At 47.1% G+C, this 57671-nt stretch carries 38 protein-coding genes and 2 pseudogenes (1 of these 40 cut by a window edge); 10 read left to right on the top strand and 30 right to left on the bottom strand.

Annotation, left to right across the window (positions count from 1 at the left end):
* A protein-coding gene (locus tag DRI82_RS10965; RefSeq protein ID WP_114193534.1) for a hypothetical protein crosses the window boundary here: on the top strand, positions 1-126 show its 3' portion. Its footprint begins 57 nt before the window's first position; only the last 126 of its 183 coding nucleotides appear in the window; its start codon lies off the left edge, out of view; it ends in the stop codon at positions 124-126.
* 537 nt (positions 127-663) lie between these two features.
* Here DRI82_RS10965 and DRI82_RS10960 read toward each other — a convergent pair.
* From DRI82_RS10960 to DRI82_RS10940, 4 genes and pseudogenes are all read right to left on the bottom strand, one after another.
* Entirely contained in the window at positions 664-1488 is an 825-nt protein-coding gene (locus tag DRI82_RS10960; protein WP_114193533.1) for a hypothetical protein, read from the bottom strand.
* A gap of 16 nt (positions 1489-1504) precedes the next feature.
* Positions 1505-1659: pseudogene (locus tag DRI82_RS10955) on the bottom strand (Hha/YmoA family nucleoid-associated regulatory protein).
* A 650-nt stretch (positions 1660-2309) separates the two neighbouring features.
* Positions 2310-3149, bottom strand: a complete 840-nt coding sequence (locus tag DRI82_RS10945) for a DUF4225 domain-containing protein (protein ID WP_114193531.1) — start codon at positions 3147-3149, stop codon at positions 2310-2312.
* A gap of 2 nt (positions 3150-3151) precedes the next feature.
* Entirely contained in the window at positions 3152-3631 is a 480-nt protein-coding gene (locus DRI82_RS10940; RefSeq protein ID WP_114193530.1) for an Hcp family type VI secretion system effector, read from the bottom strand.
* Between the two features lie 508 nt (positions 3632-4139).
* On the opposite strand from DRI82_RS10940, the gene DRI82_RS10935 reads away from it, so the two are divergent.
* Together DRI82_RS10935 and DRI82_RS10930 are read left to right on the top strand one after the other, a co-directional pair.
* Positions 4140-4706 carry a recombinase family protein gene (locus DRI82_RS10935; RefSeq protein ID WP_114193529.1) on the top strand — a complete coding sequence of 189 codons (567 nt, stop codon included), beginning with the start codon at positions 4140-4142 and terminating at the stop codon, positions 4704-4706.
* A 52-nt stretch (positions 4707-4758) separates the two neighbouring features.
* A complete protein-coding gene (locus DRI82_RS10930) occupies positions 4759-5007 on the top strand; it encodes a hypothetical protein (RefSeq protein ID WP_114193528.1) in 249 nt (82 codons plus the stop codon).
* A 295-nt stretch (positions 5008-5302) separates the two neighbouring features.
* Here DRI82_RS10930 and DRI82_RS10925 read toward each other — a convergent pair whose 3' ends face one another.
* The 5 genes from DRI82_RS10925 to DRI82_RS10905 all read right to left on the bottom strand — a co-directional run bounded on the left by DRI82_RS10925 (position 5303) and on the right by DRI82_RS10905 (position 8342).
* Positions 5303-5803, bottom strand: coding sequence for a hypothetical protein (locus tag DRI82_RS10925; RefSeq protein ID WP_114193527.1), 501 nt, complete (start codon positions 5801-5803; stop codon positions 5303-5305).
* Complete coding sequence (locus tag DRI82_RS10920; protein ID WP_114193526.1) at positions 5784-6290, bottom strand: DUF2971 domain-containing protein; 507 nt, start codon at positions 6288-6290, stop codon at positions 5784-5786. Before DRI82_RS10920 ends, DRI82_RS10925 begins: the two co-directional genes overlap by 20 nt.
* 445 nt (positions 6291-6735) lie before the next feature.
* Complete coding sequence (locus tag DRI82_RS10915; protein WP_425452648.1) at positions 6736-7065, bottom strand: hypothetical protein; 330 nt, start codon at positions 7063-7065, stop codon at positions 6736-6738.
* A gap of 45 nt (positions 7066-7110) precedes the next feature.
* Positions 7111-7347: a hypothetical protein gene (locus DRI82_RS10910; protein WP_114193524.1), complete on the bottom strand. Its 237-nt coding sequence runs from the start codon at positions 7345-7347 to the stop codon at positions 7111-7113.
* Complete coding sequence (locus DRI82_RS10905) at positions 7344-8342, bottom strand: hypothetical protein (RefSeq protein WP_114193523.1); 999 nt, start codon at positions 8340-8342, stop codon at positions 7344-7346. Before DRI82_RS10905 ends, DRI82_RS10910 begins: the two co-directional genes overlap by 4 nt.
* 601 nt (positions 8343-8943) lie before the next feature.
* On the opposite strand from DRI82_RS10905, the gene DRI82_RS10900 reads away from it, so the two are divergent.
* A complete protein-coding gene (locus DRI82_RS10900) occupies positions 8944-9180 on the top strand; it encodes a DUF2188 domain-containing protein (protein WP_425452645.1) in 237 nt (78 codons plus the stop codon).
* Between the two features lie 486 nt (positions 9181-9666).
* Here the strand turns inward: DRI82_RS10900 and DRI82_RS23850 are convergent, their stop codons facing one another.
* Positions 9667-9840: a hypothetical protein gene (locus tag DRI82_RS23850; protein ID WP_157968050.1), complete on the bottom strand. Its 174-nt coding sequence runs from the start codon at positions 9838-9840 to the stop codon at positions 9667-9669.
* 364 nt (positions 9841-10204) lie between these two features.
* On the opposite strand from DRI82_RS23850, the gene DRI82_RS10895 reads away from it, so the two are divergent.
* Positions 10205-11338 (top strand): PQQ-dependent sugar dehydrogenase, encoded by a 1134-nt coding sequence (locus DRI82_RS10895; RefSeq protein ID WP_114193522.1) that lies wholly within the window; start codon positions 10205-10207, stop codon positions 11336-11338.
* An 18-nt stretch (positions 11339-11356) separates the two neighbouring features.
* On the opposite strand, the gene DRI82_RS10890 is transcribed toward DRI82_RS10895, so the two are convergent.
* Positions 11357-12013: an HAD family hydrolase gene (locus tag DRI82_RS10890; RefSeq protein WP_114193521.1), complete on the bottom strand. Its 657-nt coding sequence runs from the start codon at positions 12011-12013 to the stop codon at positions 11357-11359.
* A gap of 96 nt (positions 12014-12109) precedes the next feature.
* The gene (locus tag DRI82_RS10885; RefSeq protein ID WP_211317650.1) at positions 12110-12454 is read right to left on the bottom strand and encodes a GlpM family protein; all 345 of its coding nucleotides are present in this window, start codon (positions 12452-12454) and stop codon (positions 12110-12112) included.
* A gap of 251 nt (positions 12455-12705) precedes the next feature.
* On the opposite strand from DRI82_RS10885, the gene DRI82_RS10880 reads away from it, so the two are divergent.
* On the top strand, positions 12706-13737 hold the full coding sequence (locus tag DRI82_RS10880) for an isopenicillin N synthase family dioxygenase (RefSeq protein WP_411705960.1): 1032 nt from the start codon (positions 12706-12708) through the stop codon (positions 13735-13737).
* A gap of 110 nt (positions 13738-13847) precedes the next feature.
* Here the strand turns inward: DRI82_RS10880 and DRI82_RS10875 are convergent, their stop codons facing one another.
* From DRI82_RS10875 to rluE, 8 genes are all read right to left on the bottom strand, one after another.
* The gene (locus tag DRI82_RS10875) at positions 13848-14969 is read right to left on the bottom strand and encodes a ribosomal protein uL16 3-hydroxylase (RefSeq protein ID WP_114193519.1); all 1122 of its coding nucleotides are present in this window, start codon (positions 14967-14969) and stop codon (positions 13848-13850) included.
* A 104-nt stretch (positions 14970-15073) separates the two neighbouring features.
* A complete protein-coding gene (gene phoQ / locus DRI82_RS10870) occupies positions 15074-16525 on the bottom strand; it encodes a two-component system sensor histidine kinase PhoQ (protein ID WP_114193518.1) in 1452 nt (483 codons plus the stop codon).
* 59 nt (positions 16526-16584) lie between these two features.
* Positions 16585-17256 carry a two-component system response regulator PhoP gene (gene phoP / locus DRI82_RS10865; protein ID WP_114193517.1) on the bottom strand — a complete coding sequence of 224 codons (672 nt, stop codon included), beginning with the start codon at positions 17254-17256 and terminating at the stop codon, positions 16585-16587.
* Between the two features lie 214 nt (positions 17257-17470).
* Entirely contained in the window at positions 17471-18841 is a 1371-nt protein-coding gene (gene purB, locus DRI82_RS10860) for an adenylosuccinate lyase (protein ID WP_114193516.1), read from the bottom strand.
* Between the two features lie 24 nt (positions 18842-18865).
* Positions 18866-19492, bottom strand: a complete 627-nt coding sequence (gene hflD / locus DRI82_RS10855; protein WP_114193515.1) for a high frequency lysogenization protein HflD — start codon at positions 19490-19492, stop codon at positions 18866-18868.
* A gap of 2 nt (positions 19493-19494) precedes the next feature.
* A complete protein-coding gene (gene mnmA, locus DRI82_RS10850) occupies positions 19495-20616 on the bottom strand; it encodes a tRNA 2-thiouridine(34) synthase MnmA (RefSeq protein ID WP_114193514.1) in 1122 nt (373 codons plus the stop codon).
* A 195-nt stretch (positions 20617-20811) separates the two neighbouring features.
* On the bottom strand, positions 20812-21258 hold the full coding sequence (locus DRI82_RS10845) for an NUDIX hydrolase (protein WP_114193513.1): 447 nt from the start codon (positions 21256-21258) through the stop codon (positions 20812-20814).
* A complete protein-coding gene (gene rluE / locus DRI82_RS10840) occupies positions 21251-21877 on the bottom strand; it encodes a 23S rRNA pseudouridine(2457) synthase RluE (RefSeq protein WP_211317649.1) in 627 nt (208 codons plus the stop codon). The genes DRI82_RS10845 and rluE overlap by 8 nt, the downstream gene beginning before the upstream one ends.
* Before the next feature lie 143 nt (positions 21878-22020).
* On the opposite strand from rluE, the gene icd reads away from it, so the two are divergent.
* On the top strand, positions 22021-23274 hold the full coding sequence (icd, locus tag DRI82_RS10835) for an NADP-dependent isocitrate dehydrogenase (protein WP_114193511.1): 1254 nt from the start codon (positions 22021-22023) through the stop codon (positions 23272-23274).
* Positions 23275-23395: 121 nt separating this feature from the next.
* On the opposite strand, the pseudogene DRI82_RS24750 reads toward icd, so the two are convergent.
* Positions 23396-23977, bottom strand: a pseudogene (locus DRI82_RS24750) (phage integrase Arm DNA-binding domain-containing protein); the annotation flags it as partial.
* A gap of 464 nt (positions 23978-24441) precedes the next feature.
* A complete protein-coding gene (locus tag DRI82_RS10825; RefSeq protein ID WP_114193510.1) occupies positions 24442-25359 on the bottom strand; it encodes an acyltransferase family protein in 918 nt (305 codons plus the stop codon).
* A 200-nt stretch (positions 25360-25559) separates the two neighbouring features.
* On the opposite strand from DRI82_RS10825, the gene DRI82_RS24530 reads away from it, so the two are divergent.
* The 3 genes from DRI82_RS24530 to DRI82_RS10815 all read left to right on the top strand — a co-directional run bounded on the left by DRI82_RS24530 (position 25560) and on the right by DRI82_RS10815 (position 27890).
* Positions 25560-25694 (top strand): hypothetical protein, encoded by a 135-nt coding sequence (locus tag DRI82_RS24530; RefSeq protein WP_281269776.1) that lies wholly within the window; start codon positions 25560-25562, stop codon positions 25692-25694.
* Between the two features lie 215 nt (positions 25695-25909).
* The gene (locus DRI82_RS10820) at positions 25910-26383 is read left to right on the top strand and encodes a glycoside hydrolase family protein (RefSeq protein ID WP_114193509.1); all 474 of its coding nucleotides are present in this window, start codon (positions 25910-25912) and stop codon (positions 26381-26383) included.
* Between the two features lie 508 nt (positions 26384-26891).
* Positions 26892-27890, top strand: coding sequence for a glycosyltransferase (locus tag DRI82_RS10815; protein ID WP_114193508.1), 999 nt, complete (start codon positions 26892-26894; stop codon positions 27888-27890).
* Positions 27891-28000: 110 nt separating this feature from the next.
* Here the strand turns inward: DRI82_RS10815 and DRI82_RS10810 are convergent, their stop codons facing one another.
* The 8 genes from DRI82_RS10810 to DRI82_RS10775 form a co-directional block, all read right to left on the bottom strand.
* Positions 28001-28225 carry a hypothetical protein gene (locus DRI82_RS10810; protein ID WP_114193507.1) on the bottom strand — a complete coding sequence of 75 codons (225 nt, stop codon included), beginning with the start codon at positions 28223-28225 and terminating at the stop codon, positions 28001-28003.
* A gap of 244 nt (positions 28226-28469) precedes the next feature.
* Positions 28470-33023, bottom strand: coding sequence for a SpvB/TcaC N-terminal domain-containing protein (locus tag DRI82_RS24525; protein WP_281269775.1), 4554 nt, complete (start codon positions 33021-33023; stop codon positions 28470-28472).
* A gap of 51 nt (positions 33024-33074) precedes the next feature.
* Positions 33075-37490: a Tc toxin subunit A-related protein gene (locus tag DRI82_RS10800; RefSeq protein WP_114193506.1), complete on the bottom strand. Its 4416-nt coding sequence runs from the start codon at positions 37488-37490 to the stop codon at positions 33075-33077.
* A gap of 55 nt (positions 37491-37545) precedes the next feature.
* The gene (locus tag DRI82_RS10795) at positions 37546-41196 is read right to left on the bottom strand and encodes a Tc toxin subunit A-related protein (RefSeq protein ID WP_114193505.1); all 3651 of its coding nucleotides are present in this window, start codon (positions 41194-41196) and stop codon (positions 37546-37548) included.
* Positions 41197-41239: 43 nt separating this feature from the next.
* Positions 41240-49267: a Tc toxin subunit A-related protein gene (locus tag DRI82_RS10790; RefSeq protein WP_114193504.1), complete on the bottom strand. Its 8028-nt coding sequence runs from the start codon at positions 49265-49267 to the stop codon at positions 41240-41242.
* A 151-nt stretch (positions 49268-49418) separates the two neighbouring features.
* The gene (locus tag DRI82_RS10785) at positions 49419-52946 is read right to left on the bottom strand and encodes a Tc toxin subunit A (protein WP_114193503.1); all 3528 of its coding nucleotides are present in this window, start codon (positions 52944-52946) and stop codon (positions 49419-49421) included.
* A gap of 153 nt (positions 52947-53099) precedes the next feature.
* The gene (locus DRI82_RS10780; protein WP_114193502.1) at positions 53100-54035 is read right to left on the bottom strand and encodes a hypothetical protein; all 936 of its coding nucleotides are present in this window, start codon (positions 54033-54035) and stop codon (positions 53100-53102) included.
* Positions 54036-54128: 93 nt separating this feature from the next.
* Positions 54129-57419, bottom strand: coding sequence for a Tc toxin subunit A (locus tag DRI82_RS10775; protein WP_170138696.1), 3291 nt, complete (start codon positions 57417-57419; stop codon positions 54129-54131).
* Positions 57420-57671: the final 252 nt, after the last annotated feature.

Raw genomic sequence — 57671 nt, 5'->3', positions numbered from 1 at the left:
TTGATAGAAAGTGGTGAGTATTATGAAAGTGAATTGGGTATTACCCATAAAGATATGCCGACAAAGGAGGAAATAGCTGAAATAAAAAGGATTCGATATTCATCGTATAAGGGGAAGGAAGAATGATGGCGTTGGTTATACGACTATGGGTAATAACTAAAGCACTGAATGAATTTATTACATTGGGAAAAATAAAATTCTGTAAGGCTTCATGGGGATAAAACCAGATTTACGCCGATTGAAGCAACTACATTGACTGGGTTTGAGTTGTAATTTGCTACAAGGGGAGAACTTAATATTAATATATAATCCTCCCCTTGTGCATTAACGATGCCTGCCTTACCCCTAATCGGATACTCACGAATAAATTTGGTGCTAAGGTAACTGGCCTTTAGGTTGTTAAAATTTAATCCGCCAGCCCTGATATTGTTAGAATGGAAAAGACAAGGGATTACCTATGCATTTTAAAATTGAAGTACTTTTAATATGAAGTGCAATTAAAATATTATGGTTAAAATCAGAGGTGTCTTTTTTAAGAAAGTATCTCAATGCTCTTTGTAATTATTTGTACTGTTTTTTATTAAAATGAATCCAGGAATGATATTAATTATCTAAATCCTCTGTGTCATTAATCTATGTGATATTTTCCGGTCAAGCAATCCACTAATCATTTTTTATCGGGTAACTTATACAGGTAAACTCATCGTTGAATGCAAACATTTGATTTCCTTTTAATTCAACAAAAGGAAATGAACTAAAAGCAATATTATATACGCTCATGTGAAAACGAATTTTTTTATCATTAAGTTTGAGTCTTTGTGCGTGGGCGGGAAATGTTCCTTGTCCTTTCAGGGTAATGAGGAATGCGATAGGGAAAAAATAAAGTAGTGAACATACACATATATGCCCTTCATTAAAGAATGCTAATCCTTGAGCACTAATATGTGTAGTATGAGGGTAAAACCAGTAGTATATATCATGAGTATCTTCGAATGTTGCAATTTTTCCAGAAACGTAGTCTCGTAATGGTGAAAAGAAAGGGCTATCTGCGATTGGATTCAGGCATGTCTTTATGGAGGATGCAGACAATACGTGACCTATCATGCCCCTTGTGAATTTCGTTGCGTTAAAAGGGGTCTCAATATAGTTGTAAATTTGGTTTGCTAAAGTAAAATAGTCTTTTACTTTTGATGTTATGGACTTTGTTACAGCACATATCTCACTATCAAATTGACTAAGTAGTTTACTGTTACATTCATGACAAATAGTTTTAAAAATACTGGCTCTTAAAGTGGGCAATCCCTTTATATTGTCGAACGTATCAGGATGAGATTCACTTATAGTTCGTTGTTCTCTTTTTGTTATTGTTACCGAACCTTTCGGTGGGACATGATCTTTAGTCAATTTTCCATATTGTTTGCAAATGAGGCAATAACCATTGAGGATTCTATTATAATTAATCCTGTCAGTGATTTTTTTGTTCTTCATTCTTTTATCTCACATACTACCATACAATCGCAGGGATCTTATTGTACAGTTTACCCATAGTCAGTTCAGCAAGTCTGTGATCAGCGGCTGCATAGAAGGTTTCAAGCTGTTCATTGGTTAACCCATACTTGTTCCTTTTCTAAGTGTTTCAATGCTTGTACAACTTCGCAATTACATAATCCAGTCTATCTTTGTCATTTCAAGTTCCGATAATATAAGTTGTATATCTATGATATCAAAGTGCGTTGCAATAGAATAGATTAATTATACATGATTAATAATTTAGCAAGACAGTTACTCAGTTCATGTGGTACTATATTATAATAATCCGTAATTTAACCTATTTGATATTATTAATAATATCGAGGTGAAAATGAAAGCGAGAAAACTAATACTGAACAATTGCTTTTCATATCGAGAGCTATTGAGAATGAAAAATGCGTATGTTAAAGCTATACATGAAGTTTATGGGAAGGGTGTTAAAGTTGCCAGTGATGAGACATTTGAAAATTATATCCTTGTTATTGCCGACTCTGTAAGTAATGCTTTTTTCGTTGTAACTATTATAGGTTTCATTAACGTTGGTTCCATGTTATATCTTCATGGGCTAACAAGAGGCCCATTCGCTATGTTTATTATAAGCATGATTATAATAATGTGGGTAGTCATAAGAAATAGTAGAGTGAAAAAAATAAAAATGCTAACCACACTCAAATTGCTTAAGCTAAGATTGAAGATGTTTATTTTTATGATTACACCGCCATAGTTTATAAAATAAGAAGAGCTTTTCTATTTAATCAAGACTCTTCTTTTTTTATAAATCACTCACCCTCATGATACTTATAGCCATCATCATAAAATGTAGCTTTAAATTTCTTAATGGATGAACCCACTTGAAATAACTTCATTGCGATATTCTTATTTTCCCATTTGGTAATGTGGTCTTTCTTTATATTCCTAAATAGCATGCCAGTTCCAGGTTTTTCAAATAGCCCTCTACTGACTAAACGTAAAGGATTTTCCTTTAAAACAAGTCCGTTATAAGCGGAGTATGCGGTAACTGAAAGATCTACAACACTATAGGCAAAATCACCAATATACTTATCATATCCTAACTGTTTTGTTACAAAGCGGTAAAAATCTCTAAGTGGACCAGTTTCTTGATGTTCATATAGCAAGGGTGTTATTGATTCATATGCATTATTTGCACCATGAGCTATTAACGTAACTCCGATAGATTTCATTCTTTTAAAATGGAGTTTATTACCTGCGGTGTAAAGGCTAATCCCTCCCAAAGCTTGGACACCGCCCATAACGACTCCACCAGTTATTTTCGCATACTTAATTAAACCTTGATCTTCAAATATCTCAGTAACGATATACTTAGTATAATTTCCTTGCCTTAGAATCTGATATTCTCGGTGAGCAAGCTCACTTTCAGCACGAACCTCTGTGATCAGCCTCATTCGCTCGTTAACATCAAATGTATTACGGAAGCGTCTATTAACATCGTTTATAAAATCATCAACTTCTCTGAGATATTCTCTTCTTATTTGGTAATTTTCAATAAAATAGGTTGAGGCTAATGTGGCAATGCGTTTTAGGTCTACAGCATGTCTATCTAAATCATACTTTAAATGAGCTATTGCAGTAGTTCCCATGATTAATACACCCTATCATCCCAGATACTATATGCACTTGTTCCAGCCATAACATGTTCCCAAGTTATGGATTCGTATTTGAAGGAAATACTTTCATCAGATTGAACCTCATTATGTGTCAATGAGTTAGGGCTAAACATCCTAATTTCACTCAACGTTGCACCTGTCAGCTTTATTTTGAAGAAAATCTCCAGGCCACCGGAAGGATTCATTCTGTAAAATACGAACTCGCACGTCAGGCGTTCATTCTGGTTTATTGCTAAAGCTAAGAGTGGGGTTGCTTTATCTATGGGTTTTCTGATTTGGAGAGGGTGGAGCTGAACGTTACTTTCGCGAGTCATAAGATTGAGCAACTCAAGGATTAAGATCTGGTCCTCATGTCCCTTCTGGTACTTATTTCCAATAGAGTCGAGAGTGGAACATCCAGCAGAAATCAGCCCTTGTTTATCACCCTTGATCGTTGCATATATAATGTTAGCCATGTAGTTCCCTTACATAAAGTACAGAAAAATTTATCATACATAGGTTCTGATTTGAGATCCAGTATCTAAAGTATGTCATAACACTCACCTGGGGATTAATTGTAAGTTGTATTCACAAGGTATGTTGGTTGATTGAAAAAACTAAATATTATTTTTATGTCAGTGTTTTATACTGAAAATAACAATTGGATTTGTGTGTTGTTCTATAGAGTGGTCAGTTGTCTATCTTTTGACTTCAGCATTGTTGTTCGTTTGTGCGTTTCAATTGGAAAATCAAAAGAATTCAATCACGGCACATTTATTGGTCACTCTTTGAAACTATACAATTACAATTTATAAGGCTGATAATTTTAAAAAGTGTTTGCTGCTAAGGTTTTAATTGTCTTCATTGGGTACTCCCTACTGATACCTGGATACTATGTCTCAGTTAGTATCATTTACTCATTGAACCAATCCATATGATACTGTATCATACAGGTGATCTAAATGAGACAAAAGGAACAGGATAATGATTTTCGGTTATGCTCGGGTTTCGACAAAGGATCAAAATCTTGAACGTCAACTTTCAGTACTAAATCTTGTTTGCGATAAAGTGATAGCTGAAAAAGCATCTGGAAAATCCACCAGCGAACGTCCTGAGTTGCAAGCGTTGATTTCACACCTCAGGGAAGGTGATACGTTGGTCGTAAAGTCCATAGATCGTTTAGCCCGTAACACTAAGGATCTGCTTGAGTTGGTTGATAAGATGATTGAACAGGGCGTTACGGTTAAGTTCTTGGATAACTCAATGAGTTTTGACAACACTCCTTCATCACGATTGATTTTGACTCTTATTGGGGGAGTAGCTGAATTCGAACGTGGAATTTTAGCTTCCCGGCGTGATGAGGGCATCGCGATTGCCCAAAAAGCCGGAAAATACAAAGGAAAACAAAAAAATCAATCTCTACACGCTAAGATCATTGAGATGCTCAAAACAGAAAAGTACTCACCAGATGAGATAGCTAAGCTTTGTGATTGTGGCAGAGCTACAGTGTTTAGAGTGAAAAAGGATATGTTAAGTACTGAATCAGCGTAGTAGTCGAGTGTGAGTTGATAGATGTTCAGCAGTTTAATCAGAGGAAAGAAGTATGAAACACCCAGATGTGAAGCCTTCAGATTGGATCGAAGTTGGAGGGTATGATTGTGTTGTTATGAAAACTTATAATGCGAACTCTCCGTTTGGGATTTGTAAAGTCGTTTTCAACAAAACTAAGCCTACTACGCGTGATGTTGACTGGAATGGGGATAAATGGTTTTTTCCTGAACGTCCTGATTTCGGCGGGTATGGCAGGAATGATGATCCATATGTGATACAACTCAAAAAAGGTTGTTATTAAGCCAACGTAATTACTTTAATTTGGTAGAGTTTCTGTTGTTCTCAATTTTAGTTACATTAAATTTGAGAGAATATGTGAGGCCGTCCATGATTTATATTAGCTCAAACTTGACCTGACACAACTGCGGCACAGAGCTAAACCCAATCGGACAGGCTGCTCTGTGCCAGAAGCGGACATTGCAAACACCACATTTTTTTAGTCGCCAAGGGGCCAATGAGCTATTGCGTCCCCTGTGCTAGAGTAGGCATCCGATAGGTGTTATCCATGCATACTACAGCTCGATGATACATCATAATCACAAACTTTCATGATTAAGACTGTCTTCATCGTCATTTAAGTCATTAAACATTTGAAGCACATCGCGAGTCTGTTCATAATTACTTATAGGGTACGGTTTAAATTCAATATTTTCCAAATTAATTAATTTCCGTTTTAATTTGAAGGATTTATTAGAAAGTGACATTTCGTAGAAATCAATGTCACCCTGCCTTGATTGTAATGCTCTCATAACAGAAAACTTAGCAGATTCTTTGAATCTCAAACCAAATGTAATATCGCTTAATCGAAATTGTGAATCCTGTAAACCTTGATTATTAATAACTCGGTATTCATTCTCGTATTTCCAAGAAGGGGCTTTGCTGAGAAGAATTACCCTATCAATTTCTTTTTTGGCAGCATTCCTTAAATTATCACTACTACCAAATAACATATCATGAACTTGTTGAGTTCTAATAAATCGCTTACCTTTGTAATCAACAGGGTGGATATCTGTAGAGTCATTTTTCAGAAACGTCATATCCTATACAAAATCCCTTGTGTTGATCAGCGTAGTGCGACCACATTAAAGGGCAGTTAAACTTTCTTGCTAATGAAAGGACACCAACCTCATAATTTTTAAGTAAATATCTTTTAATATGATAACTGGCACTTTCACCAAAATTGTCACCAAAAAAATCAACGTTTGCTGCAATGTTATTGATTAATCTTTGGGCTTCGCTTTCACCTAGTGTTTCAATTTTTTCTAATGTTCTAGGACCTCTATATTTAATTTTTTTTGCTGCTTTTTCTAGTTCCCTTTGATGGTTTTCTTTTACTAATTTATGAAGAATAGCGTTCAATTCATCGGCATCGTCGATGTCGTTTAACACGGAAGGGTTACAATCCAAAGGATCATTGAATGTTGTTGGGTCGGCAAAATACAGTCTATCACTTACAAGCAAATCAAGACTATTAACACTAAAACTTTTATATTTGTATAAACGAGAAGGAATGTTCTGTATCATCACTTTTATCTCATAATTTTTGTTTGAGTATTATCTACCTTTTCCAGGCCCATGGGCAATAGTAAAATCGAAAAATACTCTCTACGTAAGGGCAAGGCTTTCCCCATGGATATTCATCAACTTGAGCGGAGAAACTTAGGTCATATTGACCTGTTCCGAGTTGACGAATACATCTCGGTGTTCGTTAAGCCCTCAGAGTGGTGAGACAGATGCGAACTTCTACTTCTCGCTCAAAGCCGACTGTCAGATAAGATTATGTTCTATCCGCAGAAACTGTCAGTTCAGGCTGAGCTAATACACATGATTATTTTTATTAAGAATTTTTTACTTTAAGAATGTAACGACTAAACATAGTGACTTAAAAAATACAGTAAATGCTCACATGATTATAATGTGAGCATCCTATTGATATCTAACGATTTATTTATATAAGAATATCTATATCTCAATTATCTATACGATCAAGTACAAGATATGCAGGTTCGCACATGCTACCTCTTTCTTGAGTCCAGTAATAATCTAAATCTGCAACTCTATCATTTAGCCCGTTATCTACGCGATTAACTTGTAATCTTAATCCAGCTAAATCTTCATATGATAGACCTGATTTGACAATGAACTTGTATTTTACACCACTTTCCATTTCAGTCTTTTTTAGAAATGGGGTCATTAACCCTTCGATCTCTTTAAGGCATACTACTTTAGTATCAATGGTAAATGGTTTGTCTTCTTTTCCATTAATAGCTTTAGCATTAGCCGTTGAAATTATTAGCATAACAGATAGAGTTAAAATTATTTTCATTTTACTATCTCCAATTCGCTATCGAGATTTGAGTTCTTTGACAGAACGTTGTATAGCTGCTTTGCCGTTACTTTTTTCTTTTTGCTTAAGCTTATTCCATGCTTCAGTAGCAGAATGTGCGTATATGTTTTCAGCATGAACAATACCGCTGCCTGATACGACGTATTCTACTTTAAATTCGCGAAGTCCTGAAGCCATAGCATTTCCTGTGAGTAATGTAGAAATTAACGGTAGTAATACTATGATTTTATTCATTTTATCCTCTCTGGTTTGTTCCTTGGGGAGTGATTCGGTAATTTTTGTGATAATGAATAAAAACATTCATTCATTATATCAGACTCATGTCGCATTTTTTCACCAAATTCCCTATTATAGTTATCTCGATATTCTTTTTCTTCCCTCAAAACATCCCTATCTACATAATGTGAGTATGGTAACCAAGCCTCTGTTTCTCTTTTATATCCTGATTTAAGTTCTTCTATTCTTTGAGAGCATCGCGGTAATACTAATTTATCGAAATCACGTAAATCAATCCCGTAGTCTCGAAATATCATTGCCGCTCTATTATGTTTAAAGCTACCATTTTGATATGATTGGATATTCTTCAGTACTGACATTTCAAATGGGTTGTTTTTATCAAATTTAACTACTATATCATTGTCGCCATTATCATTCTCAAATGGGCTTTTAGAAAGCAAAGTGAATTCGGAGTCTTTTTTAGCTTGCTCTATTTTATCTTTTTCTGCCTTTGCTGCTAACTCAGTTTCTTCTTTAGCCTTTTTCTCGGCTAAGAATTTTTGATACTCATCTGAATTATATATGTTATGACGTTTAGCTTCTGAAAAGTCTATGTTGGAAGTAAAGCCTAATGATTCACCTTGCCTTGTTTCAGCATGATTATTTAATGAGAAGCCAATAAAGGTTAAAACAATAATCACAAGTGAAATTGTATAACCATTTATATACTCGAATCGTTTTTTTATACTTGAAGCACTTTTTATCTTTGATTCAAATACAACATAAAGGATTAACAATAACCCTGCTAAAATTATGATGGCAGTGGAAGAAAAGTAAATTAAACCAACAAAAGTAGATACTCCTTTCTCTTGAATGTTTGGAAAAGCCAAAACGCCGATATTGATTAGTATATATCCAATGAAACAAAATATGATTTTCAATATTGGTTTTTCACGTTTTTTAAAGATATATACAGCCAATATGAAAAACATAATCAAAAGTAGTAAAGCCACTTGACAATCTCCTTAAATTAACTAACGCGAATCACGTTACCCTTGTGATCTACAGTAACCTTCACTGTCTTATGACAATTCCGGCATTGCCCTACACCAGTACCATTTTTTTGGAAACACCTGTTTGAACCGTGGTAGTGCTCCCACAGTGCGGACATCCGATTGTGAAACTGTAGACATGATATTCCCCCTTACTTTATTGATTTTGCTTGGTAAATCATTGTGACAATGATAACGAACAAAAATCGATCTAGCAAATAATTTGATCAATACGATCGATTTGATCTCTCAAAGTGGTAAGTAAAGATTTGTCAGTACAAAAGCATCCAAGCTGATTTTTCAGGGATGATTGCTTAGGAAGGGGGTAGCTTTCTGGGGTGTGCAGAAGTGGCAGAGTCGGTTACTTTGGCTTTTGCAATGGTAGCTTGAAGGGTGGGATAACGTTTTTAGTGCTGTTGCTCGTAATGAGGGTGTGATCATGCTGGCTTGCATGGTGGTACAAGTCTATAGAGGGCAGCGTTAGATATTGAACTGATCACAAACCACTACATATAGTGTTTATTTATTTTATTTGTACAATATCATGTAATCTCTACTTTGCATGAGGATGTTTCAATGGGTAAAAATCAGCATCTTGTACCGCATAACGGGGAATGGGCTGTACGTGGGGGAAGGTAATAGCCGTGTCACTTCCACACACCGTACGCAGCAAGAGGCAATTGACGCTGCTCGCCCTATCTCTCGAAACCAAGGTGGCGAACTTGTTATACATCGCCCAAATGGTCAAATACGTGATAAGGATTCGCATGGGAAAGATCCATTCCCGCCAAGAGGCTAAATTTTTTGTGAATTCTATCAAAAGAGGCTTTTAGACTCTTTTTTTGTTTTTAAATCAAATATATATGTCTTTGTCTGTAATTTAATCTCAATATATTTCTTGATTGTTAGGGCAACCCAGAGAAACGAACCCAATACGTGGTTGATGCATCTTTATTACGCTCACAATACGTTCAATATGAAAAAACTGGTGGATTTTACACAGGTTTGGTAACTCGCTCTACTGGTATTGTCATCATGAACTCATGCATTCATCGGGATGATTTTTTTACAAAGGAACTTTGGGATAAAGTTAGGCGTAGGTCTCCACTGCACTAGCATCGAAAAATGTATACAGATCAATGAGCATTACTGGCCTTGAAGAGAGTTGATTAGTAGCGGTTTGCAACATCACCATGCCTCTTTTACGATAAAAATCAATTGCACTCTTTTTGGCATCTGTCACTACAAATCGGCATCCTACCTTGGGACAAATATCATTGACCTCTTATTTGTTGTTTTGGTTTAGTAGTAACTCTTGCATTTTTGCACGAGCTTCGCCGCGAGCGTAGGATTCCATGGCTTTCTTATTTGGTTTTCTTTCGCGCATCATTTTTCGGAGTTCCTCCGCATCTTCCCCTGTCAAAATCGTTGGTCCAAATGGGCTGCTGAATATGGCCATATGTTATCCCCATAAATAAAGCAATATTGAATATGCGTACAAATTTTTAACTTTAGATGCAGGATATTTTACAGTTCCAGTCGTCGTAAAGTCAAAGTTAGGGCGTTGTAATTCAAAGGAAAAACTCGAGGCGCACCGCAGAGTTGAGTTTTAAGGGTGATCGCATAAGTATTAACAATAAATCACTTTCTATCCATAATCCTTGGTGTTGCCAACTAACGAAATATCAATGAATTCACTGATTCAAAAACGTCAGGAAATGTAAAAGCACTGCGTTAGATGAGTGTTCTTGCCTATGTGACCTAAAATAAACGGATATCTCAGCTGACAAGGATCAACTATGTCTTTAACACCCAAGTCATCGATGAATCGATGCGGTTTTATCATCGCCTTTCCTCTGATTTTTTCCGCATTGGCAGTCGCCCTTCCTGCGCACGCTGTCGATCCGCAAGTCACTGAACTGCTAGATAAACTGGACCATCCTTGGTCCATGGAGTTTCTGCCGGACAATCAGGGGTTACTGATTACAGAACGTTCGGGACAGCTGCGCGTCTGGAAGGAAGGTAAAGGACTTTCAGCACCGATCACGGGTGTACCGGAGGTTTACAACAGCGGGCAGGGCGGATTACTGGAAGTGTTGCTCGCTCCAGATTTTGCAACCAGCAGGAAAATTTATCTGACGTTTGCTGAGGCAGAGCAGGGCAGTGGTAAAAGCAAAGCAGGTACGGCGCTGGGGGTCGGACGTTTGACGCCGGATAACCGCAGCATTGAAAACTTCCAGGTAATCTTTCGCCAGGAGCCAAAATTGTCAGTGGGCAACCATTTTGGTGGCAAGTTGGCTTTCGATAAGCAAGGCAATCTTTTCATGACCTTGGGTGAAAATAATCAGCGGCCAACCGCGCAGGAGTTGAACAAACTGCAAGGGAAAGTGGTTCGCCTTACGCCCGAAGGAAAACCTGTGGCAGATAACCCTTTCATCAATAATGCCAATGCCCGACCTGAAATCTGGTCGTATGGTCATCGCAACCCGCAGGGACTGGCACTTAATCCCTGGACCGGCGTGATGTGGGAGAACGAACACGGCCCGCGTGGGGGTGATGAAATTAATATTCCGCAGGCAGGTAAAAATTATGGCTGGCCACTGGCGACCTGGGGGATTAACTATTCCGGTTTGCCGATTCCTGAAGCCAAGGGCACCAAAGTTGCAGGTACCGAACAGCCAATTCACTATTGGGAAAGATCGCCCGGCGTCAGTGGTATGGCGTTCTATAATTCTGACCGATTCCCGGTTTGGAAACATTCGCTATTTATTGGCGCACTTGCCCAGGAGAATCTTATCCATCTCAAGCTTGATGGAGATAAGATTGTCTCGGAAGAGCGTTGGCTGGGTGACAGGAAAGAACGCATCCGTGATGTCCGCGTCGGGCCGGATGGTTATGTTTATTTGCTGACCGATGACAGCGACGGAAAACTATTGCGCCTCCAACCGCAACAGTGAGTCAAATATAACAAGATGCTAGCGCTGCCAATTATAAATGTGCCAGCCATTGGTCAATGCCAGTTCGCGCAGTTCGCTATCTGGATTGATGACATTGGCGCGATCGACATATTCGAGTAGGGCGCGATCGTTAATCGAATCGCTGTAAGCGTGGGTTTCAGCGAAAGGCTCGCCAGAGTATGTCTGCAACCATTCGTTGAGTCTCTGCACTTTACCCTGCTGGTACGTCATTATGCCGTAAGTGCTGCCAGTGAAACGCTCATCTTCAACCGTTACGCCGATTGCCAGCGCGTGGTGTGCGCCAAGCTGCCGGGCAATCGGTGTGACGAGATGTTCGCCAGTGGCCGAAACGACAATGATGTAGTCGCCGCGCTGTTTGTGCCACGCCAGTTGCTGGCGTGCCGCGGGATAAATGCGCGGTAAAATATTCCGACGAATAAAACGTTCAACCCAGGCGGCCACCGTTGTTTGGCTAAGTCCAGCCAGCGGTGCGAGCGTTGCCAGCATGTACTCTTCCATTGGAAGTTGCCCCTGATAATACTTCTGCATCAATTCCTGCTCCTGTTGATGCAGTTCCGGTGGAGCAAAGCCTTCAGATACCAGCCAGCGCAGCCACAAACTGGCGCTGTCGTCGCATAATAGGGTTTCATCCAGATCGAACAGAGCTAAATCCATCGTGGTTCTCCGCAAAGATATCCGCCAATTTGATGATAGTGGATTTTGACTATTGTGCGCAGCTTCACATTATAGAGGGTAGACGTGACAGACAGATTAACCCTGCCCATGCCAGCGATTCCAAATCGTAATGAGCAACCAGGCGGCGAGTATCCAGCAGGCGACTGCGCCCGCGAGAGCGAGGGGTAAACGGAGAAATCCCACCAGAAAGTAGAGTGAAAGCAGGTAAATCAGATAGGGAATTATCGCCCAGAGACCAAAGATAATGGTGGTGCGTAGTGCTTCAATCGAGCGTTCGCTGCCGACGATATAGTGCGCAATCAGAGCAAACGTGGGAAAGAGAGGGACTAATCCAGCAATGTAATAATTACGCGTTTTGGACAACACCCCGATCAGAAGTACCACAAGCGCACCAATGAGCACCTTTATTATTAATCCCATAATCACCCAGTCCCGTCACGATTCATTCTTTAAAGACTAAATCGTATAACCCGCTCATTTGGTGGAAAAAATATACCATGCCGCAGTGTATTGGCTGGGTCAATGTCTAATCGTCTTGCAATCAACGGGTAGCAGCAAACGCGATATCTTAGAACACAACAATATTGGTCTGCGCCCGGCACCCGATGGTAGCTTTTAGCACATTCTGATAGTGATTCTCATTTGAAACGACTTTTATGCCGGAATACTACATGAGCCAATCGAACCATGCCGATCGTCTACCCTTGCTTGACTTGGCGCAACTGGATCTGGGTGAAGAGCAACGCGAAAATTTCCTGAACGACCTTCGCCATGCCTCCCGGGATATCGGGTTCTTTTATTTGAAGGGACACGGTGTCGATCCTGAGCTGCTGAAAACCATTCAGTCTCTTTCACGGCAATTTTTCGCGTTGCCGCAGGAGGAAAAGCTTTCTGTTGAAATGGTGCACTCCCCGCATTTTCGCGGTTACAACCGCGCGGCGGCAGAACTGACCCGTGGACAGCCGGACTGGCGTGAACAGTTTGACATTGGTGCCGAACGGCAGGCGCTGATTCTGGATAAAAACACCCCGAAATGGGCTCGCTTGCAGGGGCCCAATCAATGGCCGCAAGCATTGCCTGCACTCAAACCTGCGCTGCTGGAGTGGCAGAAACAGATGACCACCATGGCACTGCGGCTCCTGCGGGCATTCGCACTGTCGTTGTCACTGCCGGAACAGGTATTTGATGAACTCTACGGTGAAAAACCCAATGAACACATCAAACTCATTCGTTACCCTGGTCGTGAAACCACAGGCAGTGAACAAGGTGTCGGTGCGCATAAAGATTCTGGTTTCCTGACTTTTTTACTTCAGGACGCACAGCGTGGTTTGCAGGTTGAGGTTGAAGAGGGCCGCTGGATTGATGCGACGCCGATTGAAGGTACGTTTGTAGTCAACATTGGCGAGTTGTTGGAACTGGCGAGCAACGGTTATTTGCGGGCCACCGTTCATCGGGTCATTACACCGCCTGCGGGAGTTGAGCGTTTATCCATCGCCTTCTTCCTGGGGGCACGTCTGGATGCCAGAGTGCCGCTCTATAAATTGCCAGACAATCTCGCACAGGAAGCACGGGGAGCCGCCAGCGATCCAGACAATCCGCTGTTTCGCGATGTGGGTTGGAACTATCTGAAAGGTCGATTGCGCTCCCATCCTGACGTGGCAAAACGGTATTATCAGGATTTGCTGACAGAAACATCGGCTTAGAAACGTCAGCTTCGAAAGAATAGTGCAGAACTGACGAGAAGAGGTGGGATCACTCCCACCTTTTTTATGCATGTTGGGTATATAAACTAAAGGGTATGTAAACTCAACACTCAGTCCTTGAAATACCAGTAACCGCTGTTGATCAATACAGACAACATCGCCAGGAACGAAGGATCTTCCAGTGCTTCGCCCAGCATCTCGCCGGTCACGGTAAAATTACGCGTCAGCGCATCGGCTGCCTGTAAATATTCAGTATCAATGACCTCACCATTGACATAGCAACGGTCACCAACGCGCAGGACACGAAGTCCCCCGAGTCTTTGTAATATCTCGCCACTACGCAAAAGCTCATAGATTTCACCGGCCTGATAAGGGGGCTCCGGCGGGGCCAGATCCAATTCATGGCGCGATTGGGAGATGAATTCACCAAACCAGCCCTGGAAATCTTCTGGTTTTTCAACCAGCTCCAGCATCATCTTGCGTAAGTTATCCAGTTCAGAAGGCAAAATTTCCCCAGGATGGTCGCGTTCGACCAGATCCGGATCGCTATATCTTCTGCTGCCCAATTCACGCGCCAGAACATAGTCAGCAAACCCACTCACCAACTCACGGCCATTCGGTGCACGAAAACCTATCGAGTAGTTGAGCGCATTTTCAAGCGAATAGCCTTCGTGCGGGAAACCCGGTGGGATATAAATGATATCCCCCGGCTCCATCTCTTCATCAATGATGGCATCGAATGGATCAACCTGTAATAAGTCAGGGTGCGGGGAATGCTGTTTCATTACGACTTTTTCCCCAACCCGCCAGCGGCGGCGACCCGTTCCCTGAATAATGAACACATCGTACTGGTCAAGATGCGGGCCTACGCCACCGCCCGGTACGGAGAAGGAGATCATCAGGTCATCCATACGCCAGTCGGGAATATGGCGGAAAGGGCGCATCAAGGCAGCGGACGGTTCGTGCCAGTGATCGACAGCCTGAACAAGCAGCGACCAATTGGTCTCACCAAGATGGTCATAACTCTCGAACGGACCATGACTGACCTGCCAGCGGCCTTCCTGATGACTGACCAAGCGGCTGTCGACTTCGTTTTCCAGCGCCAGTCCGGCGAGTTCATCGGGAGAGATCGGGTCAATAAAATTTTTGAAGCCGCGCTTTAGCATGACAGGACGCTTCTGCCAATAACGTTGGAGAAAATCGTTCCAATCTAAATCAAGTTGATAATCCATAGTCTGTCCCTGGATTGAGAAGGCCTGTATGGATTATAACGGAAGGTAAGCGCACTGCATTGCGTTATTGAAAGCAAAAATTGCGTAATCGACCGCAAATATGATTAATCTTTTGCTTCGGGATGCTGCTGGCCAAAAGTCACACGCATACAAGCACCGCCAAGTGCGCTATCGGTGACGGTAATCATGCCTTTATATTGTTCGATAATTTCACTGGCAACGGATAAACCCAAACCTTGTCCGGGCCGTAGCGTATCGGCTCGCTTCCCGCGTTGGAAAATCAGTTCACGTTTACTTGCCGGGATCCCCGGACCGTCGTCATCGATCACCAGAATCAGCTCTTCTTCAGTGTGGATCGCACTGATCTCCACAAATTCCAGGCAGTATTTACAGGCGTTATCAATGACGTTACCCATCACTTCCATAAAGTCGTTCTTGTCGCCAAGGAAACTGAGTTCAGGTGAGATATCCATCGTCAATACCACGCCTTTGCGCTGATAAACTTTATTGAGTGCCGAACAGAGACTGTCGAGCAGGGATGGCACCGAGTGGAATTCACGGGACAGCATGCTTTGGTCCGAGTGCACACTCGCGCGGTGCAGATAATAGCCAATCTGTTGTGATATGCGGCTGATCTGTTCAAGCATTATCGGCTCGGCCTGATCTATCGTTAATTGCTTGCCGGAGCGCAGCGACCGCAAGGTCGTCTGCAATACCGCCAGCGGGGTTTTTAGACTGTGCGTGAGATCTGAGAGCGTGGTGCGGTATTTGGTATAGCGGGCACGTTCGTTGCTCAGCAATACGTTGAGATTACGCACTAACCCACGTAGTTCACTCGGTGGATTTTCATCGAGTTTCTCACGTTCACGTTTTTCCAGTTCCCCAATCTGGTGGATCAATGATTTGATTGGCCGCAGACTCCAGTAGGCAGCCAGCCACAACAGCGGCAATACCAGCAACAGGTTGGCGAGCAGTACATAACTGAACCAATGCCAGACGACATCGGCACGCTGAAGCTCCTGAGGAATGGCGTCAACCACCACAATGGTCAGTCCGGGTAACTGGGATGTTTCTGCATAGCGGTTAACCACGATGGAGTGGGTCAATGCATCGCTGTCATCAACGTCGTAATCCTTCAACTGAGTCTGGGCATTGGGGTTGTCACCTACGACAGCGCTACTGACTCTTGAATCGGTATCCAATTCGTAGAAACCGGATTTGGTTAACCAGGATTTTTTAATGCGCGTTTCCAACTCAGGCACCTGACGCTGACGCCACAGGAGCTTCCCGTTGTCATCGTAAATCAGTACCAACGTGGGGAAATTGAGATCAAAATTGGGGGGCGCAGCAATACTGAGTTTGTTGTTTTTCCACTGCGCGAGGCTAAAAATCAGATTACTTTCCGCGCGCAATAGCCGAAAGGCCGTTTTATCAAAACTGACCATGTAGCCCACAACAGCGACGAGCCCGTAAGCCAATGATAACGCCAGAACAACGCCAGCTGTTGCCATCAAAAAGCGGGCTCGCAGTGAGAACGGGGCTTTCTTACGAAACATGGTTAGCTTCAAAAAACATGGTTAGCCTTAAGAGAAATTGTCAGCCTTGCTAAAAAAAGTTAGCGCACGTCAAAACGGTAACCCTGGCCGCGTACGGTGGTGATCACTTCCTGCGTATGTTCGGCCTGCAATTTTTTGCGCAGGCGTCCCATCAATACGTCGATGGTATGGCTTTCGCGCAACTCAGCGTCGGGATAAAGCTGCAGCATCAGGGAGTCTTTGCTTACCACTTTGCCCACGCTGCGGATCAGTGTTTCGATAATGGTGTATTCGAACGCAGTGAGTTTAATGCTGTTTTCATTCACGCTCAGTTCGCGTCGTGAGAGGTCAATCTGAAAGGGTGGCAGGCTGATGACTTGCGAAGCCAGTCCGCTATTGCGGCGCATCAGTGCCTGCATGCGCGCCACGACTTCTTCCAGATGGAAAGGTTTGGTCACGTAGTCATCGGCACCGGCTTCAAGCACGGCAACTTTATCTTGCCAGCTTTCACGGGCCGTCAGCACCAGAATCGGCAGTGTGCTCTGCTGGCTGCGCCAGCGTTGGATGAGGCTCAACCCGTCTTCGCCCGGCAGGCCAAGATCGACAATGGCAATATCAGGAGCATTTTCTTGCAGGAAATAGTCGGCTTCTTTTGCGTCTTCCGCAGCATCAACCTGATGCCCCATCTCACGCATCTGAACGGTCAAATGATGGCGAAGCAACGCATTATCTTCCACAACCAGAATTCGCATATTCTACCCCTGTCTATTACGCCGTTATCAGCCTTAAATGAATAAGACCATTATCTGTCAAATAGAATAAACCTTGATTCAACCAGTCGGGAAGAAACCTAAACAAATTGTAAACGAGAACGCCGTTGTGCGCGACGTATTGATAAAAAAGAATATTAACGAACAGGCGACCCGAAGGTCGCCTGGAGAATGAGATGATAACGTCCCAACCGATTTATTTCAGTTCATCAACCATCGTTGTAGCGCGGCCAATATAATTGGCTGGCGTCATCGCTTTCAGGCGCACCTTTTCTTCCTCTGGCAGCGCCAGTGAGTCAATAAATGCCTGCATGCCCGCCGCATCAACACGTTTTCCACGGGTCAGCTCTTTCAATTTCTCATAAGGCTTTTCGATACCGTAACGACGCATGACGGTTTGAATCGGTTCTGCCAGAACTTCCCAATTGTGGTCGAGTTCATTGCGCAGGTTCGCTTCATTGACTTCAAGCTTGCTGATCCCTTTCATCGTCGACTGATAGGCGATAAGCGCATAGCCCAGACCTACGCCCAGATTACGCAGCACGGTAGAATCCGTCAGATCGCGCTGCCAGCGTGATACCGGTAATTTAGTCGCCAGATGGCCCAGCACCGCGTTGGCCAAACCGAGGTTACCTTCGGAGTTTTCGAAGTCGATGGGGTTAACTTTGTGCGGCATGGTGGAAGAACCGATCTCGCCAGCAATGGTTTTCTGTTTGAAATGGTTCAGCGCAACATAACCCCAGATATCACGGTCAAAATCGATCAGGATGGTGTTGAAACGTGCGATGCAATCGAAGAGCTCTGCAATGTAATCGTGCGGTTCAATTTGTGTGGTGTAAGGGTTCCAGGTAATCCCCAATGAAGTCACGAAGCTTTCACTGAATTGATGCCAGTCGACTTCGGGATAAGCGACGATGTGCGCGTTGTAGTTACCTACTGCGCCGTTGATTTTACCCAGAATTTCAACGATTTCTAACTGACGGTATTGGCGTTCCATACGGTAGGCCACGTTGGCGAGTTCTTTGCCGACGGTAGACGGCGTAGCCGGTTGACCATGGGTACGTGACAACAGCGGAATGTCACGATGTTCATGCGCCAATGATTTGATGGCGTCAATGATTTTGCGCCAGTTCGGCAGCACCACATCCTGACGCGCGGTTTGTAGCATCAGCGCATGAGACAGGTTATTGATGTCTTCTGAAGTACAGGCAAAGTGAATGAATTCTGACACGGCATGCAGGGCAGGAACGTTGGCCACTTTTTCCTTGAGGAAATATTCAACCGCTTTGACGTCGTGGTTGGTGGTTTTCTCGATATCCTTAATCCGCTGTGCATCCTGCTCGTTAAAGTTTGCAACGATGGCATCAAGGTAAGCGTTTGCGTCGGCATCAAATGCAGGAACTTCTTTGATCTCTGCGCAGGCTGCCAGTTTTTGCAGCCAACGTACTTCGACCTGCACGCGAAATTTCAGCAGACCAAATTCGCTGAAAATGGCACGTAGCGCGCTGACTTTATCACCGTAGCGACCATCAACGGGGGAAACGGCGGTCAGTGAGGATAATTCCATCGGTAGCAACTCCTGGGATCTAAATTAACAATGAGCAAGGATATTCTTCGCCTGCTGAAACAGACGATTACGAAAAAACATTAATTGCAGGCGGCCACCGCCGACCTGATGCCACAGCACGGCAGAACGGATACCGGCGAGCAGAACGGCGCGAACCCGGGCCTGCACCTGCGGGCTTTGCAGGATCGTTGGTGAACCGGTGACCTGAATGCGCGGGCCGAGCGGGCTGACGACATCCACATAAATCGAGGCCAGCGAACTCAGCAGCGTCTCTGATTCAAGATCGTAATGTACCAACTGGCGATCCAATTGATCGATACGCTCGCCAAGGGTATTCATCGCTGATTTTTGTGCGTTGAGTTTACGTTCCAGCACCATCAGGCTTAGGGTGTAGCGCGTCAATTCCGCACCGGGCCCCTGACGATTGGCATTCAACACACCCATCAATGTCTCCAACCCAATTTTAAGGTTGGACTCCTGACCGCCAAAGACGTCCAGTGTGGACGCGGGATTGGTTTCCAGAATGCTTTTCAGCGAGACCATCATGCCCTCGCGATCGCACTGGCCTCCATGTGCAAGTTGTTGCACCAATCGCGCAGACTGGCAGATCCCTGCCAGCGCCAGCGTTATGTCATAGTAATTCTTGGCCACGATTACTCCTGTAAGCGTTGTTCAATGATGCCGCCGCCGAGGCACACGTCGTCAAGATAAAATACGGCTGATTGTCCAGGGGTTACGGCTGCAACGAGCTCATCAAAGCGTACATCGATGCGATCGTCACCCAATGGCGTGACTGTACAGGGAATATCCTGCTGGCGATAACGGGTTTTCACTGTGCAGCGCAGGGGTTGTGTCAGCGGCAGGCGATCGACCCAGTGCAGTTGCTGCGCAATCAGGCCATAGGACATCAGGCGCGGATGCTCGTGACCTTGCGCGACAACGAGAATGTTATTGTCGACGTCTTTATCGACCACATACCAGGGATCTTCACCACCGTCTTTGGTGCCGCCAATGCCTAACCCTTTGCGCTGACCCAGGGTGTGATACATCAGACCCTGATGCTGTCCCATATCTTCACCGTCAACGCTGAGAATACGTCCGGGCTGGGCAGGCAGGTAACGGCCCAGGAAATCCTTGAATTTGCGTTCACCAATGAAGCAGATTCCGGTGGAATCCTTTTTCTTTGCGGTGATCAAATCCAACTCTTGTGCGATCCGGCGAACTTCAGGTTTTTCCAACTCACCCACCGGGAACAGACTTTGGGCAATTTGCTGGTGGCTCAGGGTGTAGAGGAAATAGCTTTGGTCTTTGTTGCCATCGATACCGCGCAGAAGCCGGCTTTTGCCATCGACATCCTGCCGACGGACATAGTGACCTGTCGCGATATAGTCTGCACCGAGATCTTCGGCAGCAAACTCGAGGAAGGCTTTGAACTTGATCTCTTTGTTACAGAGAATATCCGGATTAGGTGTGCGCCCAGCCTTATATTCTGCCAGAAACAGTTCGAAAACGTTATCCCAGTACTCAGCAGCAAAGTTGACGGTGTGCAGTTCGATGCCCAGCTTATCGCAGACGGCTTGGGCGTCTGCAAGATCGGTCGCGGCGGAGCAATACTCTTCGTCGTCATCCTCTTCCCAGTTTTTCATGAATAAACCCACCACCTGATAGCCCTGTTGCTGCAGCAGGTACGCGGATACGGAAGAGTCAACACCGCCGGACATCCCGACGATGACTTTTTTCTGGCTGTTATCTGATTTCTGGTTAATGTCTGACATTAGGGTCTCACGAACGTGTTTATGCGTTGAGCTGGCGCGGGGTCATTGGCGCAGGTTGTAGACGACCATCAATGATGAAAGGCCACGGCTACAACGTAATAAACGATGCATCTTAAAAACAAGCGCAGGATTTTATCACGTTGGGCGGGTCGCTGCACCGCCGAATCAAGCGATCATAAAAATTGGCAGGATGAATCAAAATGGCCAGTTAAAGGCACTCAACAAATCAAGCGGATACCGCTCACGGCTCAGATAACAGTTTAGGCTCTCTGCCACCAACGGCGATCGCAATTGGCTTGATTGCAGGATTTCGGCGGCAGGCAACCACAGGCAACGGTCGATATCGCTGTCATGCGGTTCCGTTGGCAGAATTTCAGGCAGATCAATGGCGAAAGCAAAGCGCAGGAATGGTGTTTTATCGGGCGCGATCCACTGATGCATTTTCAGCAGCGATTGGGGTATTGCACGAATGCCGGTTTCTTCCCACAGTTCGCGCTCGGCAGCGGCAATCAGCGTTTCGTCAGCTTCGAGATGCCCCGCGGGTTGATTCCACAACGCTTTACCCCTGATGGTCTCTTCAACCACCAGGAATTTACCTTGTGCCTGCACAACGCAGGCCACAGTGACATGCGGCTTAAACATAATCGATCTCCTTCCATTGCCCGGGAGCCAATGTATCAAGGGTCACACCGCCCATACCATAACGAATCAAGCGCAGGGTAGGGAAGCCGATATGCGCCGTCATGCGCCTGACCTGTCGGTTACGTCCCTCATAAAGGGTGATTTTCAGCCAACTGGTAGGGATGGATTTCCGCTCACGGATGGGTGGATTGCGTGGCCACAGCCAGTCTGGTTCAGCCACACGTTCGGCGCCCGCCGGAAGGGTAGGCCCGTCTTTCAGCGTTATTCCGGCACGCAATTGCGCCAGTGCGGCTTCGTCAGTGTCACCTTCGACCTGCACAAAATAAATTTTTGCCGTTTTTTTATCTGGCTGGGTCAAACGCGATTGTAACTTTCCGTCATTGGTAAGAATCATTAAACCTTCACTATCGCGATCCAACCGTCCTGCGGCGTAAATCCCACTGATCGGGATAAAGTCTTTTAGGGTATTGCGTCCGGCTTCATCGGTAAACTGTGGTAAAACATCAAATGGCTTATTAAATATGACCACCCGGCGAGGCCCGGCAACCGCAGTAACTTTGGCGGCAGGTCGGCGGCTGAATCGGTTAACGTGGTGATTTTTAACAGGGAATTTATTCATAGTCATTGTAGTTAGCGAGAATAGCGGCATTATACACGCGTCATGTATGAAGTCTGTTTCGGATTGGCGTAGACGCAATATTGCAGTAGTATTGACACGCATCTTACAAATCATTAACAAAAATGCGCTTGAAGGAGAGGTTAATGGAAAGCAAAGTAGTTGTTCCGGCGGAAGGTAATAAAATTACGGTTGATGCTCAGGGTAAACTGATCGTTCCTCATAACCCGATTATCCCGTTTATCGAAGGTGACGGTATCGGCATCGACGTTACCCCTGCCATGATTAAGGTTGTGGATGCGGCTGTCGAGAAAGCCTATAAAGGCGAGCGTAAAATCTCCTGGATGGAAATCTATACCGGTGAGAAATCGACAGAAGTCTACGGCAAAGATGTCTGGCTGCCAGAAGAAACGCTGGATCTGATTCGTGAATACCGCGTTGCCATCAAAGGCCCGCTGACCACGCCAGTTGGTGGCGGTATTCGCTCCCTGAACGTGGCCCTGCGCCAACAACTCGATCTGTATATCTGTCTGCGTCCAGTGCGTTACTACCAGGGCACACCAAGCCCGGTGAAACGCCCGGAAGAGACCGATATGGTGATTTTCCGTGAGAACTCTGAAGATATCTATGCAGGTATCGAATGGAAAGCCGGCTCTGCAGAAGCTGATAAAGTGATCAAGTTCCTGCAAGATGAAATGGGCGTGAAGAAAATCCGTTTCCCACAGGAATGCGGTATTGGTATCAAGCCTTGTTCTGAAGAGGGGACAAAACGCCTGGTTCGCGCCGCCATCGAGTACACCATTACCAACGATCGTGATTCACTGACTTTGGTTCACAAAGGCAACATCATGAAATTTACCGAGGGTGCCTTCAAAGATTGGGGTTACCAATTGGCGCGTGAAGAATTCGGTGGTGAACTGATAGATGGCGGCCCGTGGGTAAAAATCAAGAACCCGAACAATGGCAAAGACATCATCATTAAAGATGTGATTGCCGATGCGTTCTTGCAACAGATCCTGCTGCGTCCTGCTGAATATGACGTAATCGCCTGTATGAACCTGAACGGTGACTACATTTCTGATGCACTGGCTGCACAGGTTGGCGGTATCGGTATTGCACCAGGTGCCAACATTGGTTCAGATTGCGCACTGTTTGAAGCCACCCACGGTACAGCACCCAAGTACGCCGGTCAGGATAAAGTGAACCCAGGTTCCATTATTCTGTCTGCAGAAATGATGCTGCGTCACATGGAATGGTTCGAAGCTGCCGACCTGATTGTTAAAGGAATGGAAGGCGCGATCGCCAAGAAGACCGTGACCTATGACTTCGAACGTCTGATGGACGGCGCTAAGCTACGGAAATGTAGCGAGTTTGGCGAAGATATTATTAGTAATATGTAATTGCGGAATTGTTGAAGTAGACATCGGGGGCATCGCGCCCCCTTTGTTTTTCATCCCTCCAAAAATTCTTCTGCAAAACCCCTGCAAAACTCTTCTGCAAAACAGAACAAAAAAACTCTCTTTAAATAGCCAAAACCACCCAATCTTTCCCGCGGTCGTCGTTATATCTGTCGGTCATCATCTGGTTTTTGTGTCCCAATAGTTTCTGTGTATCGATGCCCTGCGCCCGATATAACCGTTCCGATAATGAGCGTTGTTCGTGAAATATTGGTTTTCTGGTGGCCTACGCAGGGTTGTAACCTAGTTCAACTTCGCCAGCGTGCTGTGCTTCATTGTAGACATCGACCAACACCATGCGCACAACCTGAGCCATGCGCCGCTGGCCGCGTTCTTTGTATTGTTCGATTATGGATGCAACATCCTTTGCCCCGATTGACTGCAATTCCATCGCGCCACATTCCCTCCGGAACGCTTCAACTGGCGCTGATTTCTGCTTGTAGGTGTTCAGTTTTATTTCGCCGATCTTCAGCCGCTCGTCCTGAATTTTTATGTATTTATCCAACCAGGTGCTGACGGTGATCGACATTCCCAGTTTTGTGCTGATTTTTACCCGAATGGTGAACATGTGCTTCATTTTTTGTTCGGCCAGCTGGGTATTGGCCTCTATCGCTATTTGCCGCGCTTCCTCCTCACTATCGCCTAAATGTCTTCGCTGTTAGGATTTTCGGGCGACAGCTGGAACTGGCAGGATCACATTCATCCGGCGTCATTTCGCGACGTGCCCTTTGCGACTCCAAAAATTTTTTTATCATCGGCAATATACACTCCGACATCCGGCACAAAAAATGTCAGGGTTCGCGCCGTTGGCGGAGGTGGTGCTGGCGGGGGGAACCGAAGTCACAACCTCATCTCAAATTGCGGCTGCATGGGGTGGAAACTCTGGTGCTTATGCGGAAAGTTCACTCATTGACGTCTCTTCGGTCACATCAGTTTCGGTGACAATAGGCGCAGCGGGAATACCTGCTTTCATGGACTAGTTACAGAAAAGCCTTAAGGGCATACATTTCTGCGGCTGACGGTTCCAAAACATTACCATTATCCCCAGATAATAAATAACCGGGATCTAAAATTTTCCACACACACCAAATGGAAAATTGGGGTGTGTGGCTAAGTAAATATTAACCTGTATAACCTGAGCCTACCTAGGTAAAAACTGAATAAAATGGATGCAGCCGATACCGCAGCGAATAACTCATATTCGTTAGAGATGAAACCTTTTAGCGTTAAATAAAACAGAAAGTGAACAAAATACATACTTGAGGCTACAGACCTGCATTCAGCGGGAAAGTTGGAGGTGGATTTTAATGAAAGCAAAAAGATGGCTGCTGCAACCGAAGGTGCGAAGATTAACATATCATTATTATACATTGCTGACTTGTATCTGATAAGGCCCTCAACTGCTAGCATCGAAGTAGTTACCACTAGAGCCAAAACTAAACGTAAGATACTTTGATTACTCAATTTTGCGACTCTCAAGAAAGAACCAATTGCAATAAGGGGGAACCCAAATGTCAAAAAGTTTCTGTAATATAGAATTGAGTATTCACTTTGCGGCGTTATATTTTGAACCAAAATGCCGATGGCATAAAGAATTATTGCAATAAAATATACGAGTTTTGTGTCTTTGAGATAATAATATAACACTACAGCAAAAATCATCGCAGGCATGTACCACATGTGTCTCCATCCTTTTAATAGTAGATATGTGACATTGCCAATTGCGCTGAAAAAGGAGTTGCTACTGTTGTAGACATCTGTGATTATAAATGGTGAATAAAATAGACACCATGCTAAATATAATAATGATAGTCTTATAGTGGTTTTAAATAATTCATTTTTATCGTTTTTCGAAGAAAAGAAGTATCCTGCTGAGATAAAGAAAAAAGGAACGGCGATTCTTGCAATTACTTGTGTTAAAAAATATTTAAATTCAGTGCCTGGCGTAATAGTGTGTATTGATATAACCAGAAAAGCCATTAACACTTTGACTGCATCTAGGGTATTGCTTCTTCCTGGAGTCGCCATTTTCAAGCCTGAATTATTTCACGTTAATTGTTCCATTATGCATAAATGGAGGTGCAGATAAAGCGTTAGGCACCCAGAACCACCATACGCAACTAAATTTCCTTTCTTGCCAATACCTTTCTACATCCCGTCCATCTTCCACTTGATCAGCTTTATCGAATAACGATACTGTATGCATGAACAGTATATTGGTGGGACATATGCCAAGAAGATATGAGATTGATGCTGCATTTAAGCAGGCCATCAAGATAAGCGAGAAAGGGCGGCGTACCGTCACTACTGAGGATTTTGTGGCGGAACTGGCGAAGAGAAACTGGCACTGGGGGTTTGTGTAAATGCGAGATATCTAACTCTTTCTGGGTATTCCACAGGCTGTAACTGTCTTGCAGGTTTAGATGCTTGTTGTGCACCAACTCCAGCCGACGACCCCTTTTCAAAGAACTGTTTTAATCCTTTATGGGTGTTTTTATGGAATTCGTCGGCGCAGAGCGTGCGCGTGATGCAATCCTTGCCGTGTGGGAAAATCGTAAATCAAAACTGGAGATTTACGATGAATCAGAAAAGTGAAATTATTCCTCTGCTTGAGCAAGAGGAAGGAACAAAACTCTCTCCCTATATCGATAGCCTGGGTTATCCGACAGTCGGTACCGGTTTCAAAATCGGGCCGCAAGGAGCCCCGCTACGGAATTACGTATTTGATATTACGCAATCAACCTGTGATGCCTGGTTGCAGTCATTGGTGGATTCAACAACGTTAACCATGAGCCGGAGCAGTGACATATCAGCGACAATTCCTCATTGTAATCAAGCGCGTCAAGACATACTTACCAGCATGGCCTATCAAATGGGAGTGGAAGGGCTGGCGGGTTTTCATAATATGCTGAACGCGATAAATCGTGGTGACTTTGATGCTGCGGCAAGCGAGATGCTTAACAGTACGTGGGCGAAGCAAACGCCTGAACGTGCCCAGCGACATGCGGCTGTGATGAAGTCAGGCTCTTACGAAGGTATCTATAGTTTCTAATCTCAATACCTCCCGCCGAAATCTGGAATACCCAAAGGGGAAAAACATCTTGCTTATATCCTCAAAAATAACGCGTTGTTGAAGATGAGATTGAGAGTTTGATAGGTCCATAATTTATCTGATTCCATGTCATCATAATAAGATAATGGGATATATACCGAATAGTAATTCAAGGATTTATAAAAAAACCACCCCAACTCGATGAAGGTTGGGGTGGGTTAAGGTTGGTATATTACACGAATGTTATTTTTTGGTAATAAAACTAGATGCACGATTGTTCACTTAATGAGTGTTACCTTTGGGTTATAATTCCACTCCGGGAGTATTTTTCTGGTAAATTCTTGATTTTTTCCTGTTTATAGATTAAATTTGACTTAAGCAAAATCAAATTTTATATCTCACCGGTACCGTTCTTGAATCGCAGTGATGGAGCATAACTCAAATTGCAACATTAACGATTTTAATAGGTTACGATGCAAGGGAGTGTTATGTCTTTTTTGGAACAACTATGACACCCATACTGAGCGTTATTGTGCCTTTGCATAATGCAGGCAATCTCTTTATTCCATTCCTTGAAAGCTTAATAGCACAAAAGGAGAAGAATATTGAAATAATTATTATTAACGACGGTTCAACAGATGGGTCGGGTGAAATAGCGCGTCACTATTGCGAAGAGCACACCTTTATTACAGTCATTGATCAGGTTAACTCTGGTGTGTCAATAGCGCGAAATGCGGGTATTAACATTGCCAGGGGTAAGTATGTTGCATTCCCGGATGCTGATGATGTTCTGGCACCTGAGATGTATTCAACACTCATCAACCATGCTGAATCGAACGAGCTGGATGTCATGCAATGTAACGGCCAGCGCTATTGGGAATCCAATGGAGAGTTAACACCTATCATCCCACCCAAGCGTCTTGAGAGCACCAGTGTTATAGATGGCGTCACTTTTTTTAATCGGGCATTAAAGACACAGCGTTTTATTCATGTGGTGTGGCTGGCGATTTATCGCCTTGATTTTATTATAAAAAATAATCTCTTCTTTGAGCCAGGGCTGCATCATCAGGATATTCCCTGGACCACTGAGGTGATGCTTAACGCCGAGCGGGTACAATATCTTTCAACGCCGCTTTATCGACAACGTATTCACCAAAGGTCGATCAGTAACCGCGTTCGCGTTGGGCAGGCTAACGTCGAATACCAGCGTCACTATATGAAGATTGTCAAGATGTTGACTGCGTTAAACGACCAGTACAGCGAAAAAATCAAAGGATTTCCGATGTTTCATTGGCAAATTACCCGAGAGGCGCTGGGGATTTGTCATAGCATTCGGCGTGAGCCAGAGAGTTCGGCGCAGCAACAGATTGCCCATGAGTTTTACCAACACGATATCGTTAGCGACATGGTGAGGAACACTTACGGGATAAAGCAAGGGTGGCAAGTGATGTTGTGGCTGCATCGCCTGAAAAAATGGCACCAGCCGTTGAGACTTTCAGTGGATTGAATTGCGAGGATTATCCTTCGATAATAATAAGTCGCCGGAAAACTGTTGCTATTTGTCATATATCGTAAAGCCATCCAAAAATAGATTTTGGATGGCTTTTAACAGTAAAACTATTTCACATCAACAATGGCAGTTAATTTGCACGTCGCTAAAACTGACATTCCTTTGCGAGTTACAACAGTCACCTGATCACCCGCTTTTTTGCCTTCACAAGGTTTAACCATCGTTTTTTCAAAGTTGGCTTTTGCCTGCTCTGCTTGTTGATCGGCCGCTTGTGCTACGGAAGTCAGGGCAGAACCTGCAATAATGGCAACTAATAATACTTTCTTAAACATGTTATTTATCCTAACGTTGATTGAACGTAATCACTATAGGATAAATAATTCAGGTGCGTTGTAATAGAGTGATAGCAATAATTTTAAACTATGAATAAGGAAATGCTCATATTTAATATGAATATATCTTCCTTGTATATTGATGTTAATTATATGTCAAGAATAACCTTTATCGTGTTTCAGTTATATTAAAAAGGCCACAGACTTTTTCTGTGGCCTTCGTGTTTGACTGCGCGAACTGATTTTAATGCCTGGTTGTGGAACCTGGCATAATGTTTTTAGCCGCGAGGGTCAGATCTTCGATACCGATGGTATCGTTCTCATCTTCTGCGACCGTAAACCAGGGGTAATACGTCATTCTGCGGACATAACCTTGATTTCTATCAGGATTCATTAAGGCAGTGACGGTATGCGTGTTGCGTCCCAGGGCATCATAGTAATTTGTATCGCTGTAGCCGTTGGTAACCAGGGAACTGTCAATTACATACTGCCAATCATTAACAAAGAAAGGTTGGTAAGCGCGAACCACCTGACCTTTATTATCATACTCAACGCGACCTGAGACCGCCCAGCGTGGATCAACATTGCTGGTGTCAGGCGTGACATTACCGCTGCTGTTGCGGCTAAACTGGTTAGGTCCCGCAGCCACCCTGGCACATTGCTGCAATACCCGGCCAAAACCGTCGCTGTAGCTGACGCTGATATGCGTCTGCTGAGCAACGTTTGGATCTGGATAATTATCGGCCACCAGGGAAACGGCATTGACTGGCATACCTCCCGTATCTGCCAGCAAGGGTGCCAGTTCAGGATTGATCGCAAGATTGCTTTCAGGATCCCGTGCCCAATTGCGGCCAGCGGCGCGGATATATCCCGAAGGGGTAATCATGCGGTGATCAATCAATAGCTGCCAAAGTTCGGTTGCCACCTTTTTCTGGCTACTCAGTTGCTCCGGGCTTACCTGACCCATCCAACTGAAGAGGTCAGTAATGTTGATTGCGGCAATGTATTGTTTGTAATCGACGGCCACTGCGGAGGTAATTGCATCAGCAACGGTCAATGACGGTGACACCGGGTAATCACTCACGGGGTTAAACCCAACGGCAACGCCATTCTCTGTACCATAAAAACTACTGCCTACTGCGCGACCCAACGCATCCAATTGAACTTCTGAGGTGTTGCCATTGATATCCACCACTTGCCACGGCGCGAGGAAACGGTAGTCATAAACAGCCGAGATTTTATTCCCCACAGCATCGGTTTGTGTCAGTACACCGATCGTATAGCTGTCATAGGTGACGGTTGTTACACCCGTTAGCTTCGTATTTTGCATGGTGAGTGGACGGAAGAATTGTGACTCATCTGCGTAGGTGGTGAAACCACTTTCAACACTCCACAGGTCACCCGAGGTGGCTGCTTTTTCAAGCACATAGCTACTCTTTACGTAACCGATCTGGTCAAAGGCATAGTCAGTAGGGATCGTAATATCTTTATAAGCCTCCAGGGAAGGGGCATCCAGCACCGCACTGCAAGTGTGATCAACCAACGCCAGCAGATTGGGTGGCGTAGGCTGATAAACCACTTCACTCTGTCCGGCGAAATAGCGGGTTGCCGTTGAACTTAACGGACCATTGGGATCGATCAAACTTTCATAACTGATGCCACCTGTAGGGATCGAATCAAGGACCAACTGATTTGCCCGCTGCTGATCGGGTAACCCGAGACGCCAGCCTTGCGGTTCATCGAGATGTATCACGCTCGCCAGGCTTTCATAGATACGCACCACATTCTGTTGATCGTCGTAGCTACTTGCCCAACTGGTTGATGGCAGATTTTCTGGGCAAGGATCGAGCGTTTGACCCTGACGGCGAGGGTAGGCGACAGCAACACTCCATAGCCCAGCGCCATACTGATCTTTCTGCAACGTGACCTGATGGGCAATGAGAGGATCAAAGCCTGTCGTCGCCGTCAGTTCATGCGGCTCCGTCGGCGCGGGTACAACGCTAACGCGTTCATAATTGTAGCTAATTTGTTCCAGCACATCTGACATCACAACAGGCAGTACTGTGGTGGAGCCAGCCTGCACCAGTCGTACATGCATGCGGTTATAACTGCAACTGTACGGCAACCCTTCATCTGTTGAATCACTTGTATCATCCAGACCATAGAGTTCGCTGCGTAGCGTCGCGCCTTTTAACGATCGATACATCCACCACTTGTCGGTATCGCTCAGTGGATCAATGGCGACATCCATCCCTGTCGTGGTGTCATAGGTGGACAAGAAGGTCGACTGGAGTGTGTAGGCTGCAGAATCCAACGCGAATGGCGTGCCAAACAGTGCGCTTTCATCCCCTTCACGGCCACAGTGGAACCAGCTTTTAGTCAACGAGGCTGCGGCAAGCGGAGTGCCCACACTGCCAACGGCCTCATGGTTGGTGTCTTGTGATTCAACATAGCCAAAGCCACGGAACTCACGCTCTTTGCCGTCGTATACCCCGGCACGATACAGATAGCTTTGGCTCAGGGTGTTGCCTGTAATTTCATCCGTGGTGACCGTTTGGGTCAACAGATGCATGGCGAAAGGCAATGCCGGGATCGCCTCTGCATTGGCACTTTTTTCATCCAGCCACTCCTGTGCAGAACTGCGGTAACTGAGCTGGTGGGTGGCCCCTAAATTGTTGCTGACAGTATTGAGCAGATAGGGTTTGTCGGCGCTGAATGAATAAATATAGTGCGCAGGGGTCATGTAGGGCACGCTCAGAACCAGATTTGAGGTGCCGTTGCCCTGTACATCCGCCAGGGTGATCTGGCATAACCGGTCATACGTCACGCCAGCCGGCAGATCGAGATCCGTCAATTTAGTGAAGCTGTTGCCTGACTGGTTCTGATAAATCGCGATACTGCTTTTTGTTGCATACAGCAGATCCACGGTGCCGGAACCGTCAATGTCAGCGAAAAACAGCTGGTCAGGATTGAATGCCGTCTGCGTATCAATATCGGCAGGTAAAGGAATATCGATCGGTGAACCGAACTTGCCATTACCGAGGTTTGGCCAGCAGGTCACGCTATTGTAACGAACTTTCACCAGATGCGCCTGGCCTGAACCCAATATGTCGGCAAATGCGACCAGTTCCCTTGCATCGCGACCTGCTACCGGCAGAATAATGTCATCAGCCTGATCGACATCCAGCCCCATGCTGAAACCTGTGCCCTGATTGGCGTAGACCCTGACACTTTTCGGGCCAATCATCGCCAGATCCGCCAGACCGCTGCCCATCAATTGGGCAAACTGCGCCTGGGGATGGAAAAACTCGGTAGGCAGGGCGCTGAATGGGGTGAAATTTCCCCAGCTTTTATCTGAATTGAGGGTAAAGAAGCCTGACATTCCCGGCTGGGTAACCAGCCAGTCCAGATGCCCGTCGCCCGTTATATCCATCAGCATACTGCGCACGCCCTGCATGGCGGGAACCTGCGCGAGAATCTCCCAGTCGCTGTAAGTGACGGCGTCGCCCCCCTTCGTGACATCCCTGATGGGCGAGCGATAGCGCCATTGATTGCCGGTACGATACAAGATGCCGGGTAAGCCTTCGCCATAGAGATCAATCAGTTGGTAGCGTTGCCCGTCATTCAGGCCCGACATTGGGTCCATCGTCTGCCAGGTACTGCTCTCGTTTAACGCAAACGGGCTGTAGCCGATGTCAAGCGGGGGCATTTCTTGCAAGGTATCGCTGGCGTCAGGCTCGTAGGCGACATGTTTGGCCGAGGTCAGCGTGGTGAGCGTAGCGGTCTCGTCGTATTCAAGCAGCAGTCTGGCGACCAGCGTATTGTCATCGGTGAGTTCATCAGGAAAATTATGGAACATCAACACCTGCCGACATAACCGATAGGTGCGGACCTCAAAACCATAGGCGTAGCTGGAGAACGGATCTGCGCGCCGTGACCATGTGTCGGTGGCAATAAACGGTGGGGGGGGCGTCTCTTCGACGCCGCGTTCGCCATAGTCAAAAATCAGCGTAAAATACCAGATTGGGAACGCTGGCGTGTCATCCCACAGATAGAGATCGGCCGCATAGGCCGCATTACCGTATTGCACCGCCGTGAGATAACGTTTGGCTGACTGATCGCGACCGGTATCCCCATCCCCTAAATTATCCCCATTCTCTGGCGTGTATTGGTAGTAAATATGCTCACCGGTCGGCGTTACGGACTCTTCCAACATCCAGACGGCAGTATGCGTGGTATCCAGTGGATCGGCCAATTTTGCATTGCTGGTTTTGCCCAGCATATGCAAGGTGCCGTCATTGCCGTGCAACAGCCAGAAATCACCGCCTTTCGCGCCAAGCCAATATTCCAGCCGGTTGAAACCGCCTTCAATGCGCGGCATGTAACGCGTGACGGTGTAGGTATCACCGAGACCTTTAGTGCCATAGGTATTGCAGCCCATAACCGGATTGGGCTCGGCAGAGGTGGGGGTGACCATAACCAGCACTTCTCCGTCAGGGCCAAGGAATTCATCATTATTATCATATTTAGGCACGCCGTGGCTGGTGCGCCTGCTTATCGACATCGTGCCACAGTACCAACCGAGGCCGAAAACACCGTTGCCGCCGCCACTGCTATAGTTGAGTCCGAGCGAAGGGGCAACGCCGCGCCCGGCGGAAATCGGCAGTGGCAGGCTCATGCTTGACATACCGGTAGGACCCGCCTGTCCAACCGATTCCCCCATCCCTTGAATTGCGCCGCCGCCTTTTGGCAGAGAGGGTGCAGTGAAGTTGACCGAGGATTGAGAGCTTTGTTTCATGTTACATCTCCTGCCCCGACGCTACCGCCGGGGCTGATAAAAATAAAAGGGTTAGGCCAATGTGGTGATTACGTCCGATTCAAAGCTGCTGCCACCGTACAGGGCGGTGTAGTAGATAGTGACAATCACGTCATTGAGGTTGTTGAGGATCGCCTTGTGATCGTCAGTATCGAACGGGAAGTCCAACTGCCAGGTTGAAATCGCGCCGGTGCCCTCAAACGGCAGATAACGTTCGTCACCGAAATTAAGTTCGAACAGACCGCTGTCATTTATGCCGCTTGACAGGGTGATCTGCTGCGAAGCCCGGGGGTTAACCAGAATGTTGGTGGATTTTCCTTTTGTGCTGTCGTTCAGGTAGGTCACCCCTTCCATATCTGCCTTCAGCAGGGTGGAACTGCTGCTCTGGGTCAGGGTCGCAGCGATGTCCTGATAGGCACCCACCAGCGTTGGCAATGTCACCGTCACGGCTTTGATCTGGCGCAGATAGTGGCCGGGATAATCCTCATCAAAGGCATGTTCAGACAATGAGAACGCGATCGTTCCGCTGGAAATCAACGCAGTAAAAGAGGTAGGGTCGAGGGCTTTCAACGACACGGATTTGGTCAATTCAAACCGGCGCTGGTTGCGGCTCAACCAGGCAGACTCCATCTGGATCAGGCTGAGTTGCAGGGTTTCACCCGCCAGCAGACCGTGATAGCTGTCATTCCAGGCACCCGTCTGGATGAACTGGGTCGTGACGTCGCCCAACTCGTACTGCCAGCAGGCCTGGGTACTCAGGCACAGTGAAAGCACCGCGTCATAGGCCTGATAGTAAAGCGCAGACAGTTGCCCGTTCAGCCAGGTATACAGAGCAGCCTGGGTAAACCGGCTCTTCATAAAGCTGAGGTTGGTCTGCAAATCACTCTGCTGAGCCTGGGCCTGCTGCAACGCGTTTTGCGCCGCTGTCTGGCGGATCGTCAGCGCATCAGCTTGTTTATCGATCACCGCCATTTCGGATTGCGCCTGTTGGTATTGGATCTGCCACTCTTCACGGCGACGACGATACCCTTCTGAAGTATTCATGCGTTGTGCGTCGGTTTGACTGATCCCTGCCGAGATTTCCAGTACGAGGCCGGAAGCCGTTAACGCAGAACCCCAGACGGAGCCGCCAACGGACATACCAAAAATATTCGGTATCATATTCGTTACGCCAGCGGCCGTGATTAACGGGCTACCCGCCGTTTTATTCCGGCCTGAATCCGTCATCTTATCCATGGCTTCACTTTCAGAGCTTGAGATATTCTCGTTGTACAGATTCAGGTAATGGCTGTAGCGCTGGTCGGCCATGTTGCGGCTGGTTTGCAGGGCGGTCTGCTCGGCTTTCAGGCTGTCGATGGCGTTTTGTTGCAAGGTGACGTTGAAACTGGAGATATTCAGCATCTGCTGCTGCTGCTGTTCCTGCAATGCCATGTTGTCGCCGCGCTCATAGTAACTGAGCAGCGTCTGGCCATATTGGCAGAGGGTATTGACGGCGTTGAGCGTACTGTGCAACATCGTATTGAAGCGACAAGGCGGAATGGTGGCGGAAAGCACCGCTGCCGAACTGGTGAGTGACCCACTTTGCGCAGATTGCATCAATACCGTTGGGTTAACCGGCGCGGCATAGAGTGGAATAGTCATCGGTGTGCCATCAATCGACAGGTTATGCCGCAGGTTATACAGCCGCGAATCAATCAGATCCCAGTAGTTGAGCAACTGGGTATTGAGCGGTGAAAGGAAGTTCGGGTTATCTCCCACGGTCTGGGCCGCATAGGAAACGCCGGGAGCGGCAACCAGGTTATCTTCAACCTGCTGCTCGTACTGGCGCATTGCCACGTTGGTCGTGCCTGCCACGTTAGCCAGGGTATCCGGTTTCCACTGGTTGACCAATTGCACATCCGGGCGCGGGCCGAGCAGGTCTTTGGCCTGGCAGTAACGCAGTTTGGCTTCACTGAGCCCGTCATTGGTCAGCAGGCGATAGTCGCTGTCGGCATTGTCGATAATATTGCCGACATAGGCCATAAAGATGGCTTTCTGATAATGCGTCGGATCGGCCACGGCGATCAGATCCGGATCGGTCGCCCCCTGATTGGCATCCGCCTGCGATTCCCCCTGCGGCAGTTCAACCAGTGGACGGACATTCCAGTAATCCACGACAGTGCCGTCTGTTTCCGTCCCGCGAGCCAGCGCTGACGGGTCAAAAATGTAATTCAACCAGGTTTGCGCATCGTCATATTGCTGTTCCTGATTAAGCCGCCATGCCACCAGATAAGGCATATGGAAGAACATTTCCCAGAAATAGAGGCCATTGGCACCGTTGAAATCCATCGGCACCGATTGGCTTGCGTCAGTTAATGACGGCTCCTGCATCATCTGGGTGTCCCAGGTCAGCAGGTTATCAATACTGACGCTGGCTTTATTGATCAGCTCCTTGGCGAACAGGGTGTTCAGGCGGATCGGCTCCAGAGTGGAACCGTCAAATTGCAGATATTCCGCGGTACCGAGGCCGTTGGTATTGGCGATGGTGGTGATGGTGGGTGAATAAATTGGGCTTCCACTAGCAAATGTAATGGTATAAGAACGCCATGCCGTTGCCGTCGTAGCGTTATTTTCTATCACATTCCCCCCGTAGGTAATGGTCAAGTCACCATTGTCAAGAGGCGCAGGAACAGAAAAGGAGAAAGTTTGATCAGTCGAACTGGTTGATGTTGATATTACTTTAGTTATTAAATCGACGCCCCACTCACCATTATAAGCGCAAGCCTCATTTGGGTAAAATGTTAACTCTGTCAGGGGGGCTACATCGCTTTTATAATCTGGATTATCTATCTTCATCCAACAGGTATCACCGTCATCTAAAGGAAAGGGGGATGATACTCTTGACTGAATGGAGGGATAAGATATCGCATTGTTATTTTTATCATAAAGAGTGAAAGGAATATTAGAGGGGGCGGTATCATTCCTAACTTTAGATTCTGTATCAGAACTGAAAACGTCCCAAGACCCATTGAATGCGAAATCTGTATAATTTGGCCCGCTAAAAAAATTGGTATGAAAAGTCCCACAGCGAGTGAATCCCTGATTAGTAAGAATATTCACTGATATATTAACCGTGTCATTATTATCTAATGTTACGCTAAATGGATACAGTATACCAATCTCAGTTAGAAAAAAATCATTATTATCACCACCTGTCTCTCCAGGAGTCACATCTTGGATGGCAGTATCTGTTGAATGTCCTGATTCGTACTGTACAACCAATTGCTTACCCCCTGAATATGATGGGTAATATGCATTTAACATTGTCGTTCCAAAATAAGCTCTATCTCCCCAATTATTAATGCCTATTTCGTAAGCGTCATACTGGACGTTTTCAACTGTGCTTTCTGTAAATATAGAGACATAGAGCATCTCTTTATTAGCATCACCCGAATAATAATAGGTGGCAACACTATAGAGTTTATCTATTACATTTGATCCGAAGAGTTCTGATTGGATGATCCCTCCAGTTACCACACCGGATGGATCGATAACCCGGGTATAGTCATTACTTAAAATAGAATCGATACACTGTGGAGAAGACCAACTGTCATCAAAGCGTAAATAGGCAATGTAGGCGCTGAGGCGAATAATATCTGTCCCTGACTGCGGGCTCGCTTGCGTTTCCCCCTCCATCCCAACCGTATCCCGTTCAAACCAGGAAATATAGAGTCGGTTATTATAAATCACCGGTCTGATGGTCGCGACAATATTGTCTTGCGCCAGCGACAAGGTAATTTCCTTCCATTCACTCCAGGCCCCCAGGGCAACGACATTACTGACGTTCTGGCTCATATCCAGCGAGCGCCAATAATAGGTATAGGGTGTCGAACGGGTGCGGCCAAGAAAATAGTACATGGCCGTAGTTTGATTCGGCGTGGTGTTATCTTCGTTATGCATATATCCGCTGACGATTTCCAGATTCGCCACCTCCTCAAACTCACTGAGGTAATTCATTACCGTATTCTGCGCGGTATCGGCATTAATCTGGTTCTGGTTCAGCACCGTTTCCATGTCGGTAAATAATGTCGTCTTGGTGCTGCGCAGCGTCGGGTCGAGATAATCTTCCGGATAAGTATCCAGTTCCACTTCCCCGGCCCAGACGTCATATTGGCTGGCACCGGCCTTCCATTGGGTCAGATCCAGGTAACTGGTAGAATAGCCGGGCTCCATATTGAATGAAATACCGTTGATATATTGCTGAATACTCGACATCGCCTGCGCCACGCGGGAGGTCGTCACTTCATTGCTGACCAGCGGGTCGATCAACAGATATTCGTACACATCCTCCGGCGTGGTCACCAACGTGGAAAGCGTGGTGTCCTGGCTATTGGGGACATACTGCCCAAGATAATAAGACAACAGGGCGGTGCGATACGATTCGTTCAATTGATTGTCAAGATTGGACATGGTGTTCTCCTTCGGCAGCGATCCACATCGCTGCCGATATGGTTGTTTAAGATAATTAGAGACCGCTTACTGCTGTTGCAAAACTTGCACCGCCATACAGGGCCGTGTAGTGCACCTGGATAATGATGTCTTTGAGGTTGGCCAAGAGTGCCGTCTGTTCCTCGGATTTCGGGTTCGGGAACGCCAGTTGCCAACTGGAGACCGCACCGGTGCCTTCAAAAGGCAGATAACGCGGATCGCCGAAACTCAATTCAAACAACCCGCTGGCGTTAAGCCCCAGCGAAAGGGCAACTTGCTGGTTGGCCCGCGGGTTTTGCAGGATGTTGTTGGCATTGCCTTTTGTGCTGTCGTTCAGGTATTTCACCCCATTCATATCCGCTTTCAGCAGGGTTGAACTGCTGGTTTGTGTCAGGGTGGCAATCACGTCCTGATTCGGGTTGATCAACGTGGGTAAAGAGACGGTAACTGTGGCGATTTGCCGCAGATAGTGGCCGGGATAACTGGCATCAAACAGGCTTTCACTGAGAGAAAAATTCAGCGTGCCGCTGGCCAGTTGTACGGCAAAACCGGTGTTGGCATCGGTGCCCAGTAGTGACGCCAGCGAGACGGTTTTGGTGATGTCCAGCCGATGCTGGTTGCGACTCAACCAGGCAGACTCCATCTGGTGCAGGTTAAGGGCCAGCGTGTCACCGACCAGCAGGCCGTGATAGCTGTCGTTCCAGGCATTGGTCTGGATGAACTGGGTGGTGATACCCCCGAGCTCATACTGCCAACTGGCCTGGGTGCTGAGGCACAGCGACAGGACGGCGTCATAGGCCTGGTAGTAGAGCGCGGAAAGCTGGCCGGTCAGCCAGGTATACAGCGACGCCTGGGTGAAACGGGACTTCATGAAACTCAGCGTGGCCTGCAGGTTGGCCTGATCTGCCTGAGCCTGCTGCAACGCGGTATTGGCCGCTGTCAGGCGCGGGTTCAACGCGGCACTCTGTTTATCAATCGTGGTCATTTCTGACTGTGCCTGCTGGTACTCAATCCGCCAATCATCCCGGCGGCGGCGATAGCTTTCGGAGATATCCATACGTTGTGCACTGGTCATTACGGCGTCTGAGGCAGCCTGCAAAGCCGCACCCGCTGCGGACAACGCTGCACCCCACACGACACCGCCGACGGTAAAACCGGCCCGGGTGGGCATCATATTCAGCGTTCCACCAACGATCAGCAGGGGTTCGGAGGCGGATCTTTCATAACCGGCATCGGTAAGTAAATCCATCGCCTTTTGCTCGGTACTGGAGACATTTTCGCTATAGAGCGCGTAATAGTGATCATAGCGCTGCTGCGCCATAGCCTTGCTGGTTTGCAACGCATCCTGATCGGCCTTCAGGCTGTCGATATTGTTTTGCTGCAAGGTAATGGTGAAGTTGGAGATATCCAGCATTTGCTGTTGCTCCACTTCCTGCAAAGACAGGCTGTCGCCACGCTCGTAATAACTGAGCAATGTCTGCCCATATTGGCGCAGGGTATTGACCGCACTGTAGGCACTTTGCAGCATCGTGCGGAAACGGTAGGGCGGTATGGTGGACGAAAATGACGACGCGGCATTGGTCAGTGACCCGCCCTGTGCCGACTGCTGCATGAGCACCGTAGGATTGATCGGCGCGGCATACAGCGGCACGTTGATCGGCGTACCGTCAATCGAAAGATTGTGCCGCAGGTTGTACAGCCGCGAGTCCAGCAGGTTCCAGTAGCCGAGCAGTTGGCTATTGAGCGGTGCCACAAAGTTCGGGTTATCAACCACAGATTGTGCGGCAGATAATGTGCCGCGGAAAGCCGGCAGTGGCGTCGTCAATTGCTGCTCAAAGTGGCGCATGGAAACATTGGTTGCCGCGGCGATATTCGGCAGCGTATCGGGCTTCCACTGGGTTACCAGTTGCACATCCGGGCGGGGTCCGAGCAGGTCTTTGGCCTGGCAGTAGCGCAGTTTGGCTTCGCTGAGGCCGTCATTGGTCAGCAGTCGGTAGTCGCTGTCAGCGTTATCAATGATGTTGCTGACATAGGCCATTACGATCGCCCGCTGGTAATGTTTCGGATAGGCAGTGGCAATGGCGTCAGGATCAAACGGTGCATCGGTCGCATCGCCGAACGGTTCATCCTGTGAGCCTTCGACCAGGGGGCGTACGCTCCAGTAGTTCGGAATGACGGTGCCCGTTGAGTCTGTGCCGCGGTTGATGGCGGCCGGATCAAAGATATAGTCAAACCAGTTCTGCGCCGCATCGTACTGCTGTTCCAGATTGAGGCGCCAGGCGACCAGATACGGCATATGGAAAAACAGCTCCCAGAAATAGAGGCCGTTGGCGCCGTTGAAATCCATGGCAACCGGCGTACCGTCGCTGGTCAGGGCGGGCTCCAGCGTTTGCTGGGTGCCCCAACTGAGCAGACTGCCGATGCTGATACTGGCTTTGTTAATCAACTCCTTGGCAAACAGGGTATTAAGGCGAATGGATGGGGTTGTACCGTCGGAAAATTTGATATATTCCGGTGTACCCAGCGAGGCATCTGTCACGTCAGAGGCGATGCTGTTGAGCTGGTCGGTGGCATTCTCAGGTAATTGGCACTGGATGATGCTTTGCCCACTTCCCGTATATTTGCTGAGGGTTACACCTGGGTCGGTTGCAATCGTATTTAGCCAACTATCGAGCGTAATACTTACTGCCGTGGTCGTGGTTGAATCCGAAAAAACAGTTGCGTATAGCTGATTGTTAGTGGGATTAGCAGAAAAATAGGTGTCCAACACGGTACTGGCATCAGTAAAGTCAGTGCTATTATCGTCAATCTCGCTATAGCTTTTCATTACCATCGGTGTCGTCCAGCCACCATTGAGTAATAACCAGGAAAGATTTACGGCAACTTCGACATTGTCCCACGTATTGGTTGAATCCTTACCCACCGCTTTGCGGGTAGCCCACATGATGTAGAGCCGGTTATTGAACCTTGCCAAACGTGCAGTACTCACCACCGTGTCATCACTCAGCGGCAGTGTTATTTCCCGCCATTCAGACCAGGCTCCCACGGAAATGACGTAAGTCGCAGGGTCACTCTGGCTCATATCCAGCGAACGCCAGTAATAGGTATAAGGTGCTGAACGGGTACGGCCCAGAAAGTGATACATACTGGTGGTTTGGTCTTTCCCGTCCATATACCCGGAAATAATCTCCAGATTGGCGACCTGTTCAAATTCATTCAGGTAGGTCAGTACCGCGTCGCTGGCCGTATCATCATTGATCTGATTCTGGTTAAGCACGGTTTCCAGATCTTTGAAGAAGGTGGTTTTGGTGCTGCGCAGCGTCGGGTCGATATAATCCTCGGGATAGGTATCGAGCTCCATTTCGCCGGCCCAGATGTCATATTGACTGGCACCCTCCTTCCACAGGGTTAGCTGATCGACATCGAGTTTATCTGTGGTATATCCCGGCTCCATATTCAACGAAATACCGTTGATATATTGCTGGATACTCGATATGGCCTGCGCCACGCGTGAAGTCGTGACATCATTGGTAACCAGCGGGTCAATCAGCAGATATTCATAGACATCTTCCGGCGTAGTGACCAGATCTTTAATACTCGCGGTCTTGGGCGCGTATTGACCCAAATAATATGACAGCAGTGCAGTACGGTAAGACTGATTCAATTGGCTATCTAAGGTAGCGGACATAAAGGGCTCCTACGGCGCGCCACATTTCTGTGGCGCGCTTTGATTATGCGGTGACTGGATTAATAAGTGCGCTTACCTGACTGGCAAATGCCGCGCCGCCATTGAGTGCGGTGTAATGCACGAGAACAATGATGTCGTCCAATTGCCCGATGATGGCCTTCTGTGCGTCGGAGGTGTAGTTCGGGAAACGCAATTCCCAACTCGACACCGCCCCGGTTCCTTCGAACGGCAGATAGCGTTCATCACCAAAGGAGAGCACGAACATTCCGTTGTCATCTTCACCATGCGAGAACCCTGCCTGCTGGTTGGCGCGTGGATTTTGCAGGACGTAGGTGGGACTTCCCGTGTTGCTGTCGTTCAGGTATTTCACTCCGCCGATATCCGCTTTCAGCAGGGTTGAACTGCTGCTTTGCGTCAGCATGACCTTGACTTGCTGATAGGGTCCTACCGAGGCCGGTAATGTCAGCGTGATATATTTCAACTGACGCAAATAGTGGCCGGGATAACCGGCATCGAACAGGCTTTCACTGAGAGAGAAGGTCAGCGTGCCGCTAGCCAGTTGTGCTAGAAAACCCGTTTTGTCATCGGTGCCCAGTAAAGACGCCAGCGACACGGTTTTGGTGATTTCCAGCCGACGCTGGTTGCGGCTCAACCAGGCAGATTCCATCTGGTGCAGGTTAAGGGCCAGCGTTTCACCGACCAGCAGGCCGTGATAGCTGTCGTTCCAGGCATTGGTCTGGATGAACTGGGTGGTGATATCCCCGAGCTCATACTGCCAACTGGCCTGGGTACTGAGGCACAGCGACAGGACGGCGTCATAAGCCTGATAGTAGAGCGCGGAAAGCTGGCCGGTCAGCCAGGTATACAGCGACGCCTGGGTGAAACGGGACTTCATGAAACTCAGCGTGGCCTGCAGGTTGGCCTGGTCCGCTTGCGCCTGTTGCAGTGCAGTAACCGCTGCGGTCTGGCGTGTTGCCAGCGTTGCCAATTGTGCGTCAATCACGTCCATTTCCGACTGGGCCTGCTGGGTTTGAATCTGCCACTCTTCCTGACGGCGGCGATAGCCTTCGGAAGTCACCAACCGTTGTGCAACGGTCTCCTCAATATCCCCGGCCAATACAAACGACATACCAGATACCAGCAGTGCCGCACCCAGAACGCTACCACCATCACTGAAACCAAAGAGGTTTGGCGCCATGTTGAGTGCGCCCCCCGTAGTGAGTAATGGGCTGGCGGCCGACTGTAAGCTGGACGCGGTGGTCATTAAGTCCATGGCGTCGGATTCTGTACTGGAAATTGTCAGTGGGGAGAAGTGATCCCGACGCTGCTGCGCCATAGCCTTGCTGGCCTGCAACGCATCCTGATCGGCCTTCAGGCTGTCGATATTGTTTTGCTGCAAGGTAATGGTGAAGTTGGAGATATCCAGCATTTGCTGTTGCTGCATTTCCTGCAAAGACAGGCTGTCGCCACGCTCGTAATAACTGAGCAGCGTCTGTCCATATTGGCTCAGGGCGTTGACCGCACTGTAGGCACTTTGCAGCATCGTGCGGAAACGGTAGGGCGGTATGGTGGACGAAAATGACGACGCGGCATTGGTCAGTGACCCGCCCTGCGCTGACTGCTGCATGAGCACCGTTGGATTGATCGGCGCGGCATACAGCGGCACGTTGATCGGCGTACCGTCAATCGACAGATTGTGCCGCAGGTTATACAGCCGCGAGTCCAGCAGGTTCCAGTAGCCGAGCAGTTGGCTATTGAGCGGTGCTACAAAGTTCGGGTTATCGGCCACGCTTTGTGCAGCGTAGGATTCGCCGCGGAAAGCGGGCAGTTGCGTCGTCAACTGCTGCTCAAAGTGGCGCATGGAAACATTGGTTGCCGCGGCGATATTCGGCAGAGTATCGGGCTTCCATTGGGTCACCAGTTGCACATCCGGGCGGGGACCGAGCAGATCTTTGGCCTGGCAATAGCGCAGTTTGGCTTCGCTGAGGCCGTCATTGGTCAGCAGTCGGTAGTCGCTGTCAGCGTTATCAATGATGTTGCTGACATAGGCCATTACGATCGCCCGCTGGTAATGTTTCGGATAGGCAGTGGCAATGGCGTCAGGATCGAACGGTGCATCGGTCGCATCGCCGAGCGGTTCATCCTGTGAGCCTTCGACCAGGGGGCGTACGCTCCAGTAGTTCGGAATGACGGTGCCCGTTGAGTCTGTGCCGCGGTTGATGGCGGCCGGGTCAAAGATATAGTCAAACCACTTCTGCGCCGCGTCGTACTGCTGTTCCTGGTTGAGGCGCCAGGCGACCAGATACGGCATATGGAAAAACAGCTCCCAGAAATAGAGGCCGTTGGCGCCGTTGAAGTCCATGGCAACCGGTGTACCGCCAGTTGTCAGGGCGGGCTCCAGCGTTTGCTGGGTGCCCCAACTGAGCAGACTGCCGATACTGATACTGGCTTTGTTAATCAACTCCTTGGCAAACAGGGTATTAAGGCGAATGGATGGGATATTGACGTCGGCAAATTTGATATATTCCGGTGTACCCAGCGAGGCATCTGTCACGTCAGAGGCGATGCTGTTATATGTGCTCAGATCTTTTTCAAGATATTGGTACTGAATATATTGTTGTCCTGCACTGCTGTTATAATTTGCTACGGTCAACCCTGGACTTGATGTTGTATTTAACCAGCAATCAAACGTTATTTCAGATTTATTACCAGGAGCAGTTTGTGAGACAAGAGTGAAAGTTATTGTCTCATTGCCACCAGAAACATTGGTCATAACAATAGAATTGAGAATTGCCCCCACTTCATCGAAGCCCGGGTATTGACCAAGATAACCCGTCACATCCCGTGCGACCATCGGCGTTGACCAGGTGCCGTTGAGTAATAACCAGGAGAAGTTGATATCAATTGATACGATATCAACATCTCTGCTGGTATCGTAGCCAGTGACTTTACGGGTAAACCAGGCGATATATAAGCGGTTATTGAACAGCGTCAGCCGCGCAGTACTGATTAATGTGTTATCACTCAGCGGCAGTTTTATTTCCAACCACTCTGACCAGGCACCCACGGAAATCGCATGGGTCGTGGGGTCACTCTGACTCATATCCAGCGAACGCCAGTAATAGGTATAAGGCGCTGAACGGGTACGGCCAAGAAAGTAATACATACTGGTGTTTTGATCTGTACCCGCCATATATCCGGAAATCACCTCCAGGTTGGCGACCTGTTCAAATTCATTCAGGTAGGTCAGTACCGCGTCGCTGGCCGTATCATCATTAATCTGATTCTGGTTAAGCACGGTTTCCAGATCTTTGAAGAAGGTGGTTTTAGTGCTGCGCAATGTCGGGTCGATATAATCCTCGGGATAGGTATCGAGCTCCATTTCACCGGCCCAGATGTCATATTGACTGGCACCCTCCTTCCATAAGGTCAGATCCAGGGATGCGGTGGTATACCCCGGCTCCATATTGAAAGCGATGCCGTTGATATATTGCTGGATACTCGATATGGCCTGCGCCACGCGTGAAGTCGTGACATCATTGGTAACCAACGGGTCGATCAGCAGATATTCATAGACATCTTCCGGCGTAGTGACCAGATCCACCATGCTGGTCTGGGTAGGGACATACTGCCCGAGATAGTAAGACAACAGGCCGGTTCTGTAATGTTGATTAAGCGGTGCCGAAATCGCGGCAGCCAGACTGGCCTGAGAGGCAACGATCGACTCCCCGGTGTTTTGCCAATCGGTGTATATCGATGCCGTGCTCAAACCGCCGAGGCTAATTAACGGTGCGACTGAAATACCGGTTTTGGCAGACAGCGTTTGCAGGCGCATGATGATGTCGACTTGCCCTGCGGTTTTCACTATTCCGCCAGAGACGGCATGAGCAGCAGCCAATGAAACCTCAGAGGGTTCCCAATGGAGAAGAGCAGCGAGCGCGTTGGCAACCGAATCCGCTGTGGGTGCCGTTGATGAATTAACCCAACTCAGGTAAGCCAGTACCGCATCTTCTTTCGGCGTCAGTTTCAGCCAGTCGCTATAACGACTGAACGCGTAAAACATCTGCAAGCTAATGCTGGTATCTGGCACGCCAAACCAGGTCGGGTTAGCGAGATACAGACTCAGCATCGCCGGTGAGAGCTCGAACTGAGTGGCGATTATTCCACGGCGCGCCACCTGGTAGAGCAGTTTCAGGTAATTTGCTGGAATGGTTTCGTTGGTGATGCTTGAGCCTAAAACGCTCGGACTGAGAGCCCAACTCTGACTGAGCAGATCGTAAGTGCTGGAACCCGCCCAAGGCAGCAGGAACGCGGGCAGTGAGTGATCGACCTGTAGCGCTTTGGCCAGCGCACTGGTGGCAATACCCGATTGTGATACTTTGGCTTGGTAGATCAGACTGGTGAGTATTGCGACGATCTGATTTTCTGGCATCACGTTGTAGTCAATATCTAGAAGAGCAATATCGGTAGTTACCGCATTTTGGATGTCATCAAAGGTTGTCGCGGTGGCAGTAACCAGGCCATGGCTATCCACCAAATTAATCAGTTGTCCCATCCAACTGATGCTGTCTCCATAGTTGCCAACGTAAGTTGCAGTTATGGTTTCTGTGGCAGGATTTTTTGCTGTAGTTATCGCGCTGATATTTTCCTCCGTCAGGGCGCTATCCCAGACGGTGACATCGCTATATTGTAGAACAGCATTGGTTGCTGGATTATTTGCGTGAAATGATAATGTTCCATCTTCGCCAAGTGCCCAAACATTTTCAGCGAGCAGATTCAAACATCCAGAGGAAACGCTCGAATATGAAACTGATGTAACGGAAGGATTATCACCTGGAATGCCGATATATACAGTAAGGGTGCCAGCTCCATCTGAAATAATTGCCAGGTAGTAAAACGCGGTATCGCTGAATGTCAATGGAGTGTCTGTTGTCGTTATTGGCGTTGTGCCATCTGTAACCGTAATTGTTAATACATAACTGTTACCTAACGTTATAGAAATACCCGCGCCACTTGCAACGCCATTTGCATCAATTGCAGCACTGGAAATCAGGGGAGCTTGCACATTTGCCACATAAGGGCTTTGCTTAACAGTAAACCAAAAACCAATAGTCCAGGGACCGGCACCATTGGCAGTGTTATTCATCTCATCAGAAAAACTCGCATATTGGGCTTGGCGGGAATCCAGTTGAATACCTTTACTGGCTGGGGTCTGGTCAGTAATAGTCGGGCCTTCACTAGAGAATTGCAGACTGCTTGTTGGCACATCCTCTGCTATATCTGAGATCAGAGTATTCGGCACTCCACTATTATCAAACATCTCTTCCGTTAATAACGACGCCGGAATTTGCTGGTTGATATCATTAATAAAGTTAACTTCAGCGTTGGTGGCAATGCTGGCTTTACTGCCGTCCTGCAACAGGGCATAGGTTTTACTGGCCGACAAACCGTGCTGTTGCAGCCAGTCAGCGGCATCACTGGCGGCCAGCAGAATTGACAGAATATCGCCTGCCGCCGGTAGCCCGGTGCTTGCATCCAGTGCAGAAATAACCGGCGCAGCGGCCAGTGCTTTTAATGCGCTACCATCACCCATCGTTGACAGCAGCGACAAGCCATCAGTAAACGACAGCCCCAGCCAGCGTGGCAGCATCACCAGACGGTAGAAGCGTGAGACAATATCCAAAGAGCAAGTCAATTTACCAGTTTTGTTCGTATCAATTAATTTTGCCAGCACCAGGAATTGTGCTTCGCTGATTTGTAACCCGGCACAAATTTGTTTGACGATACGCCCATTGGTATCCGTTAAATCGGTATAAGCGAAGTCGCTGTTGGTAATGGTAAACGGCGTTTCAAACAATGACGGCGAATTAAATAGCTGATCGAAGAACGGTACGTTAGGCGTAATGGCATACGGGGTGATTTGATTAATCAATGCGGCAAACTGATAGGCATTGATCGTGTATTTTTCCTGGAAGTGACGGAATACGCCGAGTGTACGTAATGTATTGTCATTCAAAGATAATGTTGAATTAACGGTGGTGCCTTCTGCCTGGATAGCCGACAATGCCAACAAATCCACCTGATCATAAGGCAGTTCCAGCCAGCGCTGTAGACGCACCATACGGTTGATGCGATCCATGCGGACGTCGGAAAGATTAGCCAGCGAAACGTTTTCTTGATCAAGAGGATAATAGTGCTCATAATTACTGCCAACTGCCGGAGCATCAGCATAAGCTATAGCTTCTATCTGAGAATAAGTTAGGCGACGCGAAGCAATGATAATATCATCATATTGCATTTCTACGAGAATGGTTGGTACCGGGTGCGAGGTTCCATAATATGCACAATTACCCGAGTCATTGAATACCCATGTATATCCTTTATCTGTTGCCGTTGCCATAGAACCAGTGGCTGGATTACCTGAACTATCTGTTGTGAAATCAAGATCAACATACCACAGTCCGATTGTTTTGTTACCCATATAGAGGGTGGCAAGTCTTGTCTCCTTCGTCCAGGATAACGCAATGTAATACCAGGTATTAACCGAATATGTATCGGAGGTAGTAAGATTTTTCCATTTTCCATCGGAATCTTGGCATGACAAATAAAAACTGCCATTGGCCTTCAATGCGCAACAGAATGTACCGACACTACCGGCAATATCAGAATTGGCAAACAAGGGGATTTTATTATCATTATCAGCGGGTAACGCTGAAAATTTCACCCAAAACCCCAAAGTGAAATCATTGTTGTCACCATTCATTGTAGCAACCGCATCACTATTTGGATCTAGATAAGCATAGCTATTGGCGACATTATAAAGAGCAAGACTTTGCCCGAATAGACCCTCTTTAATTGCCGGGGGATTAGTGGTTGATACTGGGTGAGGAAATAACAGCGGACTATATTGAAATGGGTTTTTTACAGGATTACTACCACCGTCTTGCTCTATTGCCTGAGGAGCAGTGATGCTTATTGCTGGCATTACGCCATCATTTACAAACACCGAACCGTATACCGAGGGATCAACGGCAATAGGCGTGGCTGGTGGAGTCGCTGTAGGCAAGTAATTCTGCGATTGAATCGCCAGACTGCCGCCCGCCGAGGCACTCAACAGTTGTTCAACTTGCGGTACCGGTAAACCCGTGGCTTTGGTAAATATATCTATTTTAGTCAGGTCACTATAATCCGTCGTGGTAATACCGAAGTTCTCTTTATAAAAATCGGTCAAATCTGTGGCTGTTGAATTATCCGCTTCGGTCAAAATAACCATCTGCTCACCCGACAAGTCGCTTCCCAGTTCTTTGGCATCTTCACTGTTACCCGCAACTAATGCAGATGGGATAAAATAGGGCCATGCGATATCTACCTGGGAAATAACATCCAGCAACGATTCGTTGCCGTTTTCCAGCGCCAGCCTGGTTTGATCGTGCGAATAATTGTAGGGCAGCAGAGTAGAGTAACGGGTAGCAGCCAGTTTTTGACGGACGTCTGCGCCACTGATTGAATTCTCAATGACGTCTTCCAGAATCTCATTCACCAATTGCAATGACGGAATAACCTGATTGATGGCATCATCATCCAGTTGCAGGGTGGAAAGATCCGGGCGACGGGTAGCCAGCTTGATAATGGATGCTGTGCCCATTGCACCTTCATAAGTCATTGCCTGGTTATACAGCCAACTGAGATAGGAGACCGGTGAGTCATTGGCTTCAGGTGAACTGCTCAGGCAATATGAGGCCCAATCGTCATTGAACAATCCCAACCAGGTCGGGCCATTTTGTTGTAACCCTTGTAGCCCCGTAGAGATATTACTGACGGGCTGGCCGTTGTTTGACAATTCGTTTTCACGGTACAAGCGGCTGATTTGAGTGGCGAACCCGGTGGCGAGTTTATACACCGCCTCGGTATTATCGCCGAACTGCCCAGCATGTTGTGAAATAAATTGTTTACGCGGTACACGGATAACATCAAATACGGATTGATAACCGGCTTCACGAAGCGCGTTATTTAATTGATAGACATCTTCAATCCGGGTAATAAAGGGGCTGACAAAATTTTGCTGAGTCATGTTAACTTCCTCTGGGCGTAGAACGTCTGCGATCTAATAAAATCCCTGACGTGCAAAAAGGCGGGAATTCATTATCTCGATCGGTATTCTTGCTGTTCTTTATGGCAATTTATTGCTGGCGAATCTCATTCGCCAGCTTGCGTGTATTTCATCAGCCTGCTTGTGCGGCGATAAACGATTCCCCGACTGGCTGCCAGTCCGCGTAAGCTGATGCGGTCGAAGCCGGTTCGGTCGCCGGTGTCAGCGCCCCGGCATCGATCAATGACGCAGCCGAAACCCCGGTTTTGTCAGACAGCTTTTGCAGTCGCATCACGGTATCAACGTGCGCCAGCGTGACGGCGATTTGTGTCGTTGGGTTGGCATGCGCGGTGGCCAGCGTGACTTCGCTTGCGTCCCAATCGAGCAGGGCGGCCAGTGCAGTCGCCGCACTTGCCACGGTGGCTTTGGTCGTTGCCGTGGCTGAGTTCACCCAACTCAGGTAAGCCAGTACCGCATCTTCTTTCGGCGTCAGTTTCAACCAGTCGCAATAGCGGCTGAACGCGTAAAACATCGGTAAACTGATGCTGGTATCCGGCACGCCAAACCAGGTCGGGTTAGCGAGATACAGGCTTAGCATGGCCGGTGTCAATGCAAACTCTTTGACGATAGCCGAGCGCCGGGCGACCTGATAGAGCAGTTGCAGGTAGTTTGCCGGAATAGTTTCGGTGGTGATGGCCGTACCCAGGATTGTGGGGCTCAGTGCCCAACTCTGGTTGAGCAGATCGTAAGTGCTGGAACCTGCCCAAGGCAGCAGGAATGCGGGCAATGAATGATCAACACCCAGGGCTTTGGCCAGCGCGCTGGTGGCAATACCCGATTGTGAGACCTGGGTCTGGTAGATAAGATTGGCGAGGATGTCGGCGATTTCGGGTTGAGTCCAGAGATCAGCAAAGATGATGCCTGTGATGGCAGTCGTTACCGCCTTGGTGATATCCGCCAGTGTGACTGCCGTGTCAATGACTAATCCATATGAATCAACCAGACTTTTAAGCGTATCTGTCCATATAATTGGCGTGCCATCCTTCGCAAAGTTTGGCACACCACAGTTTTCAAACATCGCTTCGGTTAATAACGACGCCGGAATTTGCTGGTTGATATCATTAATAAAGTTAACTTCAGCGTTAGTCGCAATATTGACTTTACTGCCGTCCTGCAACAAGGCATAGGTTTTACTGGCCGATAAACTGTGCTGCCTCAGCCAGTCAGCGGCATCACTGGCGGCCATCAGAATTGACAGAATATCGCCTGGTGCGGGTAATCCTGAATCATCCAGTGCAGAAATGACCGGTGCAGCGGCCAGCGTTTTTAATGCTCGTCCATCTCCAATAATTGACAGCAGCGACAAACCATCAGTAAATGACAGCCCCAGCCAGCGTGGCAGCATCACCAGACGGTAGAAGCGTGAGACAATATCCAAAGAGCAAGTCAATTTACCGGTTTTGTCAGTATCGATTAATTTTGCCAACAGCAGGAATTGTGCTTCGCTGATTTGTAATCCCGCACAAATTTGTTTGACGATACGCGTATTGACTTCCGTTACGTCTGTATATGTGAAATCGCTGTTGGTAATGGTAAATGGCGTTTCAAACAATGACGGCGAATTAAATACCTGATCCAAAAAAGGCACGTTAGGTGCAATGGCGTAAGGGGTGATTTCATTAATCAACGCAGAAAATTCATAGGCATAGATATTGTATTTTTGCTGGAAGTATTGGAATATGCCGAGGGTTTTTAATGGTATGCTGTCGACTTCATTATAAATTGTATCCATGGGATAATAATGCAGCATATCACTTTTTCCACACGCAGGCTGAGTATTAGCAAGCAGAGCGTTCCCCTCTCCTTCATTTAGTCCATAGTTCCATAGGGTTATGTCGTCATAAGAGATGCTATAACCTACTGGTGGCTCAGATCCACCGTAAGAACAATTAAAAGATAAAGTATTCCCAACTTGATTTGGTTCCACAATAGTATACTCGCTGCTGATTCTTCCTCCATTCCTATCGGCACAACCAGCATAGCAATAATAAAAAGAATTTTCCTGATGAAATGTAAATACCAGATGATACCAGGTATCATTCGACAAACCTCCTAATCCCAAAGATACGTTACCCGCGATAAGATTTAATTTATTATATTGAAGATATAACTGAGACCCACCATAAGATACTAATGTCAACATATTTTCGGGGGAGTCAGTCGATTGAATATTTATCCACATACTGACAGACCACTCAGGTGTGGTTGATTTTGAAATGTCGTTATTAATATATGCCCATTGTGCGGCTGTGCTATTAAAAGTAATTGCACGACCAAACATACTATCAGTTGAAACTGTTGGGTTATTTTTAAGTACGAATGGATTTGCCGTTGGACAGGAATCCGGAGTATAATCTTTCGCAATTGGATAGGTCAGTAATTTATCCACCTGATCATAAGGCAGTTCCAGCCAGCGCTGTAGGCGCGTTATTCTGTTGATTCGATCCAGACGGGAATCGGAGAGATGAGTCAGCGTTTTTGGCGTTGTTGTGTCAATGCCTATTGAAGGTATTGAAGCTTCATTCACAAACACTGCTCCATAAACACTGGGATCAACGGTTATTGGTATTTCTGATGGCGTTGCTGGTGGCAAATAGTTCTGCGATTGAATCGCCAGACTGCCGCCCGCGTTGGCACTGAGCAGTTGTTCTACCTGGGGTACCGGTAAACCTGTTGCTGGGACAAATACAGCCAATTCAGCCAGTGCGTTATAGTCTGTTGCGGTAATACCAAAGTTGTCTTTATAAAAATCGGTCAAATCTGAGGACTTGGCGTTATCTACTTCAGTCAGAATAATCTGCTGCTCAGGAGCCAGATTACTCCCCACTTCCAGAGCATTTTCACTGTTACCCAGCGCCAATAAGGGGTGAATAAAATACGGCCATGCGGTATCAACCTGGGAAATAACACCCAGCAGTGACTCGTCGCAATTATCCAGCGCCAGGGTGGTTTGCTCATGCGGATAATGGTAGGGCAGCAGATTGGGGTAGCGGGTAATGGCCAGCGTTTCATCAACCGTTGAATCGGAAGCGATATCTGTCTGAATCACGTCTTCCAGTATCTCATTCACCAGTTGCAGTGAAGGGATCACCTGATTGATGGCATCGTCGTCCAACCAAAGCGTGGCGAGGTCCGGGCGACGGGTGGCGAGCTTGATAATGGGGGCTGTATCCATATCAGTTTCATAATCCAACGCCTGTTTATACAGCCAACTGAGATAGGAGACCGGTGAGTCGTTGGCCTCGGGTGAACTGCTCAGGCAATATGACGCCCAATTGTCGTCAAATAGCCCCAACCAGGTCGGACCGTTTTTCTGTAAGCCTTGCAAGCGAGCATTACTTGCGCCGTTAAATGGCACGGCGGTGCTTAATTCGCTTTTACGGAATTTTCGGCGGATTTGCGTCGCAAAGCCATTGGCCAGGTCATAAACCGATTCGCTATATTTCCCAAATTCTCTTTTATGCTTCTTGATAAATTGCTTGCGTGGTACATGGATTACATCAAATACAGATTGATAGCCTGAATTGCTAAGGTCGGTATTTAATTGATAGACATCTTCAATCCGACTAATAAAAGGGCTGACGGTGTTTTGCTGAGTCATCTTTAACTTCCTCAAGGCGTTGAGCGTCTGAGAGGGTAAAGAGTTCCCATCGCATCAATAGATGGAAAACTCGTTATCTCAATCGTTTTATTTACGGTTATTTACGCGTATTTATTGTTGGCGATTATCACTCGCCAGGATCGGTATCATTATTTACCCACCCTGCGTAGCAACAAATGATTCCCCGACCTGTTGCCAGGCGTCATACGTCGAGGTTGTCTCTGCCGTACTGTTCGTTGGTGTCAGCGTACCGGTGTTGATCAACGGGGTGACTGAAAGCCCGGTTTTTTCTGACAGGGTTTGCAGCCGCATGATGATGTCGACGTGGGCCAACGTAATGGCAATACCGGTAGAAACAGCATGGGCGGCAGCCAGTGTTACTTCGTTTGAGTCCCAATCGAGTAGCGCAGCCAGTGCTTCTGCCGCGGTGGTTGCCGTTACTGTTGCCGTGGTTGAGTTCACCCAACTCAGGTAAGCCAGAACAGCATCTTCTTTCGGCGCCAGTTTCAGCCAGTCGCTATAACGACTGAACTCGTAAAACATCTGCAAGCTAATGCTGGTATCCGGCACGCCAAACCAGGTCGGGTTAGCGAGATACAGGCTTAGCATCGCTGGTGAAAGCGTAAACTCGTTGGTGATGATTGCACGCCGCGCCACCTGGTAGAGCAGTTGCAGGTAATTTGCCGGAATAGTTTCGGTGGTGAGGGCCGTACCCTGGATTGTTGGGCTCAGTGCCCAGCTCTGGTTGAGCAGATCGTAAGTGCTGTAACCTGCCCAGGGCAGCAGGAATACGGTCAGTGAATGATTGACACCCAGGGCTTTGGCCAGCGCGCTGGTGGCAATACCTGACTGTGAGACCTGGGACTGGTAGATCAGATTGGCAAGGATGTCGGCGATTTCGGGTTGAGTCCAGAGATCAGCAAAGGTGATGCCTGTGATGGCAATCGTTACCGCCTTGGTGATATCCGCCAGCGTGACTGCCGTGTCAATGACTAATCCATATGAGTCAACCAGACTTTTAAGCGTATCTATCCATATAATTGGCGTGCCGTCCTTCGCAAAGTTAGGCACGCCGCAGTTTTCAAACATCGCTTCGGTTAATAACGACGCCGGAATTTGCTGGTTGATATCATTAATAAAGTTAACTTCAGCGTTGGTGGCAATGCTGACTTTATTGCCATTTTACAGCAAACCGTAGATCTTGCTGGCGGATAAACCGTGCTGCCTCAGCCAGTCAGCGGCATCGCTGGCGGCCATCAGAATTGACAGAATATCCCCTGGTGCAGCTAATCCTGAATCATCCAGTGCAGAAATCACAGGCACAGCCACCAGCGAACTTAATGCCGAGCCATTACCAATGATCGAAAACAGCGATAAACCTTCTGAAAACGACAGCCCCAGCCAGCGTGGCAGCATCACCAGACGGTAGAATGTTGAAATAACCGCCAGTGAACAGGATAGTTGATTGGCGTTGGTGCCGGGCTGTTTGCTGTAGATAAGATTAGCCAGTAACAGGAACTGCGCTTCGCTGATATCTAGCCCTGCACAAATTTGTTTGACGATACGGGCATCGACTTCCGTCGCTGTCGTCAACGTATAAGTGAAGTCTGTATTGGTAATGGTAAAGGGTGTTTCAAACAATGACGGCGAATTAAATAGTTGATCCAAAAACGGCACGTTAGGTGCAATGGCGTAAGGGGTGATTTCATTGATTGCCGCAGAGAATTCATAGGCATTGATATTGTATTTTTGCTGGAAGTGTTGGAATACGCCGAGGGTTTTTAATCGTATGCTGCTGACATCATTATACATTTTATCCAAAGGATAATAATGCAGCATGTCACTTTTTCCACATGCAGGCTGAATATTAGCAAGTAGGGCATCCCCTTCTTCTTGCGAGAATCCATAGTTCCATAGGGTTATATCATCATAAGAGACGATATAACCTGCTGTTGGCTCAGAGCCATCGTAAGAACAATTAAAAGATAAAGTATCCCCAACCTGACCCGACATGCCATCAGTATACAGGCTTGCGATTATTTCTCCTGTACTATCGGCACAACCAACATAGCAACAATAATAAATAGACTCTACATGGAATGAATATAATAGATGGTACCAGGTATTAGCCGACAAAGTTGCGAAGTCCATACTTCCGCTCCTAAGGACAAATTGCAATGAATTACCTAGGAGAGATAAGTGCGATTCACCATAAGATACTAATACCAAAGCTCCTGAGGAGGAGTCAGCTGATTGAATATTTATCCACATACTGACCGACCAGTCAGGTGTAGTCGATTTTGAAATGTCGTTATTGATATATGCCCATTGTGCGGCTGTGCTATCAAAAGTAATTGCACCATCAAACATACTATTACTTGAAACTGTTGGATTATTTTCAAGTACGAATGGATTTGCCGTTGGACAGGAATCCGGAATATAATTCGCCAGCGGATAGGTCAGTAATTTATCTACCTGATCGTAAGGCAGTTCAAGCCAGCGCTGTAGGCGTGTTATTCTGTTGATGCGATCCATACGAGAATCGGAGAGATTGGTTAGCGAAATGTTATCTCGATTAAGAGGATAATAGTGCTCATATTTGCTTCCATCTGCCGGGAAGTCAGAGCTAATTATAGCTGCTACCTCCTCTTCCTTTAGGCAACTCCAAGCAACAATAATATCATCATATTGTGTTTCAACAAGAATCTTTGGTGTCTTGTATTGGGATCCATAATATTCAAAATTACCCGCGTCATTGAACACCCAGGTATATCCTATATCTGTTGCCGTTGCCATTGAACCGGTTGGATCACCTGAACCATCTGTCGCGAAATCAATATTAATATTTTTCAGTTCGCTTGTTCTAGTACCGTAATAGAGGGTGGCTAATTTTAAATCCTTATCCCAAGTGAATGCAATGTAATACCAGATATTAGTCGAAAGTACATCTGCCGATTTAGTACTTGTCCATGACCCAAGGATATCTTGGCATAGAAGATAAATATTGCCGTTAGTCTTCAATGTGCAACAGAATGTACCGGTTTGACCGTTAATATCAGAGTTGGCAAACAATGGAATCTCATTATCACTGGACAAATGTGAAAATTTCATCCAAAAACCCAAACTAAAGTCATGGGCATCACCATTCATTGTGGCAGCCGCATTACTCGTTGCATCTACATAAGCATAGCTATTGGCGACATTATAAAGAGCAAGACTTTGCCCGAATAGACCTGGTTTACTTGCTGGGGGATGAGTGGTTGAGGCTGTAGCCGGAAACAACAACGGACTATCGTAAGAGGCGTCAGTTACGGGATTCTGGCCACAGTCCTGCTCTTTTGACTGATGAGTAGTAATGATGCTTATTGCTGGCGTCAGGCCATCATTCACAAACACCGAACCGTATACCGAGGGATCAACGGCAATAGGCGTGGCTGGTGGAGTCGCTGTAGGCAAGTAATTCAGTGACTGAATCGCCAGACTGCCGCCCGCATTGGTACTTAGCAGTTGTTCTACCTGGGGTGCCGATAAACCTGTTGCTTGGGCAAATACATCCAATTCAGCCAGTGCGTTATAGTCTGTTGCGGTAATACCAAAGTTTTCAGTATAGAAATCTGTCAAATCTGAGGCTTCTGAGTTATCCGCTTCAGTAACAATGGTCTGCTGCTCAGGGGCTAAATTACTCCCCAACTCCAGCGCAATTCCACTGTTGCCAATGGATAATGACGGTTGGATAAAATAGGGCCAACTGTCATCCACCTGTGAAATCACGTCGCGCAGCGATTGGTAGCAATCATCCAAAGACAGAATGGTTTGTTCATGCGCGTAGTGGTAGGGCAGCAGATTCGGGTAGCGGGTAATCGCCAGCGTTTTGTCCAACGTCGTGGTGGTAGCGATATCTGCCTTAATCACGTTTTCCAGTACCTCATTCACCAATTGCAATGAGGGGATCACCTGATTGATGGCGTTGTCATCCAGCTTGAGAGTGGCGAGATCCGGGCGGCGTTCGGCAAGGGTGATCATGCCCGTACCACCCGCTGTTTTCATCGTACTCTCATAACCCAGAGCCTCATTGTATAGCCAGGTGAGGTAGGACACGGGCGAGTCGTTGGCTTCAGGGGAACTGGCCAGGCAGAATGCCGCCCAGTTGTCATCGAACAGCCCCAGCCAGGTTGGGCCACTTTGTTGCAAAGATTGCAAGCCTGATTGGAAGACCGGCTTGTTCTGGGCGCGGTTTGAAGATTCGTTTTCACGGTACAGGCGACTGATTTGTGTTGCGAAGCCCGTCGCGAGTTCGTACACCGCCGCCGTGTTGTCTCCGAATTGATCGGTATGTTGATTGATGAACTGCTTACGCGGTACGCGAACCACATCGAAAACGGAGTGGTAGCCGGCATCCCGCAGGGTGGTGCTTAATTGATAGACATCTTCTATCTGGGTAATAAAAGGGCTGACAGAATCTTGCTGACTCATGCTGGACATCCTCTGGACGTTATTTGGCTGCTCTGTTTTCGGTGTCAGTGCAGCAGAGTAGGAATAGTGACCTGATTTTTTATCGCGGGTTTACAAAAGCGTAGATGGCTTATCTACTTGCGGAGGGTCATTTTTTGCGTGTTGATATGCTACTTCTTGCACATAGGCTATTTCGGCAAAAACGAGTTTAAGATTTGAAGTAAACATGGTTATAAACTGAGCGTGGCGATAAAGTGGTTTGTATGCTAACCA

Origin of the sequence: Edaphovirga cremea (assembly GCF_003332275.1) — a bacterium.
GTDB classification, from domain to species: Bacteria; Pseudomonadota; Gammaproteobacteria; order Enterobacterales; family Enterobacteriaceae; genus Edaphovirga; species Edaphovirga cremea.
Note: the sequence above shows the minus strand (reverse complement) of the source record. Positions and strands in the feature narration are given on the sequence as shown.

Bases quoted from the DNA above. Each gene is read 5' to 3' on its own strand.
- DRI82_RS10960 (WP_114193533.1), bottom strand. From the start codon at position 1,488: ATGAAGAACAAAAAAATCACTGACAGGATTAATTATAATAGAATCCTC.
- DRI82_RS10945 (WP_114193531.1), bottom strand. From the start codon at position 3,149: ATGGGAACTACTGCAATAGCTCATTTAAAGTATGATTTAGATAGACAT.
- DRI82_RS10940 (WP_114193530.1), bottom strand. From the start codon at position 3,631: ATGGCTAACATTATATATGCAACGATCAAGGGTGATAAACAAGGGCTG.
- DRI82_RS10935 (WP_114193529.1), top strand. From the start codon at position 4,140: ATGATTTTCGGTTATGCTCGGGTTTCGACAAAGGATCAAAATCTTGAA.
- DRI82_RS10930 (WP_114193528.1), top strand. From the start codon at position 4,759: ATGAAACACCCAGATGTGAAGCCTTCAGATTGGATCGAAGTTGGAGGG.
- DRI82_RS10925 (WP_114193527.1), bottom strand. From the start codon at position 5,803: ATGACGTTTCTGAAAAATGACTCTACAGATATCCACCCTGTTGATTAC.
- DRI82_RS10920 (WP_114193526.1), bottom strand. From the start codon at position 6,290: ATGATACAGAACATTCCTTCTCGTTTATACAAATATAAAAGTTTTAGT.
- DRI82_RS10915 (WP_425452648.1), bottom strand. From the start codon at position 7,065: ATGCTAATAATTTCAACGGCTAATGCTAAAGCTATTAATGGAAAAGAA.
- DRI82_RS10910 (WP_114193524.1), bottom strand. From the start codon at position 7,347: ATGAATAAAATCATAGTATTACTACCGTTAATTTCTACATTACTCACA.
- DRI82_RS10900 (WP_425452645.1), top strand. From the start codon at position 8,944: ATGAGGATGTTTCAATGGGTAAAAATCAGCATCTTGTACCGCATAACG.
- DRI82_RS23850 (WP_157968050.1), bottom strand. From the start codon at position 9,840: ATGGCCATATTCAGCAGCCCATTTGGACCAACGATTTTGACAGGGGAA.
- DRI82_RS10895 (WP_114193522.1), top strand. From the start codon at position 10,205: ATGAATCGATGCGGTTTTATCATCGCCTTTCCTCTGATTTTTTCCGCA.
- DRI82_RS10890 (WP_114193521.1), bottom strand. From the start codon at position 12,013: ATGGATTTAGCTCTGTTCGATCTGGATGAAACCCTATTATGCGACGAC.
- DRI82_RS10885 (WP_211317650.1), bottom strand. From the start codon at position 12,454: ATGGGATTAATAATAAAGGTGCTCATTGGTGCGCTTGTGGTACTTCTG.
- DRI82_RS10880 (WP_411705960.1), top strand. From the start codon at position 12,706: ATGAGCCAATCGAACCATGCCGATCGTCTACCCTTGCTTGACTTGGCG.
- DRI82_RS10875 (WP_114193519.1), bottom strand. From the start codon at position 14,969: ATGGATTATCAACTTGATTTAGATTGGAACGATTTTCTCCAACGTTAT.
- phoQ (WP_114193518.1), bottom strand. From the start codon at position 16,525: ATGTTTCGTAAGAAAGCCCCGTTCTCACTGCGAGCCCGCTTTTTGATG.
- phoP (WP_114193517.1), bottom strand. From the start codon at position 17,256: ATGCGAATTCTGGTTGTGGAAGATAATGCGTTGCTTCGCCATCATTTG.
- purB (WP_114193516.1), bottom strand. From the start codon at position 18,841: ATGGAATTATCCTCACTGACCGCCGTTTCCCCCGTTGATGGTCGCTAC.
- mnmA (WP_114193514.1), bottom strand. From the start codon at position 20,616: ATGTCAGACATTAACCAGAAATCAGATAACAGCCAGAAAAAAGTCATC.
- DRI82_RS10845 (WP_114193513.1), bottom strand. From the start codon at position 21,258: ATGTTTAAGCCGCATGTCACTGTGGCCTGCGTTGTGCAGGCACAAGGT.
- rluE (WP_211317649.1), bottom strand. From the start codon at position 21,877: ATGAATAAATTCCCTGTTAAAAATCACCACGTTAACCGATTCAGCCGC.
- icd (WP_114193511.1), top strand. From the start codon at position 22,021: ATGGAAAGCAAAGTAGTTGTTCCGGCGGAAGGTAATAAAATTACGGTT.
- DRI82_RS10825 (WP_114193510.1), bottom strand. From the start codon at position 25,359: ATGGCGACTCCAGGAAGAAGCAATACCCTAGATGCAGTCAAAGTGTTA.
- DRI82_RS24530 (WP_281269776.1), top strand. From the start codon at position 25,560: ATGCCAAGAAGATATGAGATTGATGCTGCATTTAAGCAGGCCATCAAG.
- DRI82_RS10820 (WP_114193509.1), top strand. From the start codon at position 25,910: ATGAATCAGAAAAGTGAAATTATTCCTCTGCTTGAGCAAGAGGAAGGA.
- DRI82_RS10815 (WP_114193508.1), top strand. From the start codon at position 26,892: ATGACACCCATACTGAGCGTTATTGTGCCTTTGCATAATGCAGGCAAT.
- DRI82_RS10810 (WP_114193507.1), bottom strand. From the start codon at position 28,225: ATGTTTAAGAAAGTATTATTAGTTGCCATTATTGCAGGTTCTGCCCTG.
- DRI82_RS24525 (WP_281269775.1), bottom strand. From the start codon at position 33,023: ATGAAACAAAGCTCTCAATCCTCGGTCAACTTCACTGCACCCTCTCTG.
- DRI82_RS10800 (WP_114193506.1), bottom strand. From the start codon at position 37,490: ATGTCCAATCTTGACAATCAATTGAACGAATCGTATCGCACCGCCCTG.
- DRI82_RS10795 (WP_114193505.1), bottom strand. From the start codon at position 41,196: ATGTCCGCTACCTTAGATAGCCAATTGAATCAGTCTTACCGTACTGCA.
- DRI82_RS10790 (WP_114193504.1), bottom strand. From the start codon at position 49,267: ATGACTCAGCAAAATTTTGTCAGCCCCTTTATTACCCGGATTGAAGAT.
- DRI82_RS10785 (WP_114193503.1), bottom strand. From the start codon at position 52,946: ATGACTCAGCAAAACACCGTCAGCCCTTTTATTAGTCGGATTGAAGAT.
- DRI82_RS10780 (WP_114193502.1), bottom strand. From the start codon at position 54,035: ATGTTTGAAAACTGCGGCGTGCCTAACTTTGCGAAGGACGGCACGCCA.
- DRI82_RS10775 (WP_170138696.1), bottom strand. From the start codon at position 57,419: ATGAGTCAGCAAGATTCTGTCAGCCCTTTTATTACCCAGATAGAAGAT.